Source organism: Rhizobacter sp. P2_D12, from assembly GCF_056404395.1.
The window spans coordinates 57,279-99,692 of record NZ_JBFUEB010000005.1 but is presented as its reverse complement, the minus strand read 5'-3'; the positions used below and the strand labels follow the sequence as shown (position 1 = coordinate 99,692).

General features: G+C 69.1%; 46 protein-coding genes and 1 pseudogene (1 of these 47 cut by a window edge). 26 read left to right on the top strand and 21 right to left on the bottom strand.

Annotated features, from left to right (window positions below):
* Both AC1DYN_RS03020 and AC1DYN_RS03015 read left to right on the top strand, forming a co-directional pair.
* A partial coding sequence (locus AC1DYN_RS03020; protein ID WP_477957623.1) for a (2Fe-2S)-binding protein occupies window positions 1-791 on the top strand: 791 nt, incomplete at its 5' end.
* Window positions 784-1,944 (top strand): NAD(P)/FAD-dependent oxidoreductase, encoded by a 1,161-nt coding sequence (locus AC1DYN_RS03015; protein WP_477957622.1) that lies wholly within the window; start codon window positions 784-786, stop codon window positions 1,942-1,944. The genes AC1DYN_RS03020 and AC1DYN_RS03015, both read left to right, overlap by 8 nt.
* Here AC1DYN_RS03015 and AC1DYN_RS03010 read toward each other — a convergent pair.
* Window positions 1,926-2,276 carry a cupin domain-containing protein gene (locus AC1DYN_RS03010; protein WP_477957621.1) on the bottom strand — a complete coding sequence of 117 codons (351 nt, stop codon included), beginning with the start codon at window positions 2,274-2,276 and terminating at the stop codon, window positions 1,926-1,928. The genes AC1DYN_RS03015 and AC1DYN_RS03010 overlap by 19 nt on opposite strands.
* Before the next feature lie 177 nt (window positions 2,277-2,453).
* Here AC1DYN_RS03010 and AC1DYN_RS03005 point away from each other — a divergent pair, with 177 nt between their 5' ends.
* The 3 genes from AC1DYN_RS03005 to AC1DYN_RS02995 are packed head-to-tail and all read left to right on the top strand — an operon-like array spanning window position 2,454 to window position 4,718.
* Window positions 2,454-2,840 carry a helix-turn-helix domain-containing protein gene (locus AC1DYN_RS03005; protein ID WP_477957620.1) on the top strand — a complete coding sequence of 129 codons (387 nt, stop codon included), beginning with the start codon at window positions 2,454-2,456 and terminating at the stop codon, window positions 2,838-2,840.
* A 14-nt stretch (window positions 2,841-2,854) separates the two neighbouring features.
* Window positions 2,855-3,553 (top strand): HAD-IA family hydrolase, encoded by a 699-nt coding sequence (locus tag AC1DYN_RS03000; protein ID WP_477957619.1) that lies wholly within the window; start codon window positions 2,855-2,857, stop codon window positions 3,551-3,553.
* Window positions 3,540-4,718: an amidohydrolase gene (locus tag AC1DYN_RS02995; protein WP_477957618.1), complete on the top strand. Its 1,179-nt coding sequence runs from the start codon at window positions 3,540-3,542 to the stop codon at window positions 4,716-4,718. The genes AC1DYN_RS03000 and AC1DYN_RS02995 overlap by 14 nt, the downstream gene beginning before the upstream one ends.
* Here AC1DYN_RS02995 and AC1DYN_RS02990 read toward each other — a convergent pair.
* The 9 genes from AC1DYN_RS02990 to AC1DYN_RS02950 all read right to left on the bottom strand — a co-directional run bounded on the left by AC1DYN_RS02990 (window position 4,698) and on the right by AC1DYN_RS02950 (window position 10,999).
* Window positions 4,698-4,988, bottom strand: coding sequence for a VapC50 family PIN domain-containing toxin (locus AC1DYN_RS02990; protein WP_477957617.1), 291 nt, complete (start codon window positions 4,986-4,988; stop codon window positions 4,698-4,700). The genes AC1DYN_RS02995 and AC1DYN_RS02990 overlap by 21 nt on opposite strands.
* Before the next feature lie 324 nt (window positions 4,989-5,312).
* Entirely contained in the window at window positions 5,313-6,032 is a 720-nt protein-coding gene (locus tag AC1DYN_RS02985) for a helix-turn-helix domain-containing protein (RefSeq protein ID WP_477957616.1), read from the bottom strand.
* Between the two features lie 132 nt (window positions 6,033-6,164).
* Entirely contained in the window at window positions 6,165-6,986 is an 822-nt protein-coding gene (locus AC1DYN_RS02980; protein WP_477957615.1) for a peptidylprolyl isomerase, read from the bottom strand.
* Window positions 6,987-7,086: 100 nt separating this feature from the next.
* Window positions 7,087-7,353 carry a BolA family protein gene (locus tag AC1DYN_RS02975; protein ID WP_477957614.1) on the bottom strand — a complete coding sequence of 89 codons (267 nt, stop codon included), beginning with the start codon at window positions 7,351-7,353 and terminating at the stop codon, window positions 7,087-7,089.
* The gene (locus AC1DYN_RS02970; RefSeq protein ID WP_477957613.1) at window positions 7,353-8,012 is read right to left on the bottom strand and encodes a septation protein A; all 660 of its coding nucleotides are present in this window, start codon (window positions 8,010-8,012) and stop codon (window positions 7,353-7,355) included. The genes AC1DYN_RS02975 and AC1DYN_RS02970 overlap by 1 nt, the downstream gene beginning before the upstream one ends.
* A 26-nt stretch (window positions 8,013-8,038) precedes the next feature.
* Window positions 8,039-8,458 (bottom strand): peptide-methionine (R)-S-oxide reductase MsrB, encoded by a 420-nt coding sequence (gene msrB / locus AC1DYN_RS02965; RefSeq protein WP_477957612.1) that lies wholly within the window; start codon window positions 8,456-8,458, stop codon window positions 8,039-8,041.
* Window positions 8,455-9,957, bottom strand: coding sequence for a protein adenylyltransferase SelO (locus tag AC1DYN_RS02960; RefSeq protein ID WP_477957611.1), 1,503 nt, complete (start codon window positions 9,955-9,957; stop codon window positions 8,455-8,457). The genes msrB and AC1DYN_RS02960 overlap by 4 nt, the downstream gene beginning before the upstream one ends.
* A gap of 443 nt (window positions 9,958-10,400) precedes the next feature.
* Window positions 10,401-10,700: an addiction module antidote protein gene (locus AC1DYN_RS02955; RefSeq protein ID WP_477957610.1), complete on the bottom strand. Its 300-nt coding sequence runs from the start codon at window positions 10,698-10,700 to the stop codon at window positions 10,401-10,403.
* A 2-nt stretch (window positions 10,701-10,702) separates the two neighbouring features.
* Window positions 10,703-10,999, bottom strand: coding sequence for a type II toxin-antitoxin system RelE/ParE family toxin (locus tag AC1DYN_RS02950; RefSeq protein ID WP_477957609.1), 297 nt, complete (start codon window positions 10,997-10,999; stop codon window positions 10,703-10,705).
* 135 nt (window positions 11,000-11,134) lie between these two features.
* Between AC1DYN_RS02950 and AC1DYN_RS02945 the strand changes: the two genes are divergently transcribed.
* From AC1DYN_RS02945 to AC1DYN_RS02860, 18 genes and pseudogenes are all read left to right on the top strand, one after another.
* A complete protein-coding gene (locus AC1DYN_RS02945) occupies window positions 11,135-12,781 on the top strand; it encodes a 3-(methylthio)propionyl-CoA ligase (RefSeq protein WP_477957608.1) in 1,647 nt (548 codons plus the stop codon).
* Between the two features lie 174 nt (window positions 12,782-12,955).
* On the top strand, window positions 12,956-14,203 hold the full coding sequence (locus AC1DYN_RS02940) for a branched-chain amino acid ABC transporter substrate-binding protein (RefSeq protein WP_477957607.1): 1,248 nt from the start codon (window positions 12,956-12,958) through the stop codon (window positions 14,201-14,203).
* A 70-nt stretch (window positions 14,204-14,273) separates the two neighbouring features.
* Window positions 14,274-15,221, top strand: coding sequence for a branched-chain amino acid ABC transporter permease (locus tag AC1DYN_RS02935; protein WP_477957606.1), 948 nt, complete (start codon window positions 14,274-14,276; stop codon window positions 15,219-15,221).
* On the top strand, window positions 15,218-16,525 hold the full coding sequence (locus AC1DYN_RS02930) for a branched-chain amino acid ABC transporter permease (RefSeq protein WP_477957605.1): 1,308 nt from the start codon (window positions 15,218-15,220) through the stop codon (window positions 16,523-16,525). Before AC1DYN_RS02935 ends, AC1DYN_RS02930 begins: the two co-directional genes overlap by 4 nt.
* On the top strand, window positions 16,522-17,304 hold the full coding sequence (locus tag AC1DYN_RS02925; protein ID WP_477957604.1) for an ABC transporter ATP-binding protein: 783 nt from the start codon (window positions 16,522-16,524) through the stop codon (window positions 17,302-17,304). The genes AC1DYN_RS02930 and AC1DYN_RS02925 overlap by 4 nt, the downstream gene beginning before the upstream one ends.
* A gap of 4 nt (window positions 17,305-17,308) precedes the next feature.
* Window positions 17,309-18,004: an ABC transporter ATP-binding protein gene (locus AC1DYN_RS02920; RefSeq protein WP_477957603.1), complete on the top strand. Its 696-nt coding sequence runs from the start codon at window positions 17,309-17,311 to the stop codon at window positions 18,002-18,004.
* Between the two features lie 112 nt (window positions 18,005-18,116).
* Complete coding sequence (locus AC1DYN_RS02915) at window positions 18,117-20,210, top strand: 3-hydroxyacyl-CoA dehydrogenase NAD-binding domain-containing protein (RefSeq protein ID WP_477957602.1); 2,094 nt, start codon at window positions 18,117-18,119, stop codon at window positions 20,208-20,210.
* Window positions 20,211-20,226: 16 nt separating this feature from the next.
* Window positions 20,227-21,402, top strand: a complete 1,176-nt coding sequence (locus tag AC1DYN_RS02910; protein WP_477957601.1) for an acetyl-CoA C-acyltransferase — start codon at window positions 20,227-20,229, stop codon at window positions 21,400-21,402.
* A 418-nt stretch (window positions 21,403-21,820) separates the two neighbouring features.
* A complete protein-coding gene (locus tag AC1DYN_RS02905) occupies window positions 21,821-23,656 on the top strand; it encodes an acyl-CoA dehydrogenase family protein (protein WP_477957600.1) in 1,836 nt (611 codons plus the stop codon).
* An 18-nt stretch (window positions 23,657-23,674) separates the two neighbouring features.
* The gene (locus AC1DYN_RS02900; RefSeq protein ID WP_477957599.1) at window positions 23,675-23,866 is read left to right on the top strand and encodes a hypothetical protein; all 192 of its coding nucleotides are present in this window, start codon (window positions 23,675-23,677) and stop codon (window positions 23,864-23,866) included.
* Entirely contained in the window at window positions 23,863-24,153 is a 291-nt protein-coding gene (locus AC1DYN_RS02895) for a Dabb family protein (RefSeq protein WP_477957598.1), read from the top strand. The genes AC1DYN_RS02900 and AC1DYN_RS02895 overlap by 4 nt, the downstream gene beginning before the upstream one ends.
* A 10-nt stretch (window positions 24,154-24,163) precedes the next feature.
* Entirely contained in the window at window positions 24,164-26,146 is a 1,983-nt protein-coding gene (locus AC1DYN_RS02890) for a M3 family metallopeptidase (protein ID WP_477957597.1), read from the top strand.
* A 9-nt stretch (window positions 26,147-26,155) separates the two neighbouring features.
* Entirely contained in the window at window positions 26,156-26,947 is a 792-nt protein-coding gene (locus AC1DYN_RS02885) for an SDR family oxidoreductase (RefSeq protein ID WP_477957596.1), read from the top strand.
* Between the two features lie 2 nt (window positions 26,948-26,949).
* Window positions 26,950-27,393, top strand: coding sequence for a PaaI family thioesterase (locus tag AC1DYN_RS02880; RefSeq protein ID WP_477957595.1), 444 nt, complete (start codon window positions 26,950-26,952; stop codon window positions 27,391-27,393).
* Between the two features lie 25 nt (window positions 27,394-27,418).
* A pseudogene (locus AC1DYN_RS02875) lies at window positions 27,419-28,437 on the top strand (NADP-dependent oxidoreductase).
* Window positions 28,438-28,489: 52 nt separating this feature from the next.
* Window positions 28,490-29,590 (top strand): fatty acid desaturase family protein, encoded by a 1,101-nt coding sequence (locus tag AC1DYN_RS02870; RefSeq protein WP_477957594.1) that lies wholly within the window; start codon window positions 28,490-28,492, stop codon window positions 29,588-29,590.
* Complete coding sequence (locus AC1DYN_RS02865) at window positions 29,583-30,521, top strand: glutathione S-transferase family protein (protein ID WP_477957593.1); 939 nt, start codon at window positions 29,583-29,585, stop codon at window positions 30,519-30,521. Before AC1DYN_RS02870 ends, AC1DYN_RS02865 begins: the two co-directional genes overlap by 8 nt.
* Window positions 30,518-31,429, top strand: a complete 912-nt coding sequence (locus AC1DYN_RS02860; protein WP_477957592.1) for an SDR family oxidoreductase — start codon at window positions 30,518-30,520, stop codon at window positions 31,427-31,429. The genes AC1DYN_RS02865 and AC1DYN_RS02860 overlap by 4 nt, the downstream gene beginning before the upstream one ends.
* A gap of 184 nt (window positions 31,430-31,613) precedes the next feature.
* Here AC1DYN_RS02860 and AC1DYN_RS02855 read toward each other — a convergent pair whose 3' ends face one another.
* From AC1DYN_RS02855 to AC1DYN_RS02835, 5 genes are read right to left on the bottom strand one after another with little or no spacing between them, the layout of a single operon-like run.
* Window positions 31,614-32,993, bottom strand: a complete 1,380-nt coding sequence (locus AC1DYN_RS02855; protein ID WP_477957591.1) for a serine hydrolase domain-containing protein — start codon at window positions 32,991-32,993, stop codon at window positions 31,614-31,616.
* Window positions 32,994-33,008: 15 nt separating this feature from the next.
* Window positions 33,009-33,638: a LysE family translocator gene (locus AC1DYN_RS02850; protein WP_477957590.1), complete on the bottom strand. Its 630-nt coding sequence runs from the start codon at window positions 33,636-33,638 to the stop codon at window positions 33,009-33,011.
* A gap of 25 nt (window positions 33,639-33,663) precedes the next feature.
* A complete protein-coding gene (locus AC1DYN_RS02845) occupies window positions 33,664-33,888 on the bottom strand; it encodes a hypothetical protein (protein ID WP_477957589.1) in 225 nt (74 codons plus the stop codon).
* A 7-nt stretch (window positions 33,889-33,895) separates the two neighbouring features.
* Window positions 33,896-34,663 (bottom strand): hypothetical protein, encoded by a 768-nt coding sequence (locus AC1DYN_RS02840; protein ID WP_477957588.1) that lies wholly within the window; start codon window positions 34,661-34,663, stop codon window positions 33,896-33,898.
* An 18-nt stretch (window positions 34,664-34,681) separates the two neighbouring features.
* A complete protein-coding gene (locus tag AC1DYN_RS02835; protein WP_477957587.1) occupies window positions 34,682-35,353 on the bottom strand; it encodes an HAD-IA family hydrolase in 672 nt (223 codons plus the stop codon).
* Window positions 35,354-35,496: 143 nt separating this feature from the next.
* Between AC1DYN_RS02835 and zwf the strand changes: the two genes are divergently transcribed.
* Window positions 35,497-36,960, top strand: coding sequence for a glucose-6-phosphate dehydrogenase (zwf, locus tag AC1DYN_RS02830; protein WP_477957586.1), 1,464 nt, complete (start codon window positions 35,497-35,499; stop codon window positions 36,958-36,960).
* Window positions 36,961-36,988: 28 nt separating this feature from the next.
* On the opposite strand, the gene AC1DYN_RS02825 is transcribed toward zwf, so the two are convergent.
* The 3 genes from AC1DYN_RS02825 to AC1DYN_RS02815 form a co-directional block, all read right to left on the bottom strand.
* Complete coding sequence (locus AC1DYN_RS02825; RefSeq protein WP_477957585.1) at window positions 36,989-37,747, bottom strand: DUF1223 domain-containing protein; 759 nt, start codon at window positions 37,745-37,747, stop codon at window positions 36,989-36,991.
* 62 nt (window positions 37,748-37,809) lie between these two features.
* Window positions 37,810-38,013, bottom strand: coding sequence for a hypothetical protein (locus tag AC1DYN_RS02820; RefSeq protein ID WP_477957584.1), 204 nt, complete (start codon window positions 38,011-38,013; stop codon window positions 37,810-37,812).
* Window positions 38,014-38,164: 151 nt separating this feature from the next.
* Window positions 38,165-39,016, bottom strand: a complete 852-nt coding sequence (locus AC1DYN_RS02815) for a LysR family transcriptional regulator (protein ID WP_477957583.1) — start codon at window positions 39,014-39,016, stop codon at window positions 38,165-38,167.
* A 103-nt stretch (window positions 39,017-39,119) separates the two neighbouring features.
* Here AC1DYN_RS02815 and AC1DYN_RS02810 point away from each other — a divergent pair, with 103 nt between their 5' ends.
* Window positions 39,120-40,115 (top strand): zinc-dependent alcohol dehydrogenase family protein, encoded by a 996-nt coding sequence (locus tag AC1DYN_RS02810; protein ID WP_477957582.1) that lies wholly within the window; start codon window positions 39,120-39,122, stop codon window positions 40,113-40,115.
* A gap of 20 nt (window positions 40,116-40,135) precedes the next feature.
* Here AC1DYN_RS02810 and AC1DYN_RS02805 read toward each other — a convergent pair whose 3' ends face one another.
* Window positions 40,136-40,606 (bottom strand): T6SS effector amidase Tae4 family protein, encoded by a 471-nt coding sequence (locus tag AC1DYN_RS02805; protein WP_477957581.1) that lies wholly within the window; start codon window positions 40,604-40,606, stop codon window positions 40,136-40,138.
* 183 nt (window positions 40,607-40,789) lie between these two features.
* On the opposite strand from AC1DYN_RS02805, the gene AC1DYN_RS02800 reads away from it, so the two are divergent.
* A complete protein-coding gene (locus AC1DYN_RS02800; protein WP_477957580.1) occupies window positions 40,790-41,629 on the top strand; it encodes an alpha/beta fold hydrolase in 840 nt (279 codons plus the stop codon).
* Here the strand turns inward: AC1DYN_RS02800 and AC1DYN_RS02795 are convergent.
* Window positions 41,619-42,098, bottom strand: coding sequence for a DUF1203 domain-containing protein (locus tag AC1DYN_RS02795; protein WP_477957579.1), 480 nt, complete (start codon window positions 42,096-42,098; stop codon window positions 41,619-41,621). The two genes, AC1DYN_RS02800 and AC1DYN_RS02795, sit on opposite strands and share 11 nt — an antisense overlap.
* An 83-nt stretch (window positions 42,099-42,181) precedes the next feature.
* Window positions 42,182-42,414: the end of an ABC transporter substrate-binding protein gene (locus AC1DYN_RS02790; RefSeq protein WP_477957578.1), read on the bottom strand. Its footprint extends 877 nt past the window's final position; only the last 233 of its 1,110 coding nucleotides appear in the window; its start codon lies off the right edge, out of view; its stop codon occupies window positions 42,182-42,184.

The window sequence follows — 42,414 nt, the reverse complement described above, 5'->3', positions numbered from 1 at the left end:
GCGCAGCCCTGGTGGCCGGGCTGCGGCGCGCCGGCGTTGCGGTGTTGAACGGCGTGCTGCCGTTGCGCATCGACGGCACCGCCGCAGGCGGCGTGTCGGGCGTCGTGGTGCGCGATGCCCGCGGCGCCGAGCGCCGTTTCGCGGCCGATGCCGTCGCGCTGGGCTGGCACCTGCGCGCGGAGACGCAGCTGGCCGACCTGGCGCGCTGCGAGTTCGAGTTCGAGCCCCTGAGTCGCCAGTGGCTGCCGCGCATCGACGACTGTGGGCGCGTCAGCACGCCCGGCGTGTACCTGGCCGGTGACGGTGCCCGCATCCTCGGGGCCGATGGCGCCGAGTCGGCCGGCCGGCTGGCCGCGCTGGCCGCCCTGCATGACCTGGGGCATGCGCGTGGCCGCGCGCTGTTCGCGGCCGAACAGGACGGCCTGAAGCGCAGGCTGGCGACGATGGACGGCTTCCGCGAGGGGCTGGCGCGGGCCTTCCCGTGGCCGCATGCGCACGCGGCGGGCTTGCCCGATGACGCGGTGGTCTGCCGCTGCGAGGCCATCACGGCCGGCGAACTGCGCCGCAGCGTGCTGGAACTGGGCAGCCAGGAGCTGAACCGGGCCAAGGCCTTCAGCCGGGTCGGCATGGGCCGCTGCCAGGGGCGCTACTGCGGCCATGCGGCGGCCGAGGTCGTCGCCGCGAGCGCGCGGATCCCGGTCGAGAGGATCGGCCGGCTGCGCGGGCAGGCGCCGGTGAAGCCGCTGCTGATGAACACGCAGGAGGTCGGCGATGGGGGCTGCGATGACTGAAGCCTTGCGCAGCGACGTGCTGATCGTCGGTGGCGGACTGATGGGCGCGACGACCGCGCTGTTCCTGCGCCGCCAGCACGGCCTGGACGTGCGCCTGCTGGAGCGCGAGCTGATCGGCCGCCAGGCGAGCGGCACCAACTTCGGCAACGTGCGCCGGCAAGGCCGCGCGCTCGAGCAGATCCCGCTCGCCAACCGCGCCCGCGCGGTGTGGGGCCGGGTCAACGAGCTGCTGGGCGAAGACCTGGAGTTCGTGCCCTACGGCCACCTGCGCGTCTGCTACACGCACCAGCAGGCGGCCAGGCTGGAGCAGCACGTGCGCGAGGTGCAGCCGCTCGGCCTGGAGCTGCAGATGTTCAGCGCTGCGGCGCTGCGCGAGCGCTGGGGCATCTTCAGCGACGCGGTGGTGGCGGGCTCGCTGTCGCCGCTGGACGGCCACGCCAACCCGCGCCTGGCCGGCCCGGCCTTCGCGCGCGCGGCGCAGCGGGCCGGCGCGCACATCCACGAGCACAGCGAGGTGGTGCAGGTCGAGCGCGAGGGCGGCGATTTCGTCGCGCACACGGTCGACGGGCGGCGCTACCGTGCGGCACAGCTGCTGGTGACCACCGGCGCGTGGTCGGCGCACTTTGCGCAGGCTTTCGGCGAGCCGGTGCCGCTGGATGTGCGCGGCCCGCAGATGGGCGTGACCGAACCCTTGCCGTACGCGATCGGGCCGTCGATCGGCGTGTCGACACCGATCGAGACCGAGGGCTTGTACTTCCGGCAGATCGCGCGCGGCAACATCGTCTTCGGCGGCGGGCTCAAGGGCCCGGCGTCGTGCGACCCGGTGCGGGCCGAGGTGCTGCCCGGCAACACGCTGCGCCAGTTGCGCGAACTGCGCCGTTTCGTGCCGGCGTTCGAGAACGTTCAGCTGATCCGCGTCTGGAGCGGCATCGAGGGCTACACCGGCGACGCGGTGCCGGTGCTGGGCCCGAGCGCGCGCGTGCCGGGGCTGCACTATGCCTTCGGCTTCAACGGCGAGGKCTTCGCGATCAGCCCGGGCGTCGGCGAGGTGATGGCCGAGTTGCTGGCGACGGGGCGCACGTCGACGCCGATCGAGGCCTTCTCGATCGGGCGCTTCGCGGATGCACGGCAGGATCAGGCCATCACGACGTAGACCTTGCGCAAAGTCTCGGTGATGTGCCAGACGCCGGTCGTGCGGGCCGGGAAGAACAGCGTGTCGCCGGCGCGGATCTGCTGCGCCTGGCCGCCCGTCGGCGTGAAGCTGCAGGCGCCCGACAGGATGTGCATCACCTCCGCTTCGGCGAGCTGGCGTTCGAAGCGCCCGGGCGTGCATTCCCACAGGCCGCTGCGGTTGCCGCCCGCGCCCGCCAGTTCGACGGCGAGGCCGGCGGTCGTGCACGCGGGTTCGGACAGCGGGCGCGCGACCGGGCCTTCGTCCTGCAGGCCGGACAGCGTGGCGGATTGGCGAAGGATCTGGATCGTCATGGCGGGGATTCCGTGGAGTCAAAGACGCGCAGCCTAGCCAGCCGGCCTGCGTGCCGATAGGACGCCCTTGTCGTACCGCAGGATCTGCGCGGTGGGTGGTACACAACGCAATTCGCTGCTGCGGCGCGCGCGCTTTACGGTGCCGCGCGCAGCGCAGGCGCTTTTAAGCTGCGAGGCATGTGCAGCCTTCCGAACGACCCCGCCGCGCAGACGCCGCTGCGCCGCCGGACGCACTCGATGGCGCCGGTGCTCGCCTACATCGACGCCCACCTGGCCGAGCCGCTGTCGCTCGAAGGGCTGGCCGCGCTCACCGGCTTGAGCGTGTGGCGCTTCGCGACCGTGTTCCGCCAATGCGTGGGCATGGCGCCCCATCGCTATGTGAACGTGCAGCGCGTGCGGCACGCCCAGGCCCTGCTGCGCCAGGGTGCGACGCTGGCCGGCGCGGCCAACGCGGCCGGCTTCTGCGACCAGAGCCACCTGTCGCGCCGCTTCAAGCGCGAGTGCGGGATGACGCCGGGGCAGTACCAGTCGCGACAGTTTTCCCTCTCCGCTTTCAACCCCTGACCGAACGAACCACCATGTCTTTGCAGAACTTCAAGGTCCTCACCTTCGACGTCGTCGGCACGCTGATCGACTTCGAGGGCGGGATGCTGCGCTACCTGCGCCAGGCCGTGCCCGGCGCCTCGGTGTCGGACGACGCCTTCCTCGCCGCCTACCGCCGGGCCCGTGCGAACGGCGATGCGGGCTGGTATCCGGACGACCTGGTGCGCGTGTGGCATGCGATCGCGCCCGGGCTCGGCCTGCCCGATTCCGCCGCGCTGGCCGAGGGCCTGCGCGACTCGGTGGCAGTGTGGCCGGCGTTTGCCGACTCGGTGGCGGCGCTGAAGCGGCTGCGCGAGCGCTTCAAGCTGGTGGCGATGACGAATGCGCAGCGCTGGGCGCTGTCGCATTTCGAGAAAACGCTGGACATGCCTTTCGACGACAGCGTGAGCTGCGACGACGCGCTGTGCGAGAAACCCGATCCGCAGTTCTTCGCATTTGCGCGCGGACGCCTCAGCACCCGCGGATTCACGCGGGCCGACAACCTGCACGTGGCGCAGAGCCAGTACCACGACATCGGGGTGGCCCGGCGCCTGGGTCTCGCGATCTGCTGGATCGAGCGGCGCCACGGCCAGCCCGGCTTCGGCGGCACGCTGGAGGTCAAGGAGCTGACCCGGCCCGACTACCACTTCCACACGCTGGCCCAGCTGGCCGATGCGGTCGATGCCGGGACCTGACGAGGTCGCCGACCTGCTGCCGGCCCTGCGGGCGCTGCGGCACGACCTGCATGCGAACCCGGAGCTCGCGTTCAACGAGCATCGCACCGCGGGCATCGTGGCGTCGGCGCTGCGCGAGCTGGGCCTGGAGGTGCATGAGGGCGTGGGCGGCACCGGCGTGGTCGGCGTGCTGCGCCATGGTCCAGGGCGCAGCGTGGCCTTGCGTGCCGACATGGATGCGTTGCCGATGGCGGAGCGCAGCGACCTGGCCCATGCCAGCAAGGTGGCGGGCGTGCACCACGGCTGCGGCCACGACGGCCACACCGCGATGCTGCTGGGGGCGGCACGCCAGCTGGCGCGCAGCAGGCGCTTCGCCGGCACGGTCCACTTCGTGTTCCAGCCGGCAGAAGAAGGGCATGGCGGTGCGCGCGCGATGGTCCGGGATGGCTTGTTCGAGCGTTTCCCGAGCGATGCGGTGTACGCCCTGCACAACTGGCCCGACCTGCCGCTGGGCCAGGCGCAGACGCGGGCCGGGCCGATCATGGCCGCCGCGGACCGCTTCGACATCCTCGTGCGCGGCCGCGGCGGGCATGCGGCCCAGCCGCAGCAGACGCCGGACGCCATCCTGGCGGCCAGCCAGCTGGTGACGCAGCTCAACACCATCGTGGCGCGGCGCATCGATCCGCGCGAGTCGGCGGTGCTGTCGGTCACGCGCATCGAGGGCGGGCATTCGCACAACGTGCTGCCGGCGCAGGTGGCCATCACCGGCACGGTCCGCAGCTTCGACCCGGCGACGCAGGACCGCATCGAGGCGGCACTGCGCTCGGTCGCGCAAGGCGTGGCGCTGGCCAGCGAGACGGCGGTCGAGGTGAGCTACACGCGCTACTACCCGGCCACGATCAACAGCGCGGCCGAGGCCGGGACGGCGCTGGCGGCGGCCACGGCCTGCGGGCTGCAGGCCGAGGTGGCGCCGCGGCCGGCCTTCACGTCGGAGGATTTCGCGTTCATGCTGCAGGCGCGGCCCGGGGCCTACCTGTGGCTGGGGCAGGGCAGCGCCGGGCCGGGCGACAGGCCGTCGCATCCGCTGCATCACCCGTGCTATGACTTCAACGATGCGGCGCTGCCGCTGGGGATCGGCTGGTTCGTGGCCGTTGCGGAGCGCGAGCTACCCGTGAAATGGTCCTAGGGCGCTTCTGGCGCGTTTCTTCATCGGAACGACTTTCCATTTCTTTGCGAGTGCATCCACGAGCGTCCTGGTTCCGTGCGTCTCCAGTGCGGCCAGAAGTTCGCCTCGTGTGTATGGTGGGTCCGTCAAGTCCTTGATGGCGTTCAGGACAGCCTGTTCCGCCTGAGCCGGTTGCGCGGCGTAGACCGCATCGAGGAAAGCGCCGGCCTTGAGAACGGTGACGCCCAGTGCCGCCACAGACCGTGTATCGGATGCCGTTCTCTTCGTCATGGTCAGCGTACTGTCGAAGAGTCAGAGCCGCTGCGGCGACGTGGCGGTCCTTGGCGTCCACCTTGTCCGGCACGAGCGCGAGCGCAGTGGCCGTTGCGGACACCTCCCACTCCGGACACCTCTTCTTCATCGCACCCAGGCGTTTCAACGTCGCCGTCTCGCTGAAACCAAAGGCTCCCTGCATGTTGCGCAGGTATTCCTTGTCGATCTCCGCGGTCCAATGGGCGGCAAACAACCGTTCCCCCCGCAAGTCCATCAGGACATCGGAGAGCCGCAGCGGCATCAGGACGCAGGTGTCGAGAACCACCAGCGTATCGTCGACATTCACGTCTTGGCAGGGTGGGGGGTACGTCGAGTCTGGCGCGTCGGCGTGGCCGAGCGTCGGGCTGCTTTGACGAAGGCCTCATCGCTGTAGGCGTACATGCCTGCCGCCGCGGCGGCCTCACGCGGAGTCGCCGCTCCTGCAGTCGCGTTGCGCTGTGCAAGCCTGTAGGCGTCGACGGCAGATTGGCGAACGCGGCGGTGGCCTCCTTCGGTCTTCGTGACTTCGCCCAGTTTGCCGCTGTCGCACAGCATGGAGACGTACGGGCGGCTCATGCCCAACTGCGTGGCGACGTCGGCGGTCTTGAGGAGGGGGTCTGCATCGTCGCCGACGACTGCAAGCGGCTTGTTCGTCGGGATGGACGCAGCGCCATTCCCCATCTCGATGTCGAGGAGCCTGTTGGCCAAGGCCAGCCGAAGCTGCTTGCCTTGCGCTGTCATGGCACTCAGCGATGCACCCAGCGCTGCGGCAACGACGTGTTTCAGCGCATCGCCGAGTTCGGCCATGGGCTGCCCACGTTTTGCCGCCGCGGCACCGCTCACCGTGACCTGCAGGCCATCGACACGCAAGGCCGTACCGCCGTTGCGTGTCGAGACCAGCGTGACGTGATGGACCAAAGCCTCCTGGACAGCATCGACGAGCGGCTCGAGGGAGTCATCAAGGTCCGACCGAGGGGGAGGCTGAAGTGGTTTGGCGGGGCGGGGCAGGCCGGTGGGTGTCATGCGGATCTCTCCGGGTGCGCACTGGCAGTGTAGCGGTGACTCGAAAAATTCGCAAAACTCGAATAGAGAAGATTTCACGGAGCCATGAAAAAAGGGCGCCCGCAGGCGCCCTTCGTTGAAGCCCGACCGGCTTCAGTTCGTCGAGAACTTGTAGTCCGTCTTCGACTTCGCGCGGATCTCGTCGCGGAACTTCGCGAGCTTCGCCTGGCCCAGGCGCTGCAGGATCTGCGGCTTCACTTCCTCGAGCGGCGGGAACTGCGCGTCGCGCGTGTCCTCGAGCTTGATGATGTGGTAGCCGAACTGCGTCTTGACCGGCTCTTGCGTCATCTCACCCTTCTTCAGCTTGATCATCGCCTGCGAGAACTCGGGCACGTACGAACCCGGGTTGGCCCAGTCGAGGTCGCCGCCGTTCTCGCCCGATCCCGGGTCCTTCGAGTTCTTCTTCGCCAGGTCCTCGAACTTCGCGCCGCCCTTGATCTGGGCGATCAGCGCCTTCGCGTCTTCTTCCTTCTCGACCAGGATGTGGCGGGCGTGGTATTCGGTGCCGCTCGCCTGCGCCTTGAACTTGTCGTACTCGGCCTGGACGTCGGCGTCCAGCACCGGGTTCTTCTTCTGGTAGTCGTTGAACAGCTCGCGGATCAGGATGCTCTGGCGGGCCAGTTCGAGCTGCTGCTTGTAGTCGGCGCTGTTGGTCAGGCCGCGCTTCTCGGCTTCCTGCATGAACATCTCGCGCAGCACCACCTCGTCGCGCACCTGCGCTTCGAGTTCGGGCGTGCGCGGCTGCGAGCCTTGCTGGCCGGGGCGGGTCGCCTGCGTCAGCAACGCATCGACGCGCGACTTCGGCACGGGCTTGCCGTTGACGATCGCCACGTTCTGGGCCATCGCCGCCGGCACGAGCAGGGCAGCACTGATCACCAGCAGCGAAGCGTGGCGGGCAAGGGTCGACTTCTTCATGGGCTTGGGGCCTTTCAACGGGGAATCTAGGGGGAACGCCGTGCGGGCAGGTGGGGCTGCGGTGCCGGGGGTGGAACACACCGCGGCGGACTTCATCCGTTCAGCTTTCACCCGGCGCGCGGGCCTCGATGGCCAGGGCGTGTATGCCGCGCGGAATCAAGGTTCGAAGGGCATCATATACGAGGCGGTGCCGCTTCAGACGTGACAGATCGTTGAACTGCGCGCTGACCACCTGCACGCTGAAATGCCGGCCTTCGCGCGCGCCCGCATGGCCGGCATGCAGGTGGCTGTCGTCGGTGACGGCCAGGCTGGCCGGCTGCAGCGCCTCGCGCAGCGCCAGCTCGATCTCCTGCGAACTGACGGCCATCAGCCCTGCTCCTTGCCCGGTGCGGCGGCGGCCTTGGCCTCGTCCTCGTCGGGCAGGAAGCGGCTCAGGTACACGCCCTGCGCCAGCATGAACACCACCATCAGCCCGGTCGCGCCGAACACCTTGAAGGTGGCCCAGGTCGATTGCGTGAAGCTGTAGGCCACGTAGAGGTTCAGCAGGCCCATCAGGCCGAAGAATGCGACCCATGCGAAATTCAGGCGTTGCCAGACCTGCGGCGGCAGCGTCAGCTGCTCGCCCATCAGGGTCTGGGGGATGTTCTTGCCGAGCACCGCCTGGCTGAACCAGAACGACAGGCCCATCGCCCAGTACAGCACGCTGGGCTTCCACATGATGAAGGTGGCGTTGTGGAACCAGATCGTCGCGCCGCCCAGCACCACCACCAGCGCCAGCGTGACCCACAGCATCGTGTGCACCTTGCGGCGCAGCAGCTTCATCGTGACCACCTGCAGCAGCGTCGCGGCGATCACCACCAGCGTGGCCAGCAGCACCGCCGCCTCGTTCGGCCCGACCGTGCCGCCCGAGACCAGGAAGCCGAAATGCTCGCTCGCGAACGCGGCAGCCGCATCCTTGTTGGCATCGGCGAACTTGAAGGTGCCGAAGAACAGCAGCAGCGGCAGGAAATCGAGCAGGAGGGTCATCAGGGGCGCGGTCGGCAAGGACCGGGTTACGGCTTGGGGGCGAAGTCTATCGCCGCCGAGTTGATGCAGAAGCGCTCGCCGGTCGGCTCGGGGCCGTCCTCGAACACGTGGCCCAGGTGCGAGCCGCAGTTGTTGCAGCGCACCTCGACCCGCACCATGCCGTGGCTGCGGTCGACCACGCGCTCGATCACCTCGCTGTTGATCGGCTCCCAGTAGCTGGGCCAGCCGCAGCCGGCGTCGAACTTGGTGTCGGATGCAAAGAGCGGCGTGCCGCATCCGACACAGTTGTAGCGGCCGTCCTGGAAGTGATCCCAGTACTTGCCGGTGAAGGCGCGCTCGGTGGCCGCGTGGCGCGCCACCTCGTACTGCATCGGGCTCAGCTGGGCGCGCCACTCGGCGTCCGTCTTGCTGACCTTGTAGTCCTTGTCGTCGTCGCTGGAATTCATGATGAACACGACACCTCGATGTGTTGCGCCCAGTCGGGCGGGAAGTCCGCGTACGCGGCATGCTCGGGCTGTTCGTCGAAGGGCGCCGACAGGACTTTCAGCAGCCGGCCCACCTCGGCGAAGTCGCCCCCCCGGGCCTCGCGGATCGCCGTCTCGGCCAGGTGGTTGCGAAGCACGTACTTGGGGTTGACCCGGTTCATCCGCAAGGCACGCTCGCCGTCGGCGCTGGCTTCGTCCCGCAAACGCCGCGCATAGTTCCCCGCCCAGGCGTCGAAGGCCTCACGGTCGATGAAGAGGTCGCGCAGCGCGTCGTTCGCCGCCCCGTCGCGGCTGTCGAAGCCGGCCAGGCGGCGGAAGGTGATGCTGAAGTCGGCGCGGTCGGCGGCCATGCGCTGCAGCAGGCCCTCGACCAGTGCGCGGTCGCCATCGCGCTCGGTGGCCAGGCCCAGCTTGGCGCGCATGCGCGCATCCAGCGCGGCGGCGAACCCGGTCTTGTAGGGCTCCAGCGCCTCGAGGGCCTCGTCGGGGTCCGCGATCAGCGGCAGCAGCGCCTGCGCCAGCGCATGCAGGTTCCAGAACGCCACGTTGGGCTGGCGCGCATAGGCGTAGCGGCCCTGGTGGTCGGAATGGTTGCAGACGTGGCCGGGGTCGAAGGCATCGAGGAAGCCGTACGGGCCGTAGTCGATGGTCAGGCCCAGGATCGACATGTTGTCGGTGTTCATCACGCCGTGGCAGAAGCCCACCGCCTGCCAGTCGGCCATCAGCCGCGCGGTGCGGCGCGCCACGGCCTCGAGCAGCGCCACCGCCGGCTGCGGCGCATCGCGGCATTCCGGGCAGGCGGTGTCGATCACGAAATCGACCAGCCGGCGCAGCGCGTCGACGCTCGGCTCGGTGTGCGCGAAGTGCTCGAAGTGGCCGAAGCGGATGAATGACGGCGCGACGCGCGTCACGATGGCGGCGGTCTCGACTTCCTCGCGCCGCACCGGCAGCGCCGAGCCGGTGATGCACAGCGCGCGGGTGGTCGGCACGCCCAGCGCATGCATCGCCTCCGAGGCCAGGAACTCGCGGATCGACGAGCGCAGCACCGCGCGGCCGTCGCCCATGCGGGAGTAGGGCGTGAGGCCCGAGCCCTTCAGCTGGATCTCCATCGGCCCTTGCGGCGTGGCCAGTTCGCCCAGCCACAGCGCACGCCCGTCGCCCAGTTGGCCGGCCCAGACGCCGAACTGGTGGCCGCTGTAGACGCTGGCCAGCGGCTGCAGCGGTGCCTGCGCCAGGTTGCCGCTCAGGGCGGCCAGCACGCGCGGGTCGGAAGGCTGCGCGCCGCCCTCCGGCAGGCCGAGCGCGCGGGCGCAGTCCTCGCTCCAGGCCACCCAGTGCGGGTCGGGCAGGCCCTGCGGCGGCAGCTCGGTGAAGAAGCTGTCGCCCAGCGCGGCAAAACGGTTCGGCCAGTCGCCGCCCAGCAGGGGAGCGGTCAGCGCCGCGCTCAACAAAGCACTCATAGGGACAAAAGTGTAACGAACAGGACGAGCCGAGCGCTCCGGATGGGTAAGGGCGGGGCCGATGACAACGTTGCCAACCGGGCTTCTCCCCTCGAGGGTGCGTATCGGGTGCGTGTCGGACGCCAGCCCGGCGGCCTCACACGCTGACACCAATCGAACGAACTGATTCGTGTGCGCCCGCCCGTGCCGGGGCTGGCGGCTGGTTCAATCCTGCCTTGCGTGGAACCGATTCCACATTGCCTGCACGACGGCCAGGGCAGTGCCAGCCGCGACCGATTCAAGTCGATGAACTGCGATGACCGTCAGAGGCTGGTCGAGTTCGTGCGCTCTTTGTAGACCGGGGCCTCGAGGGGAACCTTCCCCGAGAGGCTTGGGCGGGCGGCGTGCAAACGTCGCCCGCTTTTTTTTGCTCATTGTTTTCCTGTCCATCCTTGTTCCCCACCTCAAGCCGGTTGTGCTGTCAATCGCACGCCCAACGCGCGCGTCACTTTCAGGATGGTGTCGAAGCGCGGCTTCGCGCCCGGGGACAAGGCCTTGTAAAGGCTCTCCCGACCGAGGCCTGTGTCCTTGGCAACTTGCGCCATGCCACGGGCCCTCGCCACGTCGGCAAGCGCCAGCAGAAGCAGATCAGCATCATCGGCCTCCAGGATGGCGGTGAGGTATTCCGCGACGGCTGCGTCGTCGGTCAGGTAGCGTGCGGCGTCGAACGGAACCAGCTTGCCAAGCTTCTTCGTGGTGCTCATGGCTACAACTCCAGTTGGCCCAGGATGCGTTTTGCGCGTTGAATGTCCCGCGTTTGCGTTGACTTGTCTCCGCCGGCGAGCATGACGATCAGGACGTTCTTGCGCCGGGTGAAATACAGACGGTATCCCGGACCCACGTCCACGCGCATTTCCGATACCTCGTCGCCAACGGTCTTCCAATCTCCCAGATTGCCACTCTCGGCCTGCCGAAGACGCGCTGCAATGCGAATCTGGCCGCGCCGGTCGGGCAGCGCATCGAGCCAGTCCTGAAACTCCTGCGTCAATCGAACCGAGAGCATTCACCAAAATGTATCCATTTGGATACTGTTGGTCAAGCTTTGATCTCGGGCCCTAGGGTAAACAGCCAGCGCTGGTTCAGGGCGGCGTTTCTATCATTTCGCCATCCTGACCACGTTTTCACCCGGGAGAAGACCATGCCACGCCTGATGGGCCAGATKATGCAGATGCCCTTGCTGATCTCCTCGCTGGCGGTGCATGCGGCGCGCCATGCGGCCGACACCGAGGTCGTCTCCAAGCGCTGCGAAGGCGACATCCACCGCAGCACCTGGAAGGACATCGAGTTGCGCTCGCGCAAGCTGGCGCAGGCGCTGGCCCGCCTGGGCTGCGAAGGCGGCGACCGCGTCGCGACGCTGGCCTGGAACGGCTACCGGCACCTGGAGATCTACTACGGCAGCTCCGGCTCGGGCCTCGTGTGCCACACCATCAACCCGCGCCTGTTTCCCGAGCAGATCGCGTGGATCGCCAACGATGCGCAGGACGCCGTGCTGTGCTTCGACCTGAATTTCCTGCCGCTGGTCGAGAAGCTCGCGCCGCAGCTGGCGCAGGTGAAGCACTTCGTCCTGATGACCGACCGCGCGCACATGCCGCCGGCCTCTACGCTGCCGCGCCTGCAGTGCTACGAAGAGCTCGTCGAGGCCGAGGACGGCGACTACGCCTGGCCGCAGTTCGACGAGAACACCGCGTCGAGCATCTGCTACACCTCGGGCACCACCGGCCACCCGAAGGGCGCCGTCTACAGCCACCGCTCGACGCTGCTGCATGCGATGGCGGCGGCGCTGCCCGACGCGATGGGCTGCTCGGGCGCCGACACGATCCTGCCGGTGGTGCCGATGTTCCACGTTAACGCCTGGGGCCTGCCGTACGCCTGCGCGCTGGTCGGCGCCAAGCTGGTGATGCCCGGGCCGCACCTGGACGGCAAGTCGCTGTACGAGCTGTTCGAGGCCGAGCAGGTCACCTTCAGCGCCGGCGTGCCCACCGTCTGGCTGGGGCTCCTGAACCACGTGAAGCAGAACGGGCTGAAGTTCAGCAGCTTCCGCCGCACCGTGATCGGCGGTTCGGCCTGCCCGCCGTCGATGATGCGGGCCCTGGAAAACGAGCATGGCGTCGAGGTGATCCATGCCTGGGGCATGACCGAGATGTCGCCGCTGGGCACGCTGGCCAAGCTGAAGGGCAAGCACCGGGGCCTGGACGACGAGGCCCGCCACCGGCTGCTGGAGACCCAGGGCCGGGTGGTCTGCGGCGTCGACATGCTGATCCTGGACGACGACAAGCGGCCGCTGCCCTGGGACGGCAAGTCGTCGGGCAACCTGGTGGTACGCGGGCCCTGGGTCATCCGCAGCTACTTCGGGCACGAGGCGTCGCCGCTGGTCGAGGTCGACGGCCAGGCGTGGTTCCCGACCGGCGACGTCGCGACGATCAACCCTGACGGCTTCATGCAGATCACCGACCGCAGCAAGGACGTCATCAAGTCCGGCGGCGAATGGATCAGCTCGATCGAGCTGGAGAACCTGGCGATGGGGCACCCCGGCGTGCACGAGGCGGCGGTGATCGCCTGCGCGCACCCGAAGTGGGACGAGCGCCCGCTGCTGGTGGTGGTGCGCAAGCCGGGCGTCGCGGTCGACGCGAAGGAGCTGCTGGGCTGGTTCGAGGGCCGCATCGCGAAGTGGCAGATCCCGGACGACGTCGCCTTCGTCGACGAGATCCCGCACACCGCGACCGGCAAGATGCTGAAGATGCGGCTGCGCGAGCAATTCAAAGGCTACAGGCTGCCGACTGCGTAGCCCGGATGCCAATCCGGGTCGGTGGTGGATCCCCGGGTTGTCACCCGGGCTACCTTCCGCTGTGCAGAAACGACTGTCCCACGCGCGACACGGTGTGTGGGGTAGTCCCTCAAACAGTCATCTACCTGCTTCCATTACCGTTCACGGCTGTCGCAATCACCTCGCGAGGAAGCCATGGAATTCACCAAGAAGCTGTTCGGCCTGTCGGCGGTGGCGGTGCTTTCGCTGCATGCCGGCGTCGCCTTCGCGCAGGCCGGCGAGACCGTCAAGATCGCCTGGATCGACCCGCTGTCCGGCCCGTTCGCGAGCCTGGGCGCGAACCAGCTGAAGAGCTTCCAGTTCATGGCCGAGCGCATCAGCGGCAAGAAGAACCCGGCCGGCGTCACCTTCGAGGTGGTCGGCTTCGACAACAAGGCCTCGCCGCAGGAAAGCCTGAACGTGCTGAAGGCCGCCATCGACCAGGGCTTCCGCTACGTGACCCAGGGCAACGGCTCGGGCGCCGCGGCCGCCATCATCGATGCCGTGGCCAAGCACAACGAGCGCAACCCGGGCAAGGAGATCGTGTTCCTGAACCACTCCGCGGTCGACCCGGACCTGACCAACAGCAAGTGCAACTACTGGCACTTCCGCTTCGACGCCGACACCTCGATGAAGATGGAGGCGATGACCACCTACATGAAGGACCAGCCGTCCATCAAGAAGGTGTACCTGATCAACCAGAACTACGCGCACGGCCAGCAGGTCTCGAAGTTCGCGAAGGAGACGCTGGCGCGCAAGCGGCCCGACATCCAGATCGTCGGCGACGACCTGACGCCGCTCGGCCAGGTGAAGGATTTCTCGCCTTACGWCGCGAAGATCAAGCAAAGCGGCGCCGACACCGTGATCACCGGCAACTGGAGCCAGGACCTGACGCTGCTGATCAAGGCCGCCAAGGACGCCGGCCTGGACGTCAACTTCTACACCTACTACGCCAGCGTGATCGGCACGCCCACCGCGATCGGCGCGGCCGGCGAGGGCAAGGTCAAGATGATCGCCTACGCCCACCACAACATCCCCGGCGACATCGCCGCGGTCGGCGAGGAGTTCAACAAGAAGTTCAAGGAAGACTTCTTCACCACCGACATCTACAACATCTTCACGATGCTGCCGGCCGCGATGGCCAAGGCCAAGAGCACCGACCCGGTCAAGGTGGCGGCGGCGATGGAAGGCCTCACCGTCAAGGGCTTCAGCGGCGACATCACGATGCGCGCCACCGACCACCAGATGCAGCAGGGCCTGTACCTGAGCACCTGGCGCAAGGTCGACGCGAAGAACAAGTACAACGTCGAGGGCACGGGCTACACCTTCGTGCCCGACAAGTTCTACGAATCCTACGTGTCGAGCACGCCGACCTCGTGCCAGATGAAGCGCCCCGGCGCCTGAGCGCAGGCCGATGACAATCCCGCGGCGGCCGCCCCGGTTGCCGCGGGATTTTTGACATCTCCGGGACCCCATGGAGTTCTTCACCACATCGCTGTTGAACGGCATCAGCTACGGGCTGCTGCTGTTCATGCTCAGTTCGGGCCTGACGCTGATCTTCAGCATGATGGGCGTGCTGAACTTCGCGCACGCCAGCTTCTACATGCTGGGCGCCTATTTCGCGTACACGACCACGCTGTTCGTCGGCTTCTGGCCGTCGCTGGTGATCGCGCCGCTGCTGACCGGCGTGGTCGGCGCGCTGTTCGAGCGCTTCTGCCTGCGCCGCGTGCACAAGTTCGGCCACGTGGCCGAGCTGCTGATCACCTTCGGGCTGTCGTTCGTGATCCTCGAGCTGGTGCAGCTGACCTGGGGCCGCTCGGCCGTCGACTACCGCGTGCCGGCGATGCTCGACGGCCCGCTCTTCACGCTGTACGGCACGCAGTTCCCGCTGTACCGCGCCTTCATGATGGGGGTGGCGCTGCTGATGCTGCTGTCGGTGTGGCTGCTGCTGTCGCGCACCCGCGTCGGCCTGGTGATCCAGTCGGCGTTGACGCACCCCGAGATGGCCGAGGCGCTGGGCCACAACGTGCCGCTGGTCTTCATGGGGGTGTTCGGCGGCGGCGCGGCACTGGCCGGGCTGGCCGGCGTGATCGGCGGCAATGCCTACGTGACCGAGCCGACCATGGCCGGCGCGGTCGGGCCGATCATCTTCGTGGTGGTGGTGGTCGGCGGCATGGGCTCGCTGGCCGGTGCCTTCGTCGCGTCGCTGCTGATCGGGCTGATCCAGACCTTCGCGGTGGCGCTCGACCAGTCCGCGCTCGGCGCGCTGCAGTGGGCCGGCATGGCGGTCACGCCCGAGACCTTCGGCTACCCGCTGCTGAAACTGAAGATCTCGCAGGTGGCGCCGATCCTGCCCTACCTGCTGCTGGTGCTGATGCTGATCTTCCGCCCCAAGGGCCTGATGGGGACGCGCGAAGGATGAGCTCCGTGCTGACGCGGCCGCAGGCCGTCCATTTCAAGCCCTGGAACGTCGGCCGCTGGGTCGTGTGGGGCGCGTTCGCGCTGCTGCTGCTGGTGGCGCCGCTGGTCTTCACCAGCGGCCTGGCGATGACGATGCTGTCGCAGATGGGCTACATGATCATCATCTGCCTCAGCTACAACCTGCTGCTGGGGCAGGGCGGCATGCTGAGCTTCGGCCATGCGGTCTACGTCGGCCTGGGTGCGTTCTTCGCGATCCATGCGATGAACCTGATCGGCGCCGGCCGGCTTCCGTTGCCGATGAGCCTGGTGCCGCTGGCCGGCGGCCTGGCCGGGGCGGGCGTCGCGGCGCTGCTGGGCTGGGTCACCACCAAGAAGTCGGCCAACACCTTCGCGATGATCACGCTGGGCGTCGGCGAGCTGGTCGCGTCGATGGCGCTGATGTTCCCCGAGTTCTTCGGCGGCGAGGGCGGCGTCAGCTCGAACCGCGTCGTCGGCAAGGCGGTGGCGGGCATCACCTTCGGGCCGCAGGTGCAGGTCTACTACCTGATCGCGATCTACTGCTTCGTCTGCACCGGCGCGCTGTATGCGCTGACGCGCACGCCGCTCGGCCGCATGCTCAACGCCGTGCGCGACAACCCGGAGCGCGTCGAGTTCGTCGGCTACAACACGCAGGTGGTGCGCTACCTGGCGTTCGTCATCGCCGGCTTCTTCGCCGGCATCGGCGGCGGGCTGACGGCGCTGAACTTCGAGATCGTCACGGCCGATTCAGTGGGCGGCTTCCGCTCGGGCAGCTACCTGCTGTTCACCTTCCTCGGCGGCGCGTTCTTCTTCTTCGGGCCGATCATCGGTGCGGTGCTGCTGGTGCTGGCCTTCGTGCTGTTCTCCGAGATCACGAAGGCCTGGCAGATCTACCTGGGCCTGGTCTTCATGTTCATGGTGATGTTCGCGCCCGGCGGCATCTCGAGCCTGATCATGATGAACCTGCGCGTGGCCGCCTTCGGCAAGCTGCGCCGGCTCGGCAGCTCGTACCTGGCGCTGGGCGGCACCGGCGCGGTGGCGCTGGCCGGCGCGGCGGCGATCGTCGAGATGATCTACCACCTGCAGCTCAACTCGGCGCTCGGGCCCACCGTGCGCTTCATGGGCGGCACGCTGAACGTGCAAGGGCTGGACAGCTGGTTCGGCGCGCTGTTCGTGATGGCGATCGGCATCGCGATGTTCGAGGTGGCGCGGCGCGAGTTCAAGCGCCAGTGGGACCAGACGCAGCAGGAGATCGAGAAAGAGATCAAGCGAAGGGAAGCCTTGTGAGCAGCTATCCCTTTGCGCTGGAACTCGATGACGTCCGCAAGAGCTTCGGCAAGACCGAGATCATCCGCGGTGCCTCGCTGCAGGTGAAGCCGGGCGAGCGCGTCGCGATCATCGGCCCCAACGGCGCCGGCAAGTCGACGCTGTTCAACCTGGTCAGCGGGCGTTTCGGCGTCAGCAGCGGGCAGATCCGGCTGAACGGGCAATCGATCGCCGGATTGAAGCCGTACGAGATCAACCGCCTGGGCCTGGCGCGCAGCTTCCAGGTGTCGAACCTGTTCACGCGGCTGTCGGTGTTCGAGAACATCCGCTGCGCGGTGCTGTGGGCGATGGGCTACCGCTACGCGTTCTGGAAGTTCCTGGCCGACCTGCGCGATGCCAACGACCGCGCCGACGAGGTGCTGCGCATGATCAAGCTCGACAAGAAGCGCGACGTGCTGGCGATGAACCTGACCTATGCCGAACAGCGCGCGCTGGAGATCGGCATCACCATCGCCGGCGGCGCCAGCGTGATCCTGCTCGACGAGCCGACCGCCGGCATGAGCAAGAGCGAGACGACGCGCTTCATCCAGCTGATCCGCGAGGTGACGGAGGGCAAGACGCTGCTGACGGTGGAGCACGACATGGGCGTGGTGTTCGGCCTGGCCGACAAGATCGCGGTGCTGGTGTATGGCGAGGTGATCGCGTTCGACGTGCCGGAGGCGGTGCGCGCGAACGCGAAGGTGCAGGAGGCCTACCTCGGCTCCGTCCTCGCGGCGCATGGCCACGCTCAAGAGGCCTGATGCGATGCTGAAGCTCGACAACCTGCATGCGTTCTACGGCAAGAGCCACGTGCTGCACGGCGTGACGCTGGACGTGCAGCCGGGCGAGATCGTCAGCCTTCTGGGCCGCAACGGCTCGGGGCGCTCGACCACGGTGAAGGCGATCATGGGCCTGGTGGACGGCAAGGGCTCGGTGCGCTGGCGCGAGCGCGRGCTGCTCGGGTTGAAGGCCTTCGAGATCGCGCACGCCGGCATCGGCTACGTGCCGGAGAACCGCGACATCTTCCCCAAGCTCACCGTGCACCAGAACCTGATGCTGGGTGAGAAGCGCCGCAAGGGCAAGCCGCGCTGGTCCTACGACGACATGTACGCGATGTTCCCGCGGCTGAAGGAGCGCCAGCACACCGAGGCCGGCGTGCTGTCCGGGGGCGAACAGCAGATGCTGACGCTGTGCCGCACCTTGATGGGCGACCCCGACCTGATCATGATCGACGAGCCCACCGAGGGCCTGGCGCCGAAGATCGTCGAGCAGGTGGCCCAGTACCTGGGCGAGCTGAAGCGGCGGGGCGTGTCGGTGCTGCTGGTCGAGCAGAAGCTGACGATCGCGCTGGAGATCTCGCAGCGCTGCTACGTGATGGGCCACGGCAGGATAGTCTTCGAAGGCAGCCCGGCCGACCTGCGGTGCAACGCCTATATTCGCAAGGAATGGCTCGAGGTGTAGCCGGATGCCAATCCGGGCCCTTTGTCGCTGACGAGACATCACCCCGCCACGATTCCTTCCTAGAATCGAACGATCGTTCTATTTCCAACCTCTCCACCCCGGAGGACATCGCATGAGCGCCACCTACGAACTTCGCGGCCCCGTTGCCGTGATCACGCTCGACAACCCTCCTGTCAACGGCCTCGGCTACGACACGCGCAAGGGCATCACCGACGGGCTCGACAAGGCCCAGGCCGACGGCAAGGTCAAGGCCATCGTGATCACCGGGGCCGGCAAGGCCTTCTCCGGTGGGGCCGACATCCGCGAGTTCGGCTCGCCCAAGGCGGTGCAGGAGCCGAACCTGCTCAGCGTGATCCTCGCGCTGGAGGCCTGCACCAAGCCGGTGGTGGCCGCGATCCACACGGTGTGCATGGGCGGCGGGCTCGAGCTCTCGCTCGGCTGCCACTACCGCGTGGCCGCGCCCGGCACGCAGGTCGCGCTGCCCGAGGTGAAGCTGGGGCTGGTGCCCGGCGCCGGCGGCACGCAGCGGCTGCCGCGCGTGATCGGCGTCGAGAACGCGCTGAACATGATCGTCAGCGGCGAGCCGGTCAAGAGCGAACTGCTCGCGATGGCGCCCGGCCAGAAGCTGTTCGACAAGATGATCGATGGCGACCTGCTGGCCGGTGCCTGCGCCTTCGCCACCGAGGTCGCGGGCCTGCGGCCCTTGCCGCTGGTGCGAAACCTGAAGGCCGAGCACCCGAACCCCGACGCCTTCTTCCAGTTCGCGCGCAACACCGTCGGCGCGATGTCGCGCAACTTCCCGGCGCCGCTGCAGTGCGTCGAGACCGTTGCCGCATCGGTCTACAAGAAGTTCGATGACGGCATGAAGCAGGAGCGCGAGGCCTTCATCGCGCTGATGATGACGCCCGAGAGCCGCGCGCTGCGCCATGCCTTCATGGCCGAGCGCGCCACCACCAAGATCCCCGACGTGCCGGCCGACACGCCGGTGCGCGACGTGAAGAAGCTCGCCGTCATCGGCGCCGGCACCATGGGCGGCGGCATCGCGATGAACTTCCTGAACGCCGGCATCCCGGTCGTGATCCTGGAGATGAAGCAGGAGGCGCTGGACAAGGGCGTCGCGATCATCCGCAAGAACTACGACGCGCAGGTCAAGAAGGGCAAGCTGAAGCAGGACAAGCTCGACGCCCGCATGGCGCTGCTCAGCACGACGCTGAACTATGCCGACCTGAAGGACGCCGACATGGTGATCGAGGCGGTGTTCGAGGACATCGGCGTGAAGGAGCAGGTCTTCAAGACGCTGGACGAGGTGATGAAGCCGGGCGCGATCCTGGCGAGCAACACCTCGACGCTCGACCTGAACAGGATCGCGTCGTTCACCAAGCGCCCGCAGGACGTGATCGGCACGCACTTCTTCAGCCCGGCCAACGTGATGAAGCTGCTGGAGGTGGTGCGCGGCGAGAAGACCGCGAAGGATGTGCTGGCCACCGTGATGGCGCTGGGCAAGAAGATCAAGAAGACCTGCGTCGTCTCGGGCGTGTGCGACGGCTTCATCGGCAACCGCATGATCGAGCAGTACTCGCGCCAGGCCGGCTTCCTGCTGGAAGAGGGCTGCACGCCGCAGCAGGTGGACAAGGCGGTCGAGAAGTTCGGCTTCGCGATGGGCCCGTTCCGCATGGGCGACCTGGYCGGCAACGACGTCGGCTGGTACATCCGCAAGCGCCGCTACCTGGAGAAGCCCGACCTGCGCTACAGCAAGACCGCCGACCTGCTGTGCGAGATGGGCCGCTTCGGCCAGAAGACCGGCGCCGGCTGGTACGACTACGTGCCGGGCAAGCGCGACGCGATCCCGAGCGCGCTGGTCGACGGCATGATCGAGAAGCACCGCGCCGAACTGGGCATCCAGCCGCGCAAGATCGGCGACGACGAGATCGTGCACCGGCTGGTGTATGCGCTGGTCAACGAGGGCGCGAAGATCGTCGAGGAAGGCATCGCGCTGCGGGCGAGCGACATCGACATGGTCTACCTGACCGGCTACGGCTTCCCGCTGCACCGCGGCGGGCCGATGTGCTACGCCGACACGGTGGGGCTGTTCAACGTGGCTGCGGCGATGAAGCGCTTCGCGCAGAACCCGCACGACGACGCGCAGTTCTGGCAACCGGCGCCGCTGCTGGCGCGCCTGGCCGCCGAAGGCAAGACTTTCTCCTGATCAGGGGCACACCACCATGACCAATGCAGTGATCGTTTCCACCGCCCGCACGCCCCTGGCCAAGAGCTGGAAGGGTGCCTTCAACATGACGCACGGCGCGACGCTGGGCGGCCACGCCGTCAAGGCGGCGGTCGAACGCGCCGGCATCGCGCCGGCCGAGGTCGACGACGTCCTCATGGGCTGCGCAACGCCCGAGGGCGCGACCGGCAGCAACATCGCGCGCCAGGTGGCGTTGCGCGCCGGGCTGCCCATCACGACCAGCGGCGTCACCGTGAACCGCTTCTGCTCGAGCGGCCTGCAGACCATCGCGATGGCCGCGCAGCGCATCATCGCCGGCGAGGGCGACGTGTACGTGGCCGGCGGCGTCGAGAGCATCTCGTGCGTGCAGAACGAGGCCAACAAGCACATGATCGTCGACCCCTGGCTGCGCGAGCACAAGCCGGAGATCTACTGGAACATGCTGCAGACCGCCGAGCAGGTGGCCAAGCGCTACAAGATCGGGCGCGACCGCATGGACGCCTACGGCGCGGCGAGCCAGCAGAAGGCCTGCGCGGCGCAGGATGCCGGCAAGTTCACCGACGAGATCGCGCCGATCACGGTGATCGCCGGCGTGGCCGATCCGGTGATGGGGCTGCGCAGCAAGGAGGTGACGGTCAGCGTCGACGAGGGGCTGCGCTACGGCACGACGGTCGAGAGCATCTCGGGCATCAAGCCGGCGATCCCGGGTGGCGTGATCGCGGCCGGCAATGCGAGCCAGTTCAGCGATGGCGGCGGCGCCTGCGTCGTGATGAGCGAGACGCTGGCGCAGCAGCGCAACCTGAAGCCGCTGGGGCGGTTTCTCGGCTTCGCGGTGGCGGGCTGCGAGCCCGACGAGATGGGCATCGGGCCGGTGTTCGCGGTGCCCAAGGTGCTGAAGCGCCTGGGCCTCACGGTGCAGGACATCGACCTGTGGGAATTGAACGAGGCGTTCGCGGTGCAGGTGCTGTATTGCGCCGACACGCTGGGGATTCCGATGGACCGGCTGAACGTCAATGGCGGGGCGATCGCGGTCGGGCATCCGTACGGCGTCAGCGGGCAGCGGCTGACGGGGCATGCGCTGATCGAGGGCAAGCGGCGTGGTGCCAAGCGAGTGTGCGTGACGATGTGCATCGGCGGGGGGATGGGCGCGGCTGGTGTCTTCGAGGTGCTGTGAGTTGTGTCTTTTGCGCGGCAAAGGCGCGGGTGGGCAGGCTGGGGCGCGCCGGATGGGGCGGTCCTCGCCCCGGCGGGCGATGACTCCCCTGCGCTGTCTGCTTTCAAGGCCCGTCGCCGAAACTCCCGCCGCTCGCTGCGCTCGCTGTGGTCAAACAGTCGGCGACAAGTCAGTTTCACGAAGCGTGCTGGCGCACGCGGGCCTTGAAAGCAGCCAGCTCCGGCGCCCCACCCTGCCCACCCGCGCCTTTGCAACCACCACCGTGCTGGTTGGGGGGAAAAGACACAAGCAGGCGGTTCCGCGCGGGGGGTGGCGGGATGCGCTGGGGGCGATTTCTGGGGCCCCAGCATGAGCCCCCAGCGCATCCCGCCACCCACCGCGACGCGCTGATCGGCGAATGAAAACAGGATCTGCACGAATGCGACAAACACTCGATTTCCTGCTGTACGACTGGCTCCAGGTCGACTCCCTGCGCCACCGCAGCCGCTTCGCCGACCACTCGCGCGACACCTTCGACGCGGTGCTCGACACCTGCGAACGCATCGCGCGCGAGAAGTTCGCACCCTTCAATCGCATCACCGACACCGAGGAACCGCGCTTCGACGGCGAACGCGTGATCCAGCCGCAGGCCACGCACGATGCGTCGCGCGCCTACGTCGAATCCGGCATGCTGGCCGCGGCGCAGGACTACGAGATCGGCGGCATGCAGCTGCCCTGCGTGATCGAGATGGCCGCCAACGCCTTCTTCGCCAAAGGCGGCATCGGCATGGGCGGCGGCGGCATGCTGACCAGCGGCAATGCCAACCTGCTGATGGCGCACGGCACGCCGCTGCAGAAAGAGGTGTTCGCGAAGAACGAGTTCAGCGGCCGCTTCTTCGGCACCATGTGTCTGAGCGAGCCGCAGGCCGGCTCCAGCCTGTCCGACATCGTCACGCGTGCCACGCCGGACGGCAGCGACTTCGAATCCGACCCGCTCGGCCCGCGCTACCGGCTGCGCGGCAACAAGATGTGGATCTCCAACGGCGAGCACGAGCTGGCCGAGAACATCGTGCACCTGGTGCTGGCCAAGATCCCCGGCCCCGACGGCGCGCTGGTGCCCGGCACGCGCGGCATCTCGCTGTTCGTCGTGCCCAAGCGACTGGTCGACACCGAAGGCCGGCTCACCGGCGAACGCAACGACGTCGCGCTGGCCGGCCTGAACCACAAGCTCGGCTACCGCGGCATCCCCAACACGCTGCTGAACTTCGGCGAAGGCAAGTACGCGGTGCGCGGCTCGGCCGGCGCCATCGGCTACCTCGTCGGCCAGCCCGGCGAAGGCCTGCGCTACATGTTCCACATGATGAACGAGGCGCGCATCGGCGTCGGCCTGGGCGCCACGATGCTGGGCTACGCCGGCTACGAAGCGAGCCTGGAGTACGCCCGCGGCCGCCCGCAGGGCCGCCCGATCGGCCCGGGCGGCAAGGATGCCACCCAGCCGCAGATCCCCATCATCCGCCACGCCGACGTCCGGCGCATGCTGCTGGCCCAGAAGAGCTTCTGCGAAGGCGCGCTCGCGCTCGAGCTGTACTGCGCCCGCCTGGTCGACGAGCTGCACACCGCACCGCCCGAACCGGCGGCCGAGGCCGGCCTGCTGCTGGAGATGCTGACGCCGATCGCCAAGAGCTGGCCCAGCGAATGGTGCCTCGAGGCCAACAGCCTCGCGATCCAGGTGCTGGGCGGCTATGGCTACACCCGCGACTACCCGGTGGAACAGTACTGGCGCGACAACCGCCTGAACATGATCCACGAAGGCACGCACGGCATCCAGGCGCTGGACCTGCTGGGCCGCAAGGTGGTGATGGACGGCGGCAAGGGCCTGATGCTGCTGGCCGGCAAGGTCAACGCGACGATCCAGCGCGCGATGCTGCTGCCCGAACTCGCGGCGCACGCCAACGCGCTGGCCGGGGCCTTGAAGGCGCTCGGCAACGCGACCAAGGCCGCCTGGGCCACCGCCGTGCCCGAAGAGGCGCTCGCCAACGCCACGCCCTACCTGCAGGCCTTCGGCCACACGGTGCTGGCCTGGGTGTGGCTGGACGTCGCGATCTGCGCCCAGGCCCGGCTGGAGCAGGGGACCGGCGACCATGACCTGCTGCAGGGCAAGCTGTCCGCCGTGCGCTTCTTCTTCCACTATGAACTGCCGAAGATTCCCGCGTGGTTGAAGGTGGTCGAGACACGGGACGATACTTGCCGTTCCATGAACGATGCCTGGTTCTGAACGCCGGGCCTGCTCCCGATGAAGACTTCGACGGTCGAAACCCTGGTCTGGGTGCTGATCTACGGCGGCTTGCTGCTGGTCGGCCTGGGCTTGTCCGTGCAGCGCATGCACGATCCGCTGGGCTGGAGCCTCGTCGTGATCGGCGGCATCGGTGCCGCCATCGGCGTGGTGCTGATCTATGTGCGCTCGCGCATGAAGAGCCCGTCGTGATCCACCACGTCGTGATGTGGGGCCTGAACGACCCCGCCGAGGCACCGCGCTTCAAGGCCCTGCTCGACAGCTGCAACAACGTCGTGCCAGGCATGCTGCAGTTCGACGTCGGCATCCGCCAGCCGGATCTCGAAGCCACTGCCGACGTGCTGCTGGTCTCGCGCTTCGCCGACCGCGCCGCACTCGACGCCTACCTGCAGCACCCGCACCACAAGGCGGTGGCTGCGCAACTCGGGCCGATGCGCAAGACGCGTCACGTGCTCGACCACGACATCAACCATCCCTGATCTCGCCCCCATGCTCAGAATCACCTTCCTGGCCTTGGCACTGGCCACCGGCAACGCCGCCGCCCAGACGGCTGCGCCGTCCTACGCCTTCCCCGCCTACCGCAACGCGGCCCAGGTGGACACCGCCTGCAAGGCCTTGCTGGCCGGTGCCCGCGCCGACGAGAAGCGCCTGCAGGCCCTGCCGCCGTCCGGCGCCACCACGCTGCTGGTCGAACTGGACGGCATGGTGCGCAGCTACGAAGACACCATGGGCCCGCTGTCGCTGCTGAACGCGGTGCACCCCGACAAGGCGGTGCGCGATGCGGCCGACGCCTGCGACCTGGGCTACCAGACCTTTCGCAACAGCTTCCTGCAGAACGCGAAGATCTACGCGTTGCTGAAGCAGGTGAAGCCGGCCGACCCGATCGACGAGCGCCTGCTGCGCGACACGCTGGATGCCTTCGAGGACGCCGGCGTCGCGCTGAGCCGCGACAAGCAGGCCCGCGCGAAGCGGCTCGGCAACGAGATCACCCGCCTCGGCCAGCTGTTCGACCGCCGCATCCGCGACGACAAGACCCGCGTCGCGTTCGCGGCCGCCGAACTCGACGGCGTACCGGCCGAGGCGCTGAAGGACCGCCAGCGCGACGCCGAAGGCCGCTACCTGTTCGGCCTCGACTACCCGAGCTATGACGCCGTGATCGAGAACGCGAAACGCGGCGAGACGCGCGAGCGCATGTGGCGTGCCTTCCAGGGCCTGGGCGGCAGCGCCAACCTGAAGACGCTGCAGCAGCTGGGCCAGCTGCGCCGCGCGTATGCGCAGCTGTTCGGGCTGGAATCGTATGCCGACTTCTCGATGCGCCGCCGCATGGCGCAGAACGCCGCCACGGCGCAGGCCTTCCTGGGCACGGTCAAGGACGCGGTCGCGCAGCGCGAGCTGGCCGACATCGGCATGCTGCGCGAGGCCAAGGCGCGCGACCTGAAGCAGGACGTGGCCGCGACCACCGTGAACCGCTGGGACGTCACCTACTACACGCTGAGCGAGCGGCGCAACCGCTTCCAGCTCGACACCGAGGAGTTCCGCACCTACTTCCCGCCGCAGGCCAGCCTGGACTTCGTGTTCCGCGTCGCCGGCCAGCTGTTCGGCGTGCAGTTCGAGCCGCTGAAGCAGCCGCTGTGGCATCCCGACGCGCAGTCGTTCGAGGTGCGCGACGTCGCCAGCGGCAAGGTGATCGGCAGCTTCTTCGTCGACCTGTACCCGCGCGAGGGCAAGTACAACCACGCGGCAGTCTGGAGCTTCCGCAACGCCTCGACGCTCGTGCAGCGCACGCCGGCCGCCGGCCTGGTGGTCAACTTCAACCGCAAGGGCCTGAACATCGACGAGCTGGAGACGCTGCTGCACGAGTTCGGCCATGCGATGCATGCGCTGCTGTCGAACACCCGCCATGCGTCGCAGGGCGGCACCAACGTGCAGCTGGATTTCGTCGAGGCGCCGTCGCAGATGTTGGAAGACTGGGTCTACGACTCGCGCGTGCTGGCCCTGTTCAAGGAGGTCTGCCCGGCCTGCAAGCCGGCGCCGGACGACCTGGTGGCGCGGGCCTCGAAGGCGCGCGACTTTGCCAAGGGCATCGCGGTGGCCCGCCAGCACCTGTACGCGAGCTATGACCTGGCGCTGTACGCGAAGGATGCGCCCGAGCCGCTCGCCACCTGGCAGCGCATGGAAGGCGCGACGCCGCTCGGCCACGTGAAGGGCAGCATCTTCCCTGCGGGCTTCTCGCACATCGCGACCGGCTATGCCTCGGGCTACTACGGCTACCTGTGGAGCCTGGTGCTGGCGGAAGACCTGCGCACCGCGTTCGCCGCCGACAAGCTGAGCCGCGAGACCGGGCTGCGCTACCGCGAGCAGGTGCTGTCGCAGGGCGGCCAGGTGGCGCCGGCCGAGCTGATGCGCCGCTTCCTGGGCCGCGACACCAACAGCGACGCCTTCTTCAAATCCCTGAACCGCCACAACGACTAGGAGACCCGCATGAGCACACCGATCCAGACCCTCCTGAGCCTCGAAGGCAAGACCGCGCTGGTCACCGGTGGCTCGCGCGGCCTCGGGCTGCAGATCGCCGAATCGCTGGGCGAGGCGGGCGCCAAGATCCTGCTCACGTCGCGCAAGGCGGCCGACCTCGAAGAGGCCGCGGCCCACCTGCAGGCGCGCGGCATCGACACCCGCTGGGTGGCGGCCGACGCGAGCCAGCCGGCCGAGATCCAGCGCGTCTGCGACGAAGCGATGCAGCGCCTGGGCCGGGTCGACATCCTCGTCAACAACGCCGGCGCCACCTGGGGCGCGCCGGCCGAGGACTACCCGCTGGAGGCCTGGGACAAGGTGATGAACCTGAACATCCGCAGCATCTTCCTGATGAGCCAGGCGATCGGGCGCGCCAGCATGATCCCGCGCCAGTCGGGCCGCATCATCAACGTCGCGTCGATCGCCGGGCTGTCGGGCTCGCCGTCGACGATGAAGTACATCGCCTACGGCACCAGCAAGGGCGCGGTCGTCAACTTCACGCGCACGCTGGCGGCCGAATGGGGCCGCCACGGCATCACCGTGAACGCGCTGGCACCGGGCATGTTCCCGAGCAAGATGACGGCCGGCACGCTGGCCAAGGTGGGCGTCGAGGCGCTGGCCAGCGGCGCGCCGCTGGGGCGCATCGGCGACGACGACGACCTGAAGGGCGCCGCGCTGCTGTTCGCGTCGGCCGCCGGCAAGCACATCACGGGGCAGATCCTGGCCATCGATGGCGGCGTCAGCGCCGTGCACGGGCATTGACGATGGAATTCCCGGTCCACATCCCGTTCGTCGAGCAACTCGGCTTCGAGCTGCTGCGCTTCGAGAACGGCGAGGCCGAGATCGGCCTGACGCTGCGCGACGAGCTGTGCAACTCGTGGAGCGTCGCGCATGGCGGCGTCACGATGACGCTGCTCGACGTCGCGATGGCGCATGCCGCGCGCAGCAGCTCGATCAAGCCCGGCGGGCAGCCGGGCGGCACCGGCGTCGTGACCATCGAGATGAAGACGAGCTTCATGCGCCCCGGCCTCGGGCGCATCGTCGCGCGCGGCAGGCTGCTGCACGCGACCGCCTCGCTGGCCTTCTGCGAGGGCTCGGTGGTCGATGCCGGCGGCGAGCTGCTGGCCACGGCCAGCGGCACCTTCAAGTACCTGCAAGGGCTTCCGGCAGGGGGACGCAAGATCCACCGCTCGAATGCCTCCGATTGAACACCCGCACACCAGGAGACACGACATGACCACCCCCAACCAGCAGATCGTCCTTTCCTCGCGCCCCGACGGCGAAGCCACGGTCGCCAACTTCCGCCTCGTCTCGACGCCGGTGCCGGCGCTGGCCGACAACCAGGTGCTGGTGCGCCACCACTACCTGTCGCTCGACCCGTACATGCGCGGGCGCATGAACGACACGAAGAGCTATGCCGCGCCGCAGCCGCTGGACCAGGTGATGATCGGCGGCACAGCCGGCGAGGGGTCGAATCGCGCCACCCCGGCTTCAAGGCCGGCGACAAGGTGGTCGGCATGGGCGGCTGGCAGCAGTACGCCGTGGTCGATGCGGGCCAGCCCGGGCTGCTGCGCAAGGTCGACACCACGCACATCCCGCTGTCCGCCTACCTCGGGGCGGTCGGCATGCCGGGCGTCACCGCGTGGTACGGGCTGGTGAAGATCTGCACGCCGAAGGAGGGCGAGACCATCGTCGTCAGCGCGGCCAGCGGCGCGGTCGGCGGCGCGGTGGGCCAGCTCGCGAAGGTGCGCGGCTGCCGCGCCGTGGGCATCGCCGGCGGGCCGGACAAGTGCCGCTACGTGGTCGACGAGCTGGGCTTCGATGCCTGTGTCGACTACAAGGCGCACCGCGACCCGAAGGCGCTGTATGCCGCGCTGAAGGACGCCACGCCCGGGGGCGTCGACGGCTACTTCGAGAACGTCGGCGGGTTGATGCTGAACACCGTGCTGGCGCGCATGAACGCCTTCGGCCGCGTCGCGCTGTGCGGGATGATCTCGGGCTATGACGGGCAGCCGATCCCGCTGACCTATCCGCAGCTGATCCTGCAATCGCGCTTGAAGCTCGAAGGCTTCATCGTCAGCGAGCACATGGGCGTGTGGCCCGAGGCGCTGAAGGAGCTGGGCACGCTGGTGGCCACCGGCAAGCTGAAGTACCGCGAGACGGTTGCGCAAGGCATCGAAGCGGCGCCCGAGGCCTTCATCGGCCTGCTGAAGGGCCACAATTTCGGCAAGCAGCTGGTGAAGCTGGTCTGAACCGACAGTGCTTCGGCGGATCGAACGCCGACAGCGATTGGAGGACCTGGCGATGAATCCCTCTCCTGCACCCGTCGCGGGCGAAGAGTTCCGCGAAGACCTGCGGCCGATCGAGCCGCCGCGCACCGCGGCGGCGCGCGTGGCCGGCTCGGGCAATGCGGCGGCGCGCCGCATCCTGAACGCCGACGAGATCGCGTCGCTGACGCGGCTGAACGACTGGCGTTCGCTGGGCGCGGTGCTCACCACCTTCGGCAGCATCGCGCTCGCGCTGGCCGCGGCGCTGCTCACCTGGGGCCAGCCCTGGGGCTGGGCGATCGCGGTGCTGGCGGTGGGGGTGATCGGCGTGCACCAGCACGGGCTGTTCATCCTGGCGCACGAGTCGGCGCACTACCGGCTGTTCAGCCACCGCGGTGTGAACGACGCCGTCGGCCGGCTGATCGGCATGGCCGGCGGCATCTCGATGTGCACCTACCGCGTGATCCACCGGCTGCACCACAACAACCTGTACACCGCCGAAGACCCGGACACCGCCATCCACGGCGGCTACCCGCGCGGCGTGCTGTACCTGTGGAAGAAGCTCGGGCAGGACCTCGTCGGATGGAACGCGTGGAAGACCTTCGCCTACTTCTTCGGCGCGCCGGCCTTGAACGACGTGACGCAGAAGGCCGCGCGCCCGCTGGACGACACCTCGCCGCAGCTGCGCGCCAGCGCGCGGCGCGACCGCTGGGCGGTGGTGGCGTTCCAGGTGGCGGCACCGCTGCTGTGCCTGGCGTTCGGCGGCGGGCGCGGCCTGCTGCAGTACGCGGTGCTGTGGATGCTGCCGCTGCTGACGGTGCTGCAGCCCATCCTGCGGCTGCGCGCGATCATGGAGCACGGCGGCGTCACCGACCTGTCGTCGCCGCTGACGGCCGCGCGCAGCAACCGGACCACCGGTGGTGTCGCCAACGTGATGGGCCGCGCGCTGCTCTTCCCGCACCATGTGAACTACCACCTGGAGCACCACCTGTACCCCGCCGTCCCGCACTACCACCTGCCGCGCCTGCACCGCCTGCTGGTGGAGAAGGGCGCGCTGCACAACGCCGAGGTGCGCGACCTGCGCAGCACCTGGCGCGTGATCTTTGCGCCGCGAGCGCCGAGGAATCCCCATGCATGACCTGATCCTGCACCACTACGACGGCTCGCCGTTCTCCGAGAAGATCCGGCTCATCCTCGGCTTCAAGGGCCTCGCGTGGCGCTCGGTCAAGGTGCCGGTGATGCTGCCCAAGCCCGACGTGGTGGCGCTGACCGGCGGCTACCGGCGCACGCCCTTCCTGCAGATCGGCGCCGACATCTGGTGCGACACCGCGCTGATGGCGCGCGTGATCGACGGCCTGGCGCCCAAGCCGCCGCTGTACCCGCACGCGGCCGGCGAGCTGCAGCACCTGGTGGCGCAGTGGGCCGATTCGACGCTGTTCTGGACCGCCATCCCGTACACGATGCAGCCGGCGGGCGTGGCCCACATCTTCGAGGGCGCGCCGGTGGAGTTCCTGAAGGCCTTCGGCGCCGACCGCGCGGCGATGACCGCCGGCATGCGGCGCGTGACGACCGCCGATGCGGCGGTGCAGCTGGGCAGCTACTTCGGCTGGCTCGAATCGCAGCTGGCCGACGGGCGGCCCTTCCTGCTGGGTGCGCAGCCGTGCATCGCCGATTTCTCGGTGGCGCAGTCGCTGTGGTACATCCGCCGCGCGCCGCCGGTGGCGACGATCCTGGCGCCGTTCCCGAAGCTGATCGCCTGGTACGAGCGGGTCGCGGCCTTCGGGCATGGCAGCTCGGAGAAGATGACCAGCGCGGACGCGCTGGACATCGCGGCGCAGGCGAGCGGGCACCAGCCGGTGCAGGTGGAGGCCGGGCTGGGCTTCGATGCGGGCGCCGCGGTGACGGTGATGCCGACCGACTACGCGCCCGACCCGGTGGCCGGCACGCTGGTCGGGCTGAACGCGAACGAGGTGGTGCTGGAGCGGCGCGACGCGCGCGGCGGGCTGCTGCACGTGCACTTCCCGCGCATCGGCTACCAGCTCAAGATTCTTTCGACGGAGACGACATGAAGAACTTCAAGGGCGGCACGGCCGTCATCACCGGCGCGGGCTCGGGCTTCGGCCTCGAGGCGTCGCGCATCGCGGCCCGGCTGGGCATGAACGTGGTGATGGCAGACGTGCAGCAGGACGCGCTGGAGACGGCCGCCGCCGAGATCCGCGGGCTGGGCGCGCAGGTGCTGTCGCAGCGGCTGGACGTCGCGAAGGCGGCCGAGGTCGAGGCGCTGGGGGCGGCGACCTTCGAGCGCTTCGGTGCGCCGAGCTTCGTCTTCAACAATGCCGGCGTCGGCGCGGGCGGGCTGATCTGGGAGCACTCGCTGAAGGACTGGGAGTGGGTGGTGGGCGTGAACCTGATGGGCGTGGCCCACGGCGTGCGCGTCTTCACGCCGATGATGCTGGCGGCCGCGAAGAAGGACCCGGCGTGGCGCGGCCACATCGTCAACACCGCATCGATGGCCGGCATGGTGTGCGCGCCCAACATGGGCGTCTACAACGTCACCAAGCACGCGGTGGTGGCGATGAGCGAGACGCTGTACCAGGACCTGCGGCTGGTGACCGACCAGGTCGGCGCGTCGGTGCTGTGCCCGTTCTTCGTGCCGACCGGCATCCACCAGAGCCACCGCAACCGGCCGGCCGAGATGCGCGACGGCGCGGCCAAGCCGACGAAGAGCCAGCTGATCGCGCAGGCGATGAGCAACAAGGCGGTGACCAGCGGCAAGCTGACGGCCGCCGACGTGGCGCAGATGGTGTTCGACGCGGTGGCGGACGACCGCTTCTACATCTTCAGCCACCCGAAGAGCCTGGCCAGCGTGCAGGTGCGGCTGGAAGACATCATGACGCCGCGCAACCCGACGGATCCGTTCGCGCAGAAGCCGGAGCTGGGGGAGGAGTTGAAGGCGGCGTTGCGGGCGGCAGGCTGACTCGTCGCCCGGATGCCAATCCGGGTGGCTGCGCTTGCGCGAGCAAAGCCGCGGGCGGGCAGGCTGGGGCGCGCCTTTGCCGAACCAGTGGATTCTTGCGAACAACCCGGATTGGCATCCGGGCTACGGACTGCTCGTTGCGAGGCGTCCCGGCGTCCAACGTTTGAGATCGCCGCTGGTGATTTCAAACTGGACCGCGCGATTTGTCCTCACGCCCCGCCAATTCCTTCGCCACCTTCCGCTCCGGCAGCATCTTCGTGCCGCCCAGCCAGAACTCGCCGGCCACGCCGCCCGCATCGCGCCGCAGCCGGACCGTCTCGCCGTGGTTGCCGAACGCCCCCGCCAGCGTGATGCGGCCCGACCCGCGGCTCTCGGGCACGAACTCGGTGGCGTCCAGCATCGGGTTGGGCAAAGCCGGGTTCGCGATCAACACCTTGCCGTCCATCGGCAGCAGGTCGCTCGCGCCCCACAGCGTCCACCAGCGGCCGGACCAGGCGGCGGCGCGCTTCGAGGGCGCGCCGTGCAGGGCGTGCGCGCGCAGCACGTGCAAGGCCCCATCGACCCAGGTGTTGGACAGGCCGTCGGCCGCGTTGGTCAGGATGCTCACCGCCAGGCCCTGGGCCGGCACGCAGGCGGTGCGCGTCAGCGTGCCCTGGAAGCCGCCCGTGTGGCCGAACCATTCCCAGTCGGCCAGCGAGCCGCACATCGTGCCCAGGCCGTACCAGCGGTTCAGGCTCGAATGCGGATCGGGCCACTGCCGGTGCCACATCAGGCGGCGGCTGGCCTTGGACAGCACGCTGCGCTTCGCGCCGGGCGACAGGCTGGAGAAGAAGCGCACCAGGTCGCCCGCGGTGCTGACGAAACCGGTGGCCGCGGCCAGCGCATTCGTCGGGTTGTCGCCGGCGATCACCACGCGCCGGCCCAGCGGCCACTTCGCGCTGTGGCCGTTCGCGAAAGGCTGGTCGTCGATCGGCGCGTCGGGCGAGGTCGCTTCGAGGCCGGCCGCCACGATCAGCTCGCGCCGCACCCAATCGCCGTACGCCTCGCCGGTGACCGATTCGATCGCGAGGCCCAGCAGGCCGTAGCCGTGGTTGGAGTACTTCAGCCGCGTCTGGGCGGCGATCACCAGCCCGCCGGCCAGGTCGGCGCGAAGCTCGGCCTCGTCGAGGAAGGGGCGCCGGTCGTGCCATTGGCCGGCATCAGTGCCGTCACGCACCAGCCCGGCCGTGTGGGACAGCAGCTGCGCGAGCGTCGCCGCGGCGACGTCGCGGTGCAGGCCCGGCACATGGCGGCCGATGGGGTCGTCGAGCTGCAGGCGGCCCGCCTCGCGCAGCTTCAGGATCGCGGCCGCCGTGAAGCTCTTCGAGTGCGACGCGACGCGGAACCGGTGCTGCGGCGTCAACACGGTGCCACGCGCCAGGTTCGCGTGCCCGAAGGCGTGCTCCAGCACCAGCTTGCCGTCGAGCGCGACGGCGATCGCGCAACCGGGTTGCTCGCTCACGCGCATCTGGTGTTCCAGCCAGCGCGGCAGGTAGTCCAGCGCGGCACCCAGCCAGCGTTTCATCGGCCTGCTCCTTCTCTAGGCACGCTGCTTGAGCGCCAGCACGGACAAGCCGGATGCGACGAAGGTCAGGCCCGCCCCGACGTTCAAGCCGGTGCCGAACCTCGGATGGCCCTTGAGCCATGCCGACAGCCTCGAAGCGAAACTCCCGAGCACGGTGAAGATGCACGCCGTCAGCACCGCGAAGATCGCGCCGTAGGCCAGCATCTGCAGCGTCACCGAGCCGCGCGCCGCGCTGACGAACTGCGGCAGGAACGCGAGGACGAACAGGCCCGGCTTCGGGTTCAGCACGTTGGACAGCAAGCCCGTCAGGAACACCTTGCGCAGCGACTGCCGCGCGCTGGGCTCGAACGAGATCAGGTCGCGGGCCGACAGGGCCTTCCAGCCCAGCCACAGCAGGTAGAGCCCGCCGAGCAGCTTGACGGCCCAGAAGGCGAGCGGCGACGCCTGGATGACCAGCGACAGCCCGAGCGTCGCCGCGACCGTGTGGAACATGATGCCCAGGCCGGCGCCCGTCGAGGAGAGGAATGCGGCCATCCGGCCCTGGCTGAGCCCGCGGCTGACGGCCAGGATGTTGTCCGGGCCGGGCGAGATCACGACGACCAGGCAGGCCGCAAGGTAGGTGAGAAGAACGTCGGTTGGGAACATGATGGTCCTCGTTGTCGGCCGGGAATCATTGCCTGTCGTCCACCCACGTGCGCCCGATGCGCCGTGCGTGGAGCGCCGCCTGGTCTTGCGCCTCGAACACGACGGCGCCCACGTCGACCGTGAACTCGTCGCGGTGTGCGCCGAAGCAGTGGCTGACCTGCAGCCTCGCCACGAAACCGCCCCCCACCAGCGGCGTCGGCGCAAAGCGCAGCTCGTGGCCGCGGTAGGTTTCGACGAAGGGCTCGGTCATCGCCGGTTCAGGATGCACAGCCGGCATCCTTCAGCATCTTCAGCGTCGCCGCATCCGGCACGCCGGCCGCGTCGATCCGCGGCGCCCAGACGGCCGGAGTCGACACCTGTTGCGCATCCATCGGCTCGACCGCGATCTGCTCCGGCCTGATCGCGAGGCCCAACGGCTGCGCCAGCGAGATCAGCAGCGACTTCAATTCCTTGTCGGCCGCCAGCTTCATCTGCTCGTGCGTGGCCGGCGTGCGCAGCCGGTCGTGCGCCTGGCTCAGCGCGAGCGCCGTCGCATAGACCAGCACCTCGTTCTGCCGCGCGTACTCGTCGACGAACACGCCTTTCTCGAGCGTCTCGAAGCGAAAGCTCTGCGTCAGCACCGACGGGCAGCCCACCAACTGCACCGGCGGGGCCTTGAAGAGCAGCCCGCCGTTCGCGGCCTTCGCCAGCGACCAGGTGCCGCGCTTGGCGAGGTCGTAGCCGTAGGCATAGTGCGTCTCGTAGCTCAGCGTGCCGGTCGATTCCTTGTTGATGTTGTTGAAGCTCAGGAAGTGCAGCAGCTCGGCCATGCGCGGCCAGCCGCTCTTGAGCGTCCAGTTGACGCGCTGCTGGCTGCTCGCCTCGACCAGGATCAGCTTCTGCGCCGGCACCATCAGCTCGGACAGCACCTGCGCACGGTCGATCTCGGCGCAGGCCGGGCAGTGGTGCAGCCCCTGGCGGTAGGCGAACCAGGCGACGAGCAGGAAGCTCAGGCCGCCTATGAGGGCCCATTTGATGCGGTGCATCGGCGCAGTATGCCCGCGTCAGCCCGGCGCCCGCACGTGCAGCGTGCCTTGCGCATCGGCACCCCAGCGCAGGGTGTCGTAGCCGCGAATCAGCGGGTGGGGCGTCGTCATCGGATGGGCGTGCGTTGCGCCGATGACCACCAGCGACGCGCCGGCGGCTTCGGCGGCGGCGATGCCGGCGGGAGCGTCCTCGAACACCAGGCAGTCCTCGATCGCCACGCCCAGGCGGCGCGCCGCCAGCAGGAAGCAGTCCGGTGCCGGCTTGCCGCGCTCGACGTCCTCGGCCGTGACCATCAGCGGCGGCTGCGGCAGGCCTGCTGCCTCCAGGCGGCGCAGCGCCAGGTCGCGCGGGGCCGAGGTCACGATGGCCCAGCGGTCGGCCGGCAGCCCTGCGACGAACCGGGCCGCGCCGGCAATGGCCGCGATGCCGTCCACGTCGTCCATCTCGGCGCGCGTGATCGCATCCGCCTCGGCCTGTGGATCGACCCCCGGCAAACCCAGGCGCCGCACGGTCTCGACCGAGCGCTGGCCATGGATGGTCGGCAGGAAGGCCGCCACGTCCAGCCCGTGGCGCCGGGCCCACGCGGCCCACACGCGTTCGGCGGCGGCGATGGAGCTGAGGAGGGTGCCGTCCATGTCGAACAGGAAGGCGGCGAAGCGGCGGTCGGGGAGGGGGATGGTGGCGTTCATGGAGTGCCCGGATCAGCAGGGTGTGCGCATCGCGCGATCCTGACGAAGCGGCAGTTTAGGGCCACGCCACGCCCTCAATTGGTGTTCACGCCCGCCTGTGGCAAGCTGCGGCGCCATCCGCGTCGACCGAAGGATCCCCTCCCATGGCAAAGATCGCCCCCGGCGTCGGCCCCCGCTTCCCGCAAGTCGTCGTGCTGTTCGGCGCCACCGGCGATCTCGCGCGCCGCAAGCTGCTGCCCGGCCTGTACCACCTGTCGAGCGCCGGCTTCATCCCCGGCTGCCGCATCATCGGCGTCTCGCTCGACGACATCGACGCCGCGGCGTTCCGCAGCGCCGCCCGCTCGGCGCTCGACGAGTTCGCCAGCCGCAAGGTCAAGGACGCCGACTGGGCCGCCTTCGCGCAGAACCTCGACTACGTGCCGCTCGCGGCCGGCCCCGCGGCGCTGAAGACCGCCGTGGCCGCCGCCGAGCAGGCGCTGGGCGGCGAGACGCGCCGCCTGCACTACCTGAGCGTGCCGCCGAGCGCGGCGTTGTCGGCCGTGCAGATGCTGGGCGAGGCCGGCCTCGTCGAGCGCTCGCGCATCGTGATGGAGAAGCCCTTCGGCACCGACCTCGCAAGCGCGGTGCAGCTGAACGCGCGCCTGCACGAGACCTTCGCCGAAGACCAGATCTTCCGCATCGACCATTTCCTCGGCAAGGAGCCGGCGCAGAACATCCTCGCGTTCCGCTTTGCCAACGGACTGTTCGAGCCGATCTGGAACCGCAACTTCATCGACCACGTGCAGATCGACGTGCCCGAGACGCTGGGCCTGGGCACGCGCGCCGGCTTCTACGAGCAGACCGGCGCCTACCGCGACATGGTGGTCACGCACCTGTTCCAGATCCTCGCCTTCATGGCGATGGAGCCGCCCACCGCACTGGAGCCGGCACCGATCAGCGAAGAGAAGAACAAGGTCTTCCGCAGCATGCTGCCGATCCAGCCCGGCGACGTGGTGCGCGGCCAGTACGCCGGCTACCGCGAGGAGCCGGGGGTCGACCGCGAATCCGAGACCGAGACCTTCATCGCGCTCAAGTGCTTCATCGACAACTGGCGCTGGGCCGGCGTGCCGTTCTTCCTGCGCACCGGCAAGCGCATGGCCGAGGGCCAGCGCATCATCTCGATCGCCTTCCGCGAGCCGCCGAAGAGCATGTTTCCGCCCGGCTCCGGCGTCGGCGCCCAGGGCCCCGACCACCTGACCTTCGACCTCGCCGACGCGTCGAAGATGTCGCTGTCGTTCTACGGCAAGCGCCCGGGCCCGGGCATGCGGCTGGACAAGCTGAGCCTGCAGTTCGCGATGCACGACACCGGGCTGATCGGCGACGTGCTCGAAGCCTATGAGCGCTTGATCCTCGACGCGATGCGCGGCGACCGCACGCTGTTCACGACGGCCGAGGGCATCGAGCGGCTGTGGCAGGTGTCGACGCACTTGCTCGAGGCGGCGCCGCCGGTGCGCCTGTACCCGCCGGGCTCCTGGGGGCCGAAGTCGGTCCACCAGCTGATCGCGCCGCATGCGTGGCGGCTGCCGTTCGAGCGCGCGTGGCGCAACCCGAACAAGACCGGCGGGTGATGACGACCCGCGGGGGTTTCGGCCCGGTTCAGCACCCCAGCTTCAGTGCCTGCAGCGGGCGGCCGGTGGCCGGGTCCACCACCACCAGCGTCACTTCGCGAGGATGCTGCGCATCGGGCGCGGTGGCCGGGGTGAACCGCAGCGGCACCGACGCACCGGGCTGCGCGGCCCAGGCGGGCACCGGCACGTACTCGCGCACCACCTCGTCGTGCTTCAGCGTCACGCCCGCGTTCTCTCCCGCCTTGACCGCGCTGACGTGGCCGTTCTCCGTCACGGCCCAGTAGGCGGCAAGCCGGGAAGGCGCGCCGGGTGCGGCTTGGACGGTGGCGCTGAGCGCCGAGCCCTCCCATGCCAGCGTCAGGGCCACCGGCGCGACGGGTCGCCGCGACAACAGCCATTGCGACGCAGGCACCGGCCAGTCCTTGCGGTCGACGCCGTCGACGACCACCTGCGGCGTGTAGGCGAAACGCGCGCCGTTCAGCGCGGCCTGCGCATGCTGCCGCTGCGTGTGGGCCGGGCTGCCGAAGCGGTCGGCCCAGCCCAGGCGATCCCAGTAGTCGACGTGAAAGGCGAGCGCGACCACGCCGGGCCGGGCCTTCACGCGCGACAGCCACTGGTCGGCGGGCGGACAGGAGTTGCACCCCTCGGAGGTGTACAGCTCGATGACGGTGGCGGCCGCGGCCGGGCTCTGCGCCAAGCAGGCCGTGGCGGCGAACGCGGTCGGGGCGAGCAGGCTGCCGGCGATCAGCGTTGCCATCGCGGCGCGGTGGGGAATGACGGCAGGCATCGCAAGCTCCTCGGGGTCGGCCGCATGGGTCGCGGCCGGCCGGCAGGACCTTACGAAAGCGCTCAGAACGTCGACGGGTACTCGACGGCCGGATCGAGGAAATACTGCGTCGCCGCCACCGGCGGCAGGTGGCCCCAGGCGGGCCACAGGTCGGCCGCGAAGCCGGCCGCCATGGTCGGGCTCATCAGCTTCGAAGCGGAGATCAGCTCCGCGCTGACCTGGTCGATCCAGGTCTGGCGGTCCAACACGGGTGAGAGCGTTTGCATGGATGTATTTTTCGGCCGGTCGGTCACGGAGCCAATCCGCAGGAAGCGGGCCCCCGGATGGGGGTGTCCGGTTGCGGCACGGCAGGGACCATCGCGCTTTCTAGCAAGCCTGCCCGTGGCTGCGCATCCTCACGATTGAGGATGGCGCGTGTCAGTTGGCCAGCTGCAGCACCGTCAGCTCGACCAGTGCACGCAGCCGCGCCAGGCGGCGCAGGTCGCGGTGGTAGCCGATCCACACCTCGCGGCTCGGGGGCGCAGGATCGAACTCGATCCGCTCCAGCCCGGCCAGGCCGTCGCCCAGCGGCCGCGGCAGCACCGCCAGCCCGACACCGGCGGCGCACATCTTCGCCTGCGCCTCGCGGCTGTTGCTGCCGAACGCGATGCGCGCGTTCGGCAGCACCGTCTCCAGCCAGGCCGCGTCCGGAAAATCGCGGTAGGCCGCGTCCAGCGTGATCAGCGCGTGCCCCGTGCCGTCGCCTTGCACCGGCCGCCGGCTGCCCTCGGCGGCGTACAGGCCGTAGGGCACCGTCATCAGCCGGCGCTGCACCACGTCGGCATCGTCGAACGGCCGGATGCGGAACACCAGGTCGGCCTCGCGCCGCGCCAGGCTGAACAGCCGCGCATCGGTCAGCAGCTCGATCGTCACCTGCGGATGGGCGCCGGCAAATTCGGCGAACACCGGCGTCAGCATGTGCACGCCGAACCAGTCGGACGACGACACGCGCAGCAGCCCCTGCAGCTGCTGCGCCTGGCCGGCCAGCTGGCGTTCGAAGCCGAGCGCTTCGTCCTCGATGCGTTCGGCATGCGCCAGCACGGCCGCACCTTCGTCCGTCAGCGTGAAGCCGTCGCGGCCGCGCTGGAACAGCGCCTGGCCCACGCTCGCCTCCAGCGCGCGCAGCCGCCGCCCCATCGTCGGCTGGCTCTGGCCGGTGGCCCGGGCCGCACCGCCCAGCGAGCCGGCACGGGCGATCGCCAGGAAGACCTTGATGTCGCTCCATTCCATGGGCGGATCCATTCAAGAACGCATGACTGGCGTTCAATCCTGTCAATGTACTTTCATTTCTGAGGGTCCAACAATCGAGCCTTCGAATCCCAAGGAGCTTCAGATGTCGACCCCTTCGATGCGCGCGCTGGTCCTCGAGACCACCGGCGGCCCGTTCCATTCGAGGCAAGTCCCGCGGCCGGTGGCCGGTCCGGGCCAGGTGCTGGTGCGCATCGCCGCCAGCGGCGTGAACCCGCTGGACACCAAGATCCGCGCCGGCAACGCCGCCCATGCGCGGCACCCGTTGCCGGCCGTGCTGGGCATGGACCTGGCCGGCGTGGTGGCCGAGGTCGGGCCGGGTGTCGACCGCTTCCGGCCCGGTGACGAGGTGTACGGCCTGACCGGCGGCGTCGGCGGCTTGCAGGGCTCGTTGGCCGAGTACGCGGCGGTCGATGCCGACCTGCTGGCGATCAAGCCGGCCGCGCTGTCGATGCGCGAGGCCGCGGCGCTGCCGCTGGTCACGATCACCGCCTGGGAGGGCCTGGTCGACCGGGCGCGCACGGCGGCCGGCGACCGCGTGCTGGTGCAGGGCGGTTCCGGCGGCGTCGGCCACGTCGCGCTGCAGATCGCCCGGGCGCGCGGCGCGCAGGTGTTCGCGACGGTGCGGCCCGACCAGTTCGACACGGTGCTCGGCTTCGGCGCGACGCCGATCGACCACACGACCACGGGCGTCGACGACTACGTCGCGCAGCACACCGGCGGCGAAGGTTTCGACGTGGTCTTCGACACCGTCGGCGGGGCCACGCTGGACGCATCGTTCGACGCGGTGCGGCGCCATGGCGGGCACGTCGTCAGCGCGCTCGGCTGGGGCACGCACAAGCTGGCGCCGTTGTCGTTCCGCGCCGCCACCTACTCGGGCGTCTTCACGCTGCTGCCGATGCTGACCGGCCGCTGCCGCGCGGCCCACGGCCGCATCCTGCAGCAGGCCGCCGCGCTGGCCGATGCCGGGCAGTTGCGGCCGCGGGTGGACGCGTGCCGCTTCACGCTGGACACGGCGCTGCAGGCGCACCAACGGGTGGAAGAGGGCCGTGCGCAAGGCAAGGTGGTGGTCGAGGTCTGAGCGCGCCGCATGGCGCGGCTTCACGCGAGTTCCCAGAAGCGAACGCGCTCAACGCCGCGGCGCCCGGTCCAGGTGCCTTCCCAGGTGATGCCCAGGTGCGTGCGCAGCCAACTGGTGCCGATCGTCATCTGCGAGCCGTTCCACAGGTCGAGGTGGCCTTCGGACCGCAGCGCGGTGGCCCCAGGCGGTTGCCAGCGGCTCTCGATCAGCACGATGCCGCTGCGGCCCTGCAGGCGATCGAGGGCTTCGTCGCCCGGGCAGCTTTGCGCACCCGGGCAACCGGGAAAGCAGCCCGGCGACAACCAGCGCGCCAGCGCCTGCACGCTGCCGGCCGCGCCTTCGCCCAGGTTGCGGCGGTGGAACGGCGTCGCGATGCCGCACATCGCCAGCGCCCGCGCCAGGCGTGTCGCGCTGGCGCCGGTGCCGGCATCGGTCACCGCATGCGCGTGCGGGTAGTTCTGCCACAGTGACTGAAAGCTGAGCGAGGCCATGCGCGTCTCCCTGACGGTGTGGGCCGCGACTCTAGAACCTGAAACCGTTGGCGCGCCATGTGCCGTGAATGAAATCGACACCACTGTCACACGCCTGGCAGGGGTCGTGCTTGCACAATCGTCGCGCGATGGAATCGTTCCCAGGCGCACCCCACCCACACCCAACCAGGAAGGACAACAGCCATGAAAACCAACACCGGCTCCAACACCCTCACCACGAAGGACGGCGTCCAGATCTTCTACAAGGACTGGGGCCACGGCCAGCCCATCGTGTTCTCGCACGGCTGGCCCTTGTCATCGGACGATTGGGACGGCCAGATGCTGTACTTCCTGGCCCGCGGCTACCGCGTGATCGCGCACGATCGCCGCGGCCACGGCCGCTCGACGCAGACCTGGGACGGCAACGACATGGACCACTATGCCGACGACCTGGCCGCGCTGACCGAGGCCCTGGACCTGCGCGATGCGATCCACGTCGGCCATTCGACCGGTGGCGGCGAGGTGGCGCACTACCTGGGCCGCCACGGCAGCAAGCGCGTCGCGAAGGCGGTGCTGATCGGCGCGGTGCCGCCGGTGATGGTGAAGAGCGCCAGCAACCCGCAGGGCCTGCCGATGGACGTGTTCGACGGCATCCGCGCCGGCGTGGCCAACAACCGCGCCGAGTTCTACCGCGACATCACGTTGCCGTTCTACGGCTACAACCGGCCCGGCGCGAAGGTCTCCGAAGGCATTCGCCAGCACTGGTGGCTGCAGGGGATGATGGGCGGCATCAAGGCCCACCACGACTGCGTGAAGGCCTTCTCCGAGACCGACTTCACCGAGGACCTGAAGAAGATCGACGTGCCCACGCTGGTGATGCACGGCGACGACGACCAGATCGTGCCGATCGCCGATTCGGCGCTGCTGTCGGTGAAGCTGCTGAAGCAGGGCACGCTGAAGGTCTACCCGGGCCTGCCGCACGGCATGTGCACGACGCACCCGGAACTCATCAACCCGGACCTGCTGGCGTTCTTCAAGTCCTGACGCGGTCGACGCGGCACGCGAAGCAGCCGCGCTTCGCGAAGTGCAGGTGCAGGTAGGCGACCGCGGGGTTGCCGAACAGGCGCGCGATCTCGCCGGCCACTTCGGCGCCCTCGCGCACCGACGCGTCGACGATCAGGTCGGCCGCGTCGTAGGCGCGCACCGACAGCAGGCGCTGCGTCAGGTAGGGCGGCAACTCGCCGGCGGGCAGCCGGCGCTGCGCGGCGCCGCGCCGCACGAAGATCGGGCCCGAGGCGCGGTAGGGCGAGGCGGCCGGCTGGTGCTCGTAGGGCAGCAGCAGCAACTCCTCGCCCTGCGCGGCATCCTGCAGGCTCACGCGGCACGGGTAGCCGCTGCTTTCGGTGGCGATGCAGCGCTGCGCATGGTGGTGCGCGGCGAGCACGTCGTCCGAGAGGTCGAACAGCGCCGCGAACGGGGCGGCGGGCAGGGCGGTCAGCTGGAAGGTGTGCATGGTGCGGCTCGTGGTGATCGAAGCCGCATCGTGGCCGCCCGCGGCCGCGGGCGCTGGCCGTTTCCGGACCTGGAGTTCGGGGGCTACTGCACGAAGCGGTTGCCGCGCGACAGGATGGTCAGCTCGACCCAGTTGCTGCCGTGGTGGCTGGTCGGCGAGTAGGTGAGCGCATAGCCGTTCAGGTCGACCCGGCCCAACGAGCCCATGGCCTGCAGGATGCCTTCGCGGGTTGGCTTGGAGCCGGCCTTCTTCAGCGCCGCGACGAGCGTCTTGGCGGCGATGCACGACTCGAGCGAGGTGTAGTTGAGCTTGGCGC

Bases quoted from the DNA above. Each gene is read 5' to 3' on its own strand.
- AC1DYN_RS03010 (WP_477957621.1), bottom strand. From the start codon at position 2,276: ATGACGATCCAGATCCTTCGCCAATCCGCCACGCTGTCCGGCCTGCAG.
- AC1DYN_RS03005 (WP_477957620.1), top strand. From the start codon at position 2,454: ATGTGCAGCCTTCCGAACGACCCCGCCGCGCAGACGCCGCTGCGCCGC.
- AC1DYN_RS03000 (WP_477957619.1), top strand. From the start codon at position 2,855: ATGTCTTTGCAGAACTTCAAGGTCCTCACCTTCGACGTCGTCGGCACG.
- AC1DYN_RS02995 (WP_477957618.1), top strand. From the start codon at position 3,540: ATGCCGGGACCTGACGAGGTCGCCGACCTGCTGCCGGCCCTGCGGGCG.
- AC1DYN_RS02990 (WP_477957617.1), bottom strand. From the start codon at position 4,988: ATGACGAAGAGAACGGCATCCGATACACGGTCTGTGGCGGCACTGGGC.
- AC1DYN_RS02985 (WP_477957616.1), bottom strand. From the start codon at position 6,032: ATGACACCCACCGGCCTGCCCCGCCCCGCCAAACCACTTCAGCCTCCC.
- AC1DYN_RS02980 (WP_477957615.1), bottom strand. From the start codon at position 6,986: ATGAAGAAGTCGACCCTTGCCCGCCACGCTTCGCTGCTGGTGATCAGT.
- AC1DYN_RS02975 (WP_477957614.1), bottom strand. From the start codon at position 7,353: ATGGCCGTCAGTTCGCAGGAGATCGAGCTGGCGCTGCGCGAGGCGCTG.
- AC1DYN_RS02970 (WP_477957613.1), bottom strand. From the start codon at position 8,012: ATGACCCTCCTGCTCGATTTCCTGCCGCTGCTGCTGTTCTTCGGCACC.
- msrB (WP_477957612.1), bottom strand. From the start codon at position 8,458: ATGAATTCCAGCGACGACGACAAGGACTACAAGGTCAGCAAGACGGAC.
- AC1DYN_RS02960 (WP_477957611.1), bottom strand. From the start codon at position 9,957: ATGAGTGCTTTGTTGAGCGCGGCGCTGACCGCTCCCCTGCTGGGCGGC.
- AC1DYN_RS02955 (WP_477957610.1), bottom strand. From the start codon at position 10,700: ATGAGCACCACGAAGAAGCTTGGCAAGCTGGTTCCGTTCGACGCCGCA.
- AC1DYN_RS02950 (WP_477957609.1), bottom strand. From the start codon at position 10,999: ATGCTCTCGGTTCGATTGACGCAGGAGTTTCAGGACTGGCTCGATGCG.
- AC1DYN_RS02935 (WP_477957606.1), top strand. From the start codon at position 14,274: ATGGAGTTCTTCACCACATCGCTGTTGAACGGCATCAGCTACGGGCTG.
- AC1DYN_RS02930 (WP_477957605.1), top strand. From the start codon at position 15,218: ATGAGCTCCGTGCTGACGCGGCCGCAGGCCGTCCATTTCAAGCCCTGG.
- AC1DYN_RS02910 (WP_477957601.1), top strand. From the start codon at position 20,227: ATGACCAATGCAGTGATCGTTTCCACCGCCCGCACGCCCCTGGCCAAG.
- AC1DYN_RS02905 (WP_477957600.1), top strand. From the start codon at position 21,821: ATGCGACAAACACTCGATTTCCTGCTGTACGACTGGCTCCAGGTCGAC.
- AC1DYN_RS02900 (WP_477957599.1), top strand. From the start codon at position 23,675: ATGAAGACTTCGACGGTCGAAACCCTGGTCTGGGTGCTGATCTACGGC.
- AC1DYN_RS02890 (WP_477957597.1), top strand. From the start codon at position 24,164: ATGCTCAGAATCACCTTCCTGGCCTTGGCACTGGCCACCGGCAACGCC.
- AC1DYN_RS02885 (WP_477957596.1), top strand. From the start codon at position 26,156: ATGAGCACACCGATCCAGACCCTCCTGAGCCTCGAAGGCAAGACCGCG.
- AC1DYN_RS02880 (WP_477957595.1), top strand. From the start codon at position 26,950: ATGGAATTCCCGGTCCACATCCCGTTCGTCGAGCAACTCGGCTTCGAG.
- AC1DYN_RS02870 (WP_477957594.1), top strand. From the start codon at position 28,490: ATGAATCCCTCTCCTGCACCCGTCGCGGGCGAAGAGTTCCGCGAAGAC.
- AC1DYN_RS02865 (WP_477957593.1), top strand. From the start codon at position 29,583: ATGCATGACCTGATCCTGCACCACTACGACGGCTCGCCGTTCTCCGAG.
- AC1DYN_RS02860 (WP_477957592.1), top strand. From the start codon at position 30,518: ATGAAGAACTTCAAGGGCGGCACGGCCGTCATCACCGGCGCGGGCTCG.
- AC1DYN_RS02855 (WP_477957591.1), bottom strand. From the start codon at position 32,993: ATGAAACGCTGGCTGGGTGCCGCGCTGGACTACCTGCCGCGCTGGCTG.
- AC1DYN_RS02850 (WP_477957590.1), bottom strand. From the start codon at position 33,638: ATGTTCCCAACCGACGTTCTTCTCACCTACCTTGCGGCCTGCCTGGTC.
- AC1DYN_RS02845 (WP_477957589.1), bottom strand. From the start codon at position 33,888: ATGACCGAGCCCTTCGTCGAAACCTACCGCGGCCACGAGCTGCGCTTT.
- AC1DYN_RS02840 (WP_477957588.1), bottom strand. From the start codon at position 34,663: ATGCACCGCATCAAATGGGCCCTCATAGGCGGCCTGAGCTTCCTGCTC.
- AC1DYN_RS02835 (WP_477957587.1), bottom strand. From the start codon at position 35,353: ATGAACGCCACCATCCCCCTCCCCGACCGCCGCTTCGCCGCCTTCCTG.
- zwf (WP_477957586.1), top strand. From the start codon at position 35,497: ATGGCAAAGATCGCCCCCGGCGTCGGCCCCCGCTTCCCGCAAGTCGTC.
- AC1DYN_RS02825 (WP_477957585.1), bottom strand. From the start codon at position 37,747: ATGCCTGCCGTCATTCCCCACCGCGCCGCGATGGCAACGCTGATCGCC.
- AC1DYN_RS02820 (WP_477957584.1), bottom strand. From the start codon at position 38,013: ATGCAAACGCTCTCACCCGTGTTGGACCGCCAGACCTGGATCGACCAG.
- AC1DYN_RS02815 (WP_477957583.1), bottom strand. From the start codon at position 39,016: ATGGAATGGAGCGACATCAAGGTCTTCCTGGCGATCGCCCGTGCCGGC.
- AC1DYN_RS02810 (WP_477957582.1), top strand. From the start codon at position 39,120: ATGTCGACCCCTTCGATGCGCGCGCTGGTCCTCGAGACCACCGGCGGC.
- AC1DYN_RS02805 (WP_477957581.1), bottom strand. From the start codon at position 40,606: ATGGCCTCGCTCAGCTTTCAGTCACTGTGGCAGAACTACCCGCACGCG.
- AC1DYN_RS02800 (WP_477957580.1), top strand. From the start codon at position 40,790: ATGAAAACCAACACCGGCTCCAACACCCTCACCACGAAGGACGGCGTC.
- AC1DYN_RS02795 (WP_477957579.1), bottom strand. From the start codon at position 42,098: ATGCACACCTTCCAGCTGACCGCCCTGCCCGCCGCCCCGTTCGCGGCG.